50 protein-coding genes and 2 pseudogenes (1 of these 52 running past the window's edge) are annotated in these 53,464 nt (G+C 67.6%); 31 read left to right on the top strand and 21 right to left on the bottom strand.

Features of this window, described 5'->3' with window-relative positions; genetic code table 11:
- Nucleotides 1-261: 261 nt before the first annotated feature.
- From AB0I53_RS19150 to adh, 3 genes are read right to left on the bottom strand one after another with little or no spacing between them, the layout of a single operon-like run.
- Entirely contained in the window at nt 262-957 is a 696-nt protein-coding gene (locus AB0I53_RS19150; protein WP_358604265.1) for an adenylate kinase, read from the bottom strand.
- Nucleotides 947-1,321, bottom strand: coding sequence for a DUF779 domain-containing protein (locus AB0I53_RS19145; RefSeq protein ID WP_358604263.1), 375 nt, complete (start codon nt 1,319-1,321; stop codon nt 947-949). The genes AB0I53_RS19150 and AB0I53_RS19145 overlap by 11 nt, the downstream gene beginning before the upstream one ends.
- The gene (gene adh, locus AB0I53_RS19140; protein WP_358604260.1) at nt 1,321-2,844 is read right to left on the bottom strand and encodes an aldehyde dehydrogenase; all 1,524 of its coding nucleotides are present in this window, start codon (nt 2,842-2,844) and stop codon (nt 1,321-1,323) included. Before adh ends, AB0I53_RS19145 begins: the two co-directional genes overlap by 1 nt.
- A gap of 221 nt (nt 2,845-3,065) precedes the next feature.
- Here adh and AB0I53_RS19135 point away from each other — a divergent pair, with 221 nt between their 5' ends.
- The 4 genes from AB0I53_RS19135 (at nt 3,066) to AB0I53_RS19120 (ending at nt 8,021) form a co-directional block, all read left to right on the top strand.
- Nucleotides 3,066-4,544, top strand: a complete 1,479-nt coding sequence (locus AB0I53_RS19135; protein WP_358604258.1) for a GAF domain-containing protein — start codon at nt 3,066-3,068, stop codon at nt 4,542-4,544.
- Nucleotides 4,545-4,739: 195 nt separating this feature from the next.
- The gene (locus tag AB0I53_RS19130) at nt 4,740-5,966 is read left to right on the top strand and encodes an iron-containing alcohol dehydrogenase (protein WP_358604255.1); all 1,227 of its coding nucleotides are present in this window, start codon (nt 4,740-4,742) and stop codon (nt 5,964-5,966) included.
- A complete protein-coding gene (locus tag AB0I53_RS19125) occupies nt 5,963-7,345 on the top strand; it encodes a histidine kinase (protein ID WP_358604252.1) in 1,383 nt (460 codons plus the stop codon). Before AB0I53_RS19130 ends, AB0I53_RS19125 begins: the two co-directional genes overlap by 4 nt.
- Nucleotides 7,338-8,021 carry a response regulator transcription factor gene (locus tag AB0I53_RS19120; RefSeq protein WP_358604249.1) on the top strand — a complete coding sequence of 228 codons (684 nt, stop codon included), beginning with the start codon at nt 7,338-7,340 and terminating at the stop codon, nt 8,019-8,021. Before AB0I53_RS19125 ends, AB0I53_RS19120 begins: the two co-directional genes overlap by 8 nt.
- Before the next feature lie 95 nt (nt 8,022-8,116).
- Here AB0I53_RS19120 and mftM read toward each other — a convergent pair whose 3' ends face one another.
- The 5 genes from mftM to mdo all read right to left on the bottom strand — a co-directional run bounded on the left by mftM (nt 8,117) and on the right by mdo (nt 14,781).
- Nucleotides 8,117-9,031 carry a mycofactocin oligosaccharide methyltransferase MftM gene (mftM, locus tag AB0I53_RS19115; RefSeq protein ID WP_358604247.1) on the bottom strand — a complete coding sequence of 305 codons (915 nt, stop codon included), beginning with the start codon at nt 9,029-9,031 and terminating at the stop codon, nt 8,117-8,119.
- Nucleotides 9,028-10,542, bottom strand: a complete 1,515-nt coding sequence (locus AB0I53_RS19110) for a VWA domain-containing protein (protein WP_358604244.1) — start codon at nt 10,540-10,542, stop codon at nt 9,028-9,030. The genes mftM and AB0I53_RS19110 overlap by 4 nt, the downstream gene beginning before the upstream one ends.
- Nucleotides 10,543-10,667: 125 nt before the next feature.
- Nucleotides 10,668-12,062: a diguanylate cyclase gene (locus AB0I53_RS19105; protein WP_358604241.1), complete on the bottom strand. Its 1,395-nt coding sequence runs from the start codon at nt 12,060-12,062 to the stop codon at nt 10,668-10,670.
- A 209-nt stretch (nt 12,063-12,271) separates the two neighbouring features.
- Nucleotides 12,272-13,435 (bottom strand): MoxR family ATPase, encoded by a 1,164-nt coding sequence (locus tag AB0I53_RS19100; protein ID WP_358604238.1) that lies wholly within the window; start codon nt 13,433-13,435, stop codon nt 12,272-12,274.
- Between the two features lie 53 nt (nt 13,436-13,488).
- On the bottom strand, nt 13,489-14,781 hold the full coding sequence (mdo, locus tag AB0I53_RS19095) for an NDMA-dependent methanol dehydrogenase (RefSeq protein ID WP_132493451.1): 1,293 nt from the start codon (nt 14,779-14,781) through the stop codon (nt 13,489-13,491).
- A gap of 547 nt (nt 14,782-15,328) precedes the next feature.
- Between mdo and mftA the strand changes: the two genes are divergently transcribed.
- The 13 genes from mftA (at nt 15,329) to AB0I53_RS19030 (ending at nt 28,778) form a co-directional block, all read left to right on the top strand.
- Nucleotides 15,329-15,436 carry a mycofactocin precursor MftA gene (mftA, locus tag AB0I53_RS19090; RefSeq protein WP_093278581.1) on the top strand — a complete coding sequence of 36 codons (108 nt, stop codon included), beginning with the start codon at nt 15,329-15,331 and terminating at the stop codon, nt 15,434-15,436.
- A 25-nt stretch (nt 15,437-15,461) separates the two neighbouring features.
- Nucleotides 15,462-15,752 carry a mycofactocin biosynthesis chaperone MftB gene (mftB, locus tag AB0I53_RS19085; RefSeq protein ID WP_358391699.1) on the top strand — a complete coding sequence of 97 codons (291 nt, stop codon included), beginning with the start codon at nt 15,462-15,464 and terminating at the stop codon, nt 15,750-15,752.
- Nucleotides 15,753-15,766: 14 nt separating this feature from the next.
- On the top strand, nt 15,767-16,960 hold the full coding sequence (mftC, locus tag AB0I53_RS19080) for a mycofactocin radical SAM maturase (protein ID WP_358604234.1): 1,194 nt from the start codon (nt 15,767-15,769) through the stop codon (nt 16,958-16,960).
- The gene (locus AB0I53_RS19075) at nt 16,957-18,921 is read left to right on the top strand and encodes a mycofactocin system FadH/OYE family oxidoreductase 1 (protein WP_358604231.1); all 1,965 of its coding nucleotides are present in this window, start codon (nt 16,957-16,959) and stop codon (nt 18,919-18,921) included. The genes mftC and AB0I53_RS19075 overlap by 4 nt, the downstream gene beginning before the upstream one ends.
- Nucleotides 18,918-20,882, top strand: coding sequence for a mycofactocin system FadH/OYE family oxidoreductase 2 (locus AB0I53_RS19070; protein WP_358604228.1), 1,965 nt, complete (start codon nt 18,918-18,920; stop codon nt 20,880-20,882). Before AB0I53_RS19075 ends, AB0I53_RS19070 begins: the two co-directional genes overlap by 4 nt.
- Nucleotides 20,879-21,832: a mycofactocin-associated electron transfer flavoprotein alpha subunit gene (locus tag AB0I53_RS19065; protein ID WP_358604225.1), complete on the top strand. Its 954-nt coding sequence runs from the start codon at nt 20,879-20,881 to the stop codon at nt 21,830-21,832. The genes AB0I53_RS19070 and AB0I53_RS19065 overlap by 4 nt, the downstream gene beginning before the upstream one ends.
- Entirely contained in the window at nt 21,822-23,135 is a 1,314-nt protein-coding gene (locus tag AB0I53_RS19060; RefSeq protein WP_358604222.1) for an FAD-dependent oxidoreductase, read from the top strand. Before AB0I53_RS19065 ends, AB0I53_RS19060 begins: the two co-directional genes overlap by 11 nt.
- Nucleotides 23,136-23,147: 12 nt before the next feature.
- On the top strand, nt 23,148-23,450 hold the full coding sequence (locus tag AB0I53_RS19055; protein WP_358604220.1) for a 4Fe-4S dicluster domain-containing protein: 303 nt from the start codon (nt 23,148-23,150) through the stop codon (nt 23,448-23,450).
- Between the two features lie 107 nt (nt 23,451-23,557).
- Nucleotides 23,558-24,457 carry a mycofactocin-associated electron transfer flavoprotein beta subunit gene (locus tag AB0I53_RS19050; RefSeq protein ID WP_358604217.1) on the top strand — a complete coding sequence of 300 codons (900 nt, stop codon included), beginning with the start codon at nt 23,558-23,560 and terminating at the stop codon, nt 24,455-24,457.
- The gene (mftE, locus tag AB0I53_RS19045) at nt 24,454-25,182 is read left to right on the top strand and encodes a mycofactocin biosynthesis peptidyl-dipeptidase MftE (RefSeq protein WP_358604214.1); all 729 of its coding nucleotides are present in this window, start codon (nt 24,454-24,456) and stop codon (nt 25,180-25,182) included. Before AB0I53_RS19050 ends, mftE begins: the two co-directional genes overlap by 4 nt.
- On the top strand, nt 25,179-25,958 hold the full coding sequence (locus AB0I53_RS19040; protein ID WP_358604211.1) for a mycofactocin-coupled SDR family oxidoreductase: 780 nt from the start codon (nt 25,179-25,181) through the stop codon (nt 25,956-25,958). Before mftE ends, AB0I53_RS19040 begins: the two co-directional genes overlap by 4 nt.
- A complete protein-coding gene (gene mftF / locus AB0I53_RS19035; RefSeq protein WP_358604208.1) occupies nt 25,955-27,421 on the top strand; it encodes a mycofactocin biosynthesis glycosyltransferase MftF in 1,467 nt (488 codons plus the stop codon). The genes AB0I53_RS19040 and mftF overlap by 4 nt, the downstream gene beginning before the upstream one ends.
- Before the next feature lie 82 nt (nt 27,422-27,503).
- Complete coding sequence (locus AB0I53_RS19030; protein ID WP_358604205.1) at nt 27,504-28,778, top strand: GNAT family N-acetyltransferase; 1,275 nt, start codon at nt 27,504-27,506, stop codon at nt 28,776-28,778.
- A gap of 274 nt (nt 28,779-29,052) precedes the next feature.
- On the opposite strand, the gene AB0I53_RS19025 is transcribed toward AB0I53_RS19030, so the two are convergent.
- Nucleotides 29,053-29,739 carry a TetR/AcrR family transcriptional regulator gene (locus AB0I53_RS19025; RefSeq protein ID WP_358604202.1) on the bottom strand — a complete coding sequence of 229 codons (687 nt, stop codon included), beginning with the start codon at nt 29,737-29,739 and terminating at the stop codon, nt 29,053-29,055.
- Nucleotides 29,740-29,845: 106 nt separating this feature from the next.
- Here AB0I53_RS19025 and AB0I53_RS19020 point away from each other — a divergent pair, with 106 nt between their 5' ends.
- From AB0I53_RS19020 to AB0I53_RS19010, 3 genes are read left to right on the top strand one after another with little or no spacing between them, the layout of a single operon-like run.
- On the top strand, nt 29,846-31,549 hold the full coding sequence (locus tag AB0I53_RS19020) for a zinc-binding dehydrogenase (protein ID WP_358604199.1): 1,704 nt from the start codon (nt 29,846-29,848) through the stop codon (nt 31,547-31,549).
- Nucleotides 31,546-31,977 carry an alpha/beta fold hydrolase gene (locus tag AB0I53_RS19015; RefSeq protein ID WP_358604196.1) on the top strand — a complete coding sequence of 144 codons (432 nt, stop codon included), beginning with the start codon at nt 31,546-31,548 and terminating at the stop codon, nt 31,975-31,977. Before AB0I53_RS19020 ends, AB0I53_RS19015 begins: the two co-directional genes overlap by 4 nt.
- An 8-nt stretch (nt 31,978-31,985) precedes the next feature.
- Complete coding sequence (locus AB0I53_RS19010) at nt 31,986-32,390, top strand: alpha/beta hydrolase (protein WP_358604193.1); 405 nt, start codon at nt 31,986-31,988, stop codon at nt 32,388-32,390.
- On the opposite strand, the gene AB0I53_RS19005 is transcribed toward AB0I53_RS19010, so the two are convergent.
- From AB0I53_RS19005 to AB0I53_RS18995, 3 genes are all read right to left on the bottom strand, one after another.
- Nucleotides 32,391-33,845 carry a GMC oxidoreductase gene (locus AB0I53_RS19005; RefSeq protein WP_358604190.1) on the bottom strand — a complete coding sequence of 485 codons (1,455 nt, stop codon included), beginning with the start codon at nt 33,843-33,845 and terminating at the stop codon, nt 32,391-32,393. It abuts the gene before it with no gap.
- Nucleotides 33,846-33,906: 61 nt separating this feature from the next.
- Entirely contained in the window at nt 33,907-35,337 is a 1,431-nt protein-coding gene (locus AB0I53_RS19000; RefSeq protein ID WP_358604187.1) for a DHA2 family efflux MFS transporter permease subunit, read from the bottom strand.
- Between the two features lie 12 nt (nt 35,338-35,349).
- Nucleotides 35,350-36,174: a thioesterase family protein gene (locus tag AB0I53_RS18995; RefSeq protein ID WP_358604184.1), complete on the bottom strand. Its 825-nt coding sequence runs from the start codon at nt 36,172-36,174 to the stop codon at nt 35,350-35,352.
- A 290-nt stretch (nt 36,175-36,464) separates the two neighbouring features.
- Between AB0I53_RS18995 and AB0I53_RS18990 the strand changes: the two genes are divergently transcribed.
- The 5 genes from AB0I53_RS18990 to AB0I53_RS18970 all read left to right on the top strand — a co-directional run bounded on the left by AB0I53_RS18990 (nt 36,465) and on the right by AB0I53_RS18970 (nt 38,941).
- Nucleotides 36,465-36,899: a helix-turn-helix domain-containing protein gene (locus AB0I53_RS18990; protein ID WP_358604181.1), complete on the top strand. Its 435-nt coding sequence runs from the start codon at nt 36,465-36,467 to the stop codon at nt 36,897-36,899.
- Between the two features lie 110 nt (nt 36,900-37,009).
- A complete protein-coding gene (locus AB0I53_RS18985; RefSeq protein ID WP_358604178.1) occupies nt 37,010-37,483 on the top strand; it encodes an alpha/beta fold hydrolase in 474 nt (157 codons plus the stop codon).
- Nucleotides 37,484-37,509: 26 nt separating this feature from the next.
- Entirely contained in the window at nt 37,510-37,938 is a 429-nt protein-coding gene (locus AB0I53_RS18980) for a tautomerase family protein (protein ID WP_358604175.1), read from the top strand.
- Nucleotides 37,939-38,074: 136 nt separating this feature from the next.
- Nucleotides 38,075-38,776 (top strand): SDR family oxidoreductase, encoded by a 702-nt coding sequence (locus AB0I53_RS18975; RefSeq protein WP_358604172.1) that lies wholly within the window; start codon nt 38,075-38,077, stop codon nt 38,774-38,776.
- Between the two features lie 15 nt (nt 38,777-38,791).
- On the top strand, nt 38,792-38,941 hold the full coding sequence (locus AB0I53_RS18970; RefSeq protein WP_358604169.1) for a hypothetical protein: 150 nt from the start codon (nt 38,792-38,794) through the stop codon (nt 38,939-38,941).
- A gap of 173 nt (nt 38,942-39,114) precedes the next feature.
- Here AB0I53_RS18970 and AB0I53_RS18965 read toward each other — a convergent pair.
- From AB0I53_RS18965 to AB0I53_RS18945, 5 genes and pseudogenes are all read right to left on the bottom strand, one after another.
- Nucleotides 39,115-39,402 (bottom strand): annotated as a pseudogene (locus AB0I53_RS18965) (integrase core domain-containing protein); the annotation flags it as partial.
- Nucleotides 39,403-39,406: 4 nt separating this feature from the next.
- Nucleotides 39,407-40,804, bottom strand: a complete 1,398-nt coding sequence (locus tag AB0I53_RS18960) for an IS30 family transposase (protein WP_358604166.1) — start codon at nt 40,802-40,804, stop codon at nt 39,407-39,409.
- A gap of 153 nt (nt 40,805-40,957) precedes the next feature.
- A pseudogene (locus AB0I53_RS18955) lies at nt 40,958-41,218 on the bottom strand (hypothetical protein); the annotation flags it as partial.
- Between the two features lie 547 nt (nt 41,219-41,765).
- Nucleotides 41,766-42,395 carry an MBL fold metallo-hydrolase gene (locus AB0I53_RS18950; RefSeq protein ID WP_358604163.1) on the bottom strand — a complete coding sequence of 210 codons (630 nt, stop codon included), beginning with the start codon at nt 42,393-42,395 and terminating at the stop codon, nt 41,766-41,768.
- Nucleotides 42,392-43,477, bottom strand: a complete 1,086-nt coding sequence (locus tag AB0I53_RS18945) for an S-(hydroxymethyl)mycothiol dehydrogenase (RefSeq protein ID WP_358604160.1) — start codon at nt 43,475-43,477, stop codon at nt 42,392-42,394. Before AB0I53_RS18945 ends, AB0I53_RS18950 begins: the two co-directional genes overlap by 4 nt.
- Nucleotides 43,478-43,630: 153 nt before the next feature.
- On the opposite strand from AB0I53_RS18945, the gene AB0I53_RS18940 reads away from it, so the two are divergent.
- Nucleotides 43,631-44,920 carry a helix-turn-helix transcriptional regulator gene (locus AB0I53_RS18940; protein WP_358604158.1) on the top strand — a complete coding sequence of 430 codons (1,290 nt, stop codon included), beginning with the start codon at nt 43,631-43,633 and terminating at the stop codon, nt 44,918-44,920.
- A 43-nt stretch (nt 44,921-44,963) separates the two neighbouring features.
- Here AB0I53_RS18940 and AB0I53_RS18935 read toward each other — a convergent pair whose 3' ends face one another.
- The gene (locus tag AB0I53_RS18935; RefSeq protein WP_358604155.1) at nt 44,964-45,614 is read right to left on the bottom strand and encodes a GPR1/FUN34/YaaH family transporter; all 651 of its coding nucleotides are present in this window, start codon (nt 45,612-45,614) and stop codon (nt 44,964-44,966) included.
- Nucleotides 45,615-45,832: 218 nt separating this feature from the next.
- The gene (locus tag AB0I53_RS18930) at nt 45,833-46,825 is read right to left on the bottom strand and encodes a class I fructose-bisphosphate aldolase (RefSeq protein WP_358604152.1); all 993 of its coding nucleotides are present in this window, start codon (nt 46,823-46,825) and stop codon (nt 45,833-45,835) included.
- Between the two features lie 907 nt (nt 46,826-47,732).
- On the opposite strand from AB0I53_RS18930, the gene hxlA reads away from it, so the two are divergent.
- From hxlA to AB0I53_RS18905, 5 genes are all read left to right on the top strand, one after another.
- Nucleotides 47,733-48,359 (top strand): 3-hexulose-6-phosphate synthase, encoded by a 627-nt coding sequence (hxlA, locus tag AB0I53_RS18925; RefSeq protein ID WP_358604149.1) that lies wholly within the window; start codon nt 47,733-47,735, stop codon nt 48,357-48,359.
- Nucleotides 48,360-48,492: 133 nt separating this feature from the next.
- Nucleotides 48,493-49,236 (top strand): ribulose-phosphate 3-epimerase, encoded by a 744-nt coding sequence (rpe, locus tag AB0I53_RS18920; protein ID WP_358500515.1) that lies wholly within the window; start codon nt 48,493-48,495, stop codon nt 49,234-49,236.
- A gap of 43 nt (nt 49,237-49,279) precedes the next feature.
- A complete protein-coding gene (locus AB0I53_RS18915; protein WP_358604146.1) occupies nt 49,280-49,612 on the top strand; it encodes a hypothetical protein in 333 nt (110 codons plus the stop codon).
- 223 nt (nt 49,613-49,835) lie between these two features.
- Nucleotides 49,836-51,968 carry a transketolase gene (tkt, locus tag AB0I53_RS18910; protein WP_358604143.1) on the top strand — a complete coding sequence of 711 codons (2,133 nt, stop codon included), beginning with the start codon at nt 49,836-49,838 and terminating at the stop codon, nt 51,966-51,968.
- A gap of 157 nt (nt 51,969-52,125) precedes the next feature.
- Nucleotides 52,126-52,368 (top strand): hypothetical protein, encoded by a 243-nt coding sequence (locus tag AB0I53_RS18905; protein ID WP_358500521.1) that lies wholly within the window; start codon nt 52,126-52,128, stop codon nt 52,366-52,368.
- 144 nt (nt 52,369-52,512) lie between these two features.
- Here AB0I53_RS18905 and AB0I53_RS18900 read toward each other — a convergent pair whose 3' ends face one another.
- Nucleotides 52,513-52,827, bottom strand: a complete 315-nt coding sequence (locus AB0I53_RS18900) for a hypothetical protein (protein ID WP_358604140.1) — start codon at nt 52,825-52,827, stop codon at nt 52,513-52,515.
- Nucleotides 52,828-52,956: 129 nt separating this feature from the next.
- Nucleotides 52,957-53,464, bottom strand: the 3' end of a protein-coding gene (locus AB0I53_RS18895; protein WP_358604137.1) for an ATP-dependent 6-phosphofructokinase. The gene runs 977 nt beyond the window's last position; the window shows 508 of its 1,485 coding nt (coding positions 978-1,485); its start codon lies beyond the right edge, outside the window — the gene reads right to left on this strand; it ends in the stop codon at nt 52,957-52,959.

Here is a 53,464-nt window from a genome sequence, read left to right as displayed (position 1 = left end):
CAGGCCAGCCGCTCGGCTTGCTTCGCCCAGAACGCCTCCCGATCAGCCGAGGCCTGCTCGTACAGCGCCGACGTGGCGTTGGCCTGCGCCGCGAACTCCTGGGACGGAGCATGGACCCGTTCTTCGGTGAGCAGATTGTCCAAAGTGCTCTGTGAGTGCTTGCCCACTTCCGACCTCTCGACGCGATCGTGTGACGGCGTGATCGCTTTTTCAGTGTGGCTTTCCCGGATCCGTCAACCGGTTCGGATGAACCTACGGCGGTCAACGTTGCTGCGACGTTGCGCCGTTGTTCGATCGGGCGCCGAGCGCGACGGCCACCCGCTCGCCGACAGCGTCGACCGGACCGGACGCGTCGACCCGCACCAGCCTGTCTTTCTCCTGGTAGTTCGCGAGCATCGGTGCGGTCTGCTGCTCGTAGAGCTGCAGACGGCGCCGGATCGCGTCCTCGCGGTCGTCGTCGCGCCGGTGCAGCGGCCCGGCGCAGGCGTTGCAGATGCCCTCCGCCCTCGTGGCGTTGAACTCCACGTGCCAGCTTCGCCCACACGTGCCGCAAACGCGTCTGCCATTGAGGCGACGAACGATTTCCTCCGCAGGCACTTGCAGCTCCAGCACTACGTCAACAGTGCGTCCGGAGCTTCGCAACGTGTCGTCGAGGAACTCGGCCTGCTCCCGGTTCCGGGGGAACCCGTCGAGCAGGAAGCCATCGGCGTCGTCCTCACCGAGACGTCTACGCACCATTTCGTTGGTCAGCTCGTTCGGAACCAGGGCACCGCTGTCCATGTAGGACTTCGCCCGCAGTCCGAGATCCGTGCCCTCGCCGATGTTGCGCCGGAAGATGTCCCCGGTGGAGATGTGTGGAACACCCAGGCGGGCCGAAATCGCTTCTGCCTGCGTTCCCTTGCCGGCGCCCGGCGGGCCGACAAGCACAACGCGGCTCGGCTCGTGTTCAGCTCGCATCCAGTCGTTTCCATTCCTCTTCGGTGAGCAGTCGGGATCGGGTGAGGAAGCGGACGCCGTCGGGTGCTTCGAGGGAGAAGCCGCTGCCCCGTCCGGGCACGAGGTCGATGGTGAGGTGGGTGTGCTTCCAGTACTCGAACTGCGGTCTGGACATCCACACCGGGACGGCTTGGCCGTCCACGGTGAGATCGCCGAGGTGCACGTCGGCGTCGCTGGTTGCGAATTCGCCCGCCGGGTAGCACATGGGGGCGCTGCCGTCGCAGCATCCGCCGGACTGGTGGAACATCACCGGCCCGTGCTGCGCCCTGAGGCGGCGGATCTGCTCCGCCGCCTCAGGGGTCACCGCGACTCGGTCGCTGGTCATCAGAAGAAGCCCAGCGCGTTGTTGGAGTAGCTGACCAGCATGTTCTTGGTCTGCTGGTAGTGGTCCAGCATCATCTTGTGGGTTTCGCGCCCGATGCCGGACTGCTTGTAACCGCCGAACGCGGCGTGGGCGGGGTAGGCGTGGTAGTTGTTCACCCACACCCGGCCGGCCTGGATGTCGCGGCCGGCGCGGTAGGCGGTGTTGCCGTCGCGGGACCACACCCCGGCGCCGAGGCCGTAGAGGGTGTCGTTGGCGATCTTCATGGCGTCGTCGTAGTCGTCGAAGCTGGTGACGGAGACGACGGGGCCGAAGATCTCCTCCTGGAAGATCCGCTGCTTGTTGTGGCCCTCGAACACCGTCGGCGCCACGTAGTAGCCGCCGGCCAGGTCGCCTTCGAGCTCGACCCGGTGACCGCCGGTGAGGACCTCCGCGCCTTCCTGCTTGCCGATGTCGATGTAGGACAGGATCTTCTCCAGCTGGTCGTTGCTGGCCTGGGCGCCGATCTGGGTGTCGGTGTCCAGCGGGTTGCCCTGCTTGATCTGCTTCGTGCGTTCCACCGCGTCGGTCAGGAATCCGTCGTAGATGCCGGACTGGATCAGCACCCGCGACGGGCACGTGCACACCTCGCCCTGATTGAGGGCGAACAGCGCGAACCCTTCCAACGCCTTGTCGTAGAAGGAATCGTTGGCCGCCGCGACGTCGTCGAAGAAGATGTTCGGGCTCTTCCCGCCGAGCTCGACGGTCACCGGGATGATGTTCTGGCTGGCGTACTGCAGGATGAGTCGGCCGGTGGTCGTCTCGCCGGTGAAGGCGACCTTGCGCACCCGCGAGCTGGAGGCCAGCGGCTTGCCCGCCTCCACGCCGAAGCCGTTGACCACGTTGAGCACTCCCGCGGGCAGCAGGTCGGCGATGAGGTCGACCAGCACGTGGATCGATGCCGGTGTCTGCTCGGCGGGCTTGAGCACCACGGCGTTGCCCGCCGCCAGCGCCGGCGCCAGCTTCCAGGTCGCCATCAGCAGCGGGAAGTTCCACGGGATGATCTGGGCGACGACGCCCAGCGGCTCGTGGAAGTGGTAGGCCACGGTGTCGTCGTCGATCTGTGAGATCCCGCCCTCCTGGCCCCGCAGCGCCCCCGCGAAGTAGCGGAAGTGGTCGATCGCCAGCGGGATGTCGGCCGCCAGCGTCTCGCGGACCGGCTTGCCGTTGTCCCAGCTCTCGGCGACCGCGAGCTTCTCCAGGTTGGCCTCCATGCGGTCGGCGATCTTGAGCAGGATCCCCGACCGCTCCGCCACCGACGTGCGGCCCCACGCGGGCGCGGCGCCCTCGGCGGCGTCGAGCGCGCGTTCCACGTCGTCGGCCGTGCCGCGGGCGATCTCGGTGAACACCTGGCCCGTCACCGGCGTGGGGTTCTCGAAGTAACCCCCACCGGCCGGGGCCACGTACTCGCCGCCGATGAAGTGGTCGTAGCGCGAGCGGAACTCGACCGCCGAACCCGCCGTGCCCGGAGCTGCATACAGAACCATCGTTCGCCTCTCGTGTGCTGGTACGGCCCTCCGCGGGCCGTCGTGACCTGGGCCACTCATGCCTCTGGTGTGGCGAGAAGCTAGGAGTCGCAACGTTGCAGCGACGTTGCAACGGGGCGAACCGGTATCGCGGGCGCACTTGCCCGTAACCTGTGTCACCCCGCACTATGAATCTTTCCGCGACCGGATGTTCCGCGTTCTCGACACTTCTGCGCAGGCGAATGGACACCAGCTACGACACCTCGGTTGATCCGCTCGAGCGGGCCCGACTGCTCGAGCGGGTGCACGCTGCCGTCCTGGCCGGTGACCGGCTCTCGCACGAGCCGCGACCGGTCATCTTCGAGTCCTGGAGGCGTTCGCTGGCGGCCCGGATCGATCCCGATCTCAGGCAACCACCGCTGGCGTTCGACTCCGGCAGGCTCGACGACGTTCGCCAGGCGCACCCGCTGGCGCGCTGGGTGCCGATGCTGCGTCAGACGCTGCTCGATGCGGCCGACGGCACCAGCCACGTCATGATCATCACCGATGCCGACGGCAACATCCTCTGGCGGCAAGGACATCCCCAGGTCTGCCGGGACGCCGACCGGGTCCAGCTCGCCGAAGGCACCCGGTGGGCCGAGAGCGCGATCGGCACCAACGCGATGGGCACCACGCTCGCCACCGGAGCTCCCGTGCAGATCCACTCCGCCGAGCACCTCGTGCGGACCTACCACTCGTGGACCTGCGCCGCCTGTCCGGTCCGCGATCCGGATACGGGTGCGCTGCTCGGCGCGGTCGACGTCAGCGGTCCGCTGCACACGATGCACCCGGCGCTGCTCGCGCTCGTGGTGGCCGGTGCGCGGCTGGTCGAAGGTGAGCTCCGCTGGCGCCTGGCCGCCTCCGACGACCTGCTCCGGGAGCGCAACGCCCACCACCTCACCGAGTCCGGTCGGGATGCGGCACTGCTGAGCCCCAGTGGACGGATCGTCGCGAGCACACCCTCGGCGCGGTTCGTGCCGGGGCAGCGGGTCGGCCTCGACGACAGCGGAACGGTCCGGTTGGACGACGGTGAGGACGCCGAGGTCGAACCGCTCGACGGCGGCTACCTGCTGCGCGTCGGGCAGCCCCGGTCTCGTCGCCGGCCGCAGTTGTCCTTGAAACTGCTCGGCGACGAGGTTCCAGCGGCCACAGTGGACGGTGTCCGGCACGATCTGAGCCTGCGGCACGCCGAAATCCTCGCGCTGCTGGCGATGAACCCCGGCGGGCTGACTGCGGAGCGGCTCGCACTGCTGCTGCACGGGGAGCAGGGCAACCCCACCACGGTCCGGGTGGAGATCCACCGCATCCGCAACGCCCTGGGGCAGCACGTGGTGAAGACCAGGCCGTACCGCATCGCGGCGGATGTGGACAGCGATCTGCACGCCCTCCGCGAGACGCTGCGCCATGGCGACGCCGGCGCCGCCGTGGATAGAGCCGGACTGCTGCTGCCGCGCTCGGAGTCCGTCGCGATCCGGGCCGAGCGTGACGAGCTCGTGGCGGCGCTGCGCGGCTGGGTGCTGGGCAGCGGAGACCCTGAACTGCTCTGGCGCTTCGCCAACACCGATACGGGCCGCGACGATCTGGAGGTGCTGGAAAGCGCACGGGATCTGATGGCGCCGGACGCTCCGCAGCGCAACGTGCTCGAAGCCCGGCTGCGCCTCCTACTCGAAGAAACCGTGTAGCGCACCTGTCCGATCGGACAGGTCGGGGGTGCTCATCCGGGCAGTTCCGAGGTACAGTCCCCGGCTGTAGGTTCACCTGTGGTTTACCCCACAGTAATGCTGCTGGTCTGCTTGCAGCCGGTCTCGCCGCGGGCCGCGCACCGGCCGGACTCGTTCGCGGGCGAGGCTCATCGGTGAGTCGGGAGGGCCACGAGAATGCCCGAGCTGGAAATCGCGTTCGAACATGTTGGCGTGCCGCGCCAACCCAGCCGCGACGATGTCGGCGAGCAGCGTCCGGCCCTGGCGAAGTTCCACGCGCCGGAAATCGTGTTCGGCCCCGATTCGCTGGCCGAGCTGGGCCACTCGGCTCGACGGCTCGGCGCGCGCCGTCCCTTCCTGGTCACCGATCCCGGCATCGTGGAGGCGGGATGGGTGCGCGAGGCAGTGGTGCACCTGCGCGAGGTGGGTCTGGAACCGGTCGTCTGGCACGAGCTGACGCCGAACCCGAAGGACCACGAGGTGCAGGCGGCCTACTGCGAATATGCTCAGGCCGGCGCGGACGTGATCATCGCCGTCGGCGGCGGCTCGTGCATCGACGCGGCCAAGGGCGTGGCGATCGTGTCCGCCAACGGTGGGCACATCCTGAACTACGAGGGCGTCGACCGGGTCGTGAACCCCATCCCACCGCTGGTCATGGTGCCGTCGACCTCGGGAACCGGGGCGGATGTGTCCCAGTTCTGCGTGGTCACCGACACCACCCACGCGACGAAGGTGACCATCATCAGCAGGACGCTGGTCCCCGAAATCTCGATCATCGATCCTCGGCTGCTGACGACCATGCCGGACTGGCTGAACGCGGCGACCGGTCTCGACGCGCTCACCCACGCCATGGAGTCCTACGTCTCGCTCGCGCACAACGTGCTGACCGATCAGCATTCGCTGCACGCCGTGCACCTGGTGACCAGGAACCTGCTGCGGACCCTGCTGGATCCGGCCGCCCAGGAGCCGCGCAACGCGATGGCGCAGGGGTCGTTGGCGGCGGGGATGGCGTTCACCAACGCGATCCTCGGCGCCACCCACGCCATGAGCCACCAGGTCGGCGGGCTGCTCGACGCGCCGCACGGCGTGATCAACGGGGTCCTGCTGCCGCACGTGATCCGGTTCAACGCGGAACAGAGCCCGACTCGCTACGTGCCGCTGGCCGCCGCTGCGGGCATCGACACCGAGCGCGTACCCGCGGCCGAGGTCGCCGAGGTGCTGGCCGATCGGGTCCGCGAGCTGGCTGACTCCGTGGGCGTTCCGCGCGGTTTGTCCTGCCTCGGGGTCGGCGAGCACAACGTCGCGCACCTGGCCAGGACGACGATGAAGGACGCGTGCCTGGCGACCAACCCCCGCCAGGTCACCCAGGAGGAGATCGAGTCGTTGTTCCGAAAGGCCATGTGAGGTCGAAGGTGTCCGGTGGTGGCCGCGTCCGCGCGGGGGAGACGACGCTCGGTGAGCTCACCGGGGTGCGATCGAGCAAGCGGTCGTTCTACCCCGAGTACCGGCGCTCGAACGAGCGGCTGGCCGTGGCCGTGCAGGCGCTCGACGAGATCTCCCGCGCCGTGGTGCGCTCGGCGGAGGGGCCGAGGGCGCTGGTGGAGGCGGTCGTCGTGGCCGCCGTTGAGCACTTGCAAGCCGAGTGGGTGCTGCTGGCCGTCGCCGACGGAGCGTTGCGGGGGATACGTCCGGGTTTCCTGTTCGCCCGGGACGGCGAGCTGATCGACCAGGAGCACGATCTGCCCGCCGAGGTCCGCGAGCAGCTCGAAGTGATCCGCAAGCGCCCGTGGGAGCTCGAACCGGGCGAGGCCGGGCCGGGCTGGGTGCGCGCGCCGATGTTGCTCGACGAGGAGCCGGTCGGCGGCGTCGTGGGTCGGCCCGGTGCGGGAGTGGAAGTCACCGGGACCGACCTCGCGGTCCTGCGGGTGCTGGCCAATCAGGCCGCGGTGGCGCTGTACAACTCTTACCTGTTCCACACCGCGGCCCAGTTGAAGGGGCGCGCCGAGCAGTTGAACGAGGAAGCTTCCCGGCAGGCCAAGGACCTCGTCGAGCGCAACGCCGAACTGCAGGAGGTCCAGCGCCGGCTGACCGAGGCGATGCAGCGCCAGGTCATCGACGAGGAACGGCACCGCATAGCGCGGGAGCTGCACGACAGCGTGACCCAGGCCGTGCTCAGCGCCGGCATGACCGTGGAGGTGTGCCGGTCGGAGCTGGCGGCGATGGGCGCCGACGCGCGGCAGGTCGCCGAGCGGCTCATGGCGGCCAAGGACCTGACCCGGCAGGCGGTCTCCCAGCTGCGGTCGGCGATCTACGCGCTGCACCGAGGCGCCGACGAGGGCCCCGGCTCGCTGCCGGTGCTGCTGGAACGGCTGTCCAACGTGCATCTGCCGACCTCCGTCGACGTTGCGGTCCGGATCGAGGGCAAGCCGGTGCCGCTGCCCGGCGAGGCCGAGCACTCGCTGCTGCGGCTGACCGGCGAGGCCCTGTTCAACACCGCGACCCACTCGGGCGCGGACCGCGCGTCGGTGCACCTGAAGTACGAGACAGACCGCGTCGTGCTGGCGATCGCCGACGACGGCACCGGGGATCCTGCGCAGCTGCGGCGAATGCTGCGGGCGGCGCGCACCAATGACCTGAACGGGTACCACCGGGGGCTGGCGAACATGGCCGCACGAGCCGAAGAACTCGGCGGTGAGCTCAACATCGGCAGGGCGAAGATGGGCGGGGTGCTCATCAGGCTGGAAGTGCCGATGCCGGTGGCGGAAGGGGACACCGATGTCTGAGGAGGCCAGGTGGGCGGCCGGGGGCGCGGTGAGCGCACCGCCGGGTCCGGTGCGGATCGTGATCGTCGACGACCACTCCATCGTCCGGCAGGGGCTGCGGTCGCTGCTCGAACGGGAACAGGACCTCGAAGTGGTCGGGGAGGCCTCCACCGCGGCGGAGGCGGTCGCGGTGGTCGGCCGGACGCGGCCCGCAGTGGTGCTGTTGGACCTCAAGCTGTCCTCGGGTGAGGACTCTGAGGGCCTGGCCCTGTGCGAGCGGTTGACCGGGGAGCACGAGGGTCTCGGGGTCCTGGTGCTGACGACGTTCCTGGACGAGAAGCTCGTCGTCGACGCCGTGCACCGCGGTGCCCGTGGTTACGTGGTCAAGGACGTCGACACCACCGAGCTGGTCCGGGCGATCCGCGCGGTGGCCCGCAAGGAGAGCGCGTTCGACTCGCGCTCGGCCGCGGCGATGGTGCACTCGATGAACAACCGCTCCACCGCACCGGAACTGACCGAACGAGAGCTGGGTGTGCTCCGGCTGCTGGCCACCGGGTCGAGCAACCGGCACGTCGGCGGCCAGCTCTACATCTCCGAGACGACGGTGAAGTTCCACGTGCGCAACATCATGCGCAAGCTCGATGTCTCCACCCGCGCGGAAGCCGTCTACGAAGCAAGCAAGCGCGGGCTCATCTGAGTGTGGATCTTGACCTGCTGCCGTGTCGATCACGATGTGTGCCACGATCACCAGCAACGGCCCTTCCCAACAGTGCTCAAGGACCGACACGTCCATTAGGCGGAGTCGATGACGAGCCAGCCGCCGTGGTGCTCGTCGACCTCGTAGGGCAGTCCGGTGCCGGTCCCCAGCCGGTGCAGCTCGGCGGTGTCGAAGGTGCGCAGGTGCCCGTAGGCGGCCGTTGGTTCGGCTTCGAACGGGACCGCGACGACGACCCGTCGCCGCGCCAACCGGATCGCCTCGGCGAGGACGGCCTCGCCGTGCTCGGGATCGAGGTGCTCCAGCAGGTGGATGACCGTCACCGTGTCGACGGCCTGGTCCGGCAGCGGCACCCGTGCGCCGTCGCAAACCAGCGCGCCCAGCGATAGGCCCAGCTCGCGGGCGATGGTGCGCAGCAACGTGACGGTGCCGTTGGCGATGTCGGAGGCGACGACCGCGGTGCCGGGACGCTCGGCTAGCAGCAGGGCCAGGAATCCGAAGCAGGAGCCCACGTCGAGGACCCGGCCCGGCGGTACCAGCTCCAGCACCCGCGAGTAGACCGGCACCATCGCCGAGATCGATGAGTGCGGCGCGCCGCCGGCTTCCCTGGGGAGCCGGATCCGGGCGAGGGTGTTGCGGTAGAAGGTGGACCAGGCGTCGACCGAATCATCCACAGTGGATCTGACGATGCCGGTGAAGACCCGTTCGAAGACCTCCGCCCCGGTCAGCCAGCCCGGCGCGAACAGCTCGTCGGCCAGCTTGCCCGCCACGTCGTTGTCCAGCTCGTGCGGTTCGAGGCGGTGGCTGACCAGCACCCGGTGGCCGTCGCGGTGCAGGCCGAAGTGCCGGGTGCGGGTGATCGGGATCCGGTCCGGCGGCGGGTCGTGCCGCTCGTGCACCACGACCACCGCCTCGTCGCGGTAGCAGCCGGGACTGCTGCGGGCCAGCGGATCGATCGTGGCGCTGCCGGAGAACTGCCCCGCGTCACTCATCGCCCCACCGCCTCCGAGGACAGCGCATCCGATGTGCGGGCCAGGCCGGCCAGATCGCGCACTACTTCGACGCGGTCGCAGTGCTCGGCGTAGCGCAGTAGATCGCACCGGCCCAGACCCCACGAGTAGCGGGGTTCCGGTGTGAGCCAAATGGTTTCACGCACCCGCCGCGCCATCTCCGCGAAGGCCGCCACGTCCGGATCGTTGCCGTTGCCCCGGCCGTCGCCGAGCACCAGCAAGGTCGTCCGCCGGGTCAGGGATGAGCCGTGCTCGTCGAGGAACTCCCGCAGCGCGCCGCCGTAGTCGGAGTTGGCGTCGACGTCGAGGACCCCGCCCGCCGGCAGCCCGTCGAAGACCAGCCCGAGCGCCTTCTCCAGCGGATGTTGCTCGAACAGGTCGGTGATCTCGACTATGTCTGCGACGAAGGCGAACGTGCGCACCCGGCTGAACAGCGATTGGAGGCCGTGCACGAGATGCAGCGTGAAGCGAGCGGTGCTGCGCACCGACAGCGACACGTCGGCCAGCACCACCAGTCGCGGCTTGTCCTCGGCGCGCTTGGTGGTGACCGGCCGGAACGGAACTGCGTCGTAGCGCATGTTCCGGCGCATCGTCCGTCCGGAGTGGACCCTGCCGTGCGGGCTGGTTACCTGCTTGCTGGTGCGCGCCCCACGCAGACTCCGGGCCAGCCTGCGCAGCGAGTCCTCCAGCTCCTGGCGCTCCCGCTCGTCGATCCGGTCGGTGACGCCTGCGGGCGAGACCGACTCGACCGACCGATGTTCCAGCTCGGTGAGCTTGCGCAGGTGTTCCTTCAGGAGCGCGGGCAGGTCCTCGAGCACCCCGGACAGCGGCTTGCGCGGCAGTTGTAGGTCGGAGTCGGCATCCGCCAGCCAGTCCAGCAGGAGCCGTTCCTCGGCGATGGTCAGATCGGTGTCGACCCGGTGCCCGGTCTGCTGCGACAGCTGCCCGGGTGTGCCCGCGTTGTGCAGCCGGGCGGTCTCCAGCTGCACCCCGGCGCTGTCGCCGCGCCCCGGCGAGGACTGGTCACGGGAGAGGACTATCTCGTCGGTGATCGACGCGAGGTCGATCTTGTTGGCCTCTTGGTGCAGGTTGTACTGCTGGGCCAGGTCCTCCGGGTCGAAGAAGTCCCGCAGGTCCTTCGGGGCGTCATGGCTGTGGCCCTGTTGTGGTGTGCTGGAGGGCTCCTCAGAGGCGGTGAAGCGTTCGAGTTCACCGGTGTCGGACAGGTCGTCGTGAGTGTGGTCAGGCCCGTCGCCGTCGGTGGCCCCGACCACCGGCCGCAGGTGGAAGAAGGCGTCGAAGACGGCGTCGAACACCTCGTCGTCCCGGCGGTCCTTGATCAGCGCTATCCGCAGCGCGTCGCGCAGCACGGACCTGGACGACAGCACGCCGGGCTGCGACGCGCACCGCATGGCGTCGGTCGCCTCAGCGCCTGACACCCGCACCCCGTGCAGGCGCAGCAGGCGGACGAAGCGGTGCAAGCTCGTTTCCATACCGTCCCCTTGTGCCTCGTCAAGTAACGTTGATCTCGATGTCGGCTCGTCGGATCTTTGCGTTGATCGCGGAGCCCCGGTAGGGGCGAGAGCGCCGGGCAGTCATCAAGTGGTGAAGTCGTGTGTTATGCGTTTCGGGGGTTCTTTTTGCGGGCGTACATGTCTTGATCAGCTAGGTGCAGGAGTTCTTTTGGTTCAGTGGTGGGGTCTTGGGTCACGGCGATCCCGACGCTGGCCTTCAGGTTGACCTGGTGTCCGGCTGCGGTGGTCTTGGTGTTGAGGAGTTCTGAGATGCGGTCCCGTAGCGTTTCGGCTGTGGGGATGTCGTCGACGAGGCTGGCGACGACGAACTCGTCGCCGCCGAGTCGTGCCACCGTGGCACTGGGGTCCACGCCGGCCAGCAGTTGGTGGGCGGCTGCGGTCAGGAGATGGTCGCCGGCGAGGTGGCCGTAGCGGTCGTTGACTTGTTTGAGCTGGTCGAGGTCGGCGACGAGTACGGCCAGAACGCCGCTGCTACCGGCTAGTGCGGCGAGGTGGTGGTGTAGGCGGTCGGCGAGTAACGCGCGGTTGGCCAGTCCGGTCAGCGGGTCGTGCAATGCGAGGTGGGCGAGGTGGGCATCGGTCATGCGTCCGTTGCCGATCGCCTCGTAGTGGCTGACGGGGAAGGACGGCCGGCCGTCCGGGCCGGTGACGACGCTGGATCGGATCAATACCGTGATTGGGTGTCCGTCCTTGTGCCGGTAGCGTTTTTCCGTGCTGACGGTCTTTGTGCGGCCCGCACGCAGATCGGCGAGGGCGGTGTCGCCCTGCTCTTCATCGCCAGGGTAGGTCAGGTCGGAAAAGTGCATTGCGAGAATTTCATCGCGACGGTAACCCAGCAGGTCGCATAATGTGTCGTTCACCGATGTCCAATAGCCCTGCAGGTCCAGCAGGGCCATCCCGATCGGCGCCGTGGCGAAGCACTGGTCCCACAGGGTTTCGCAGCTACGGCGGGTGGTGACGTCCTCTGCCTGCAACAGGATGGAGCACGGGCGGCTGACGGTATCGTTGATGACCGAACCTGAGAGCCGCACCCAGATCGTCTGGCCGTCGGGCTTGTGGTACCACGTTTCCGCCACAGCGTGTCCGCGCGCGAGGGTGTCCCCGACAACGGCGTTCTGCAGGACCGCGTGGCCTGGACACAAGGTGTCGTGCGGGCGCGGCTGCAGTAGGTCTGCGGCTTCGTGGCCCAGTAGATTGCAGAGCGCCGGGTTGACGTACTGGGGGCGGCCCTGCACATCCAGCACCGCGGTGGGCACGGGCGCCTGATCGAAAACCGCATGCCACTCCACACCTCCCGCCCTGTCCGGCGTCGTCGGAACAGGTGGGCCTGCGCGGGCTGCCGGTGAATCGGGCAAGGTGGGGCCGTGCGCTGCGCATTGAGCCTGCGCGGTGTCATCCCAGCGGCGCTGTTCAAGCGCAAAATTCATCAAGTCTCCGGCAAGCCTGACGTGATAGTCGAACTCACGTGGCGAATGCATGGTCGGAAACTACGTCGGGATATGAGGCGTATGACGAGGTCGGAGAATTCACAGTGTTGTCCCAGGAATACCGCACCACTTCCTCCTCGATTACGGGTTTCTCGTAACAACTCGAAGGCTTCTCTCCGGAATCTCGATTACCAACGCGGGGACGCTGCCGCACACCCAAAACCGGAAACACCGCCACTTGACTTCGCCCCATAGGCTGCTCAGAAGGGAAGCTTGCGCGCGTCGGACGAACGGTTCGCACCGGAGCGCTGCAACGGGCCGCTGGTCCTCGCGCCGTAGTAGCCGTCGTCGTGCCTGCCCGGCTGGTCCATGGCGGCCCGGACCCGCTTGCCTTCGTCGTACTGGTCCACCTCCGCGCCGTCGTGCCCGTGCCCATGCCCATGCCCGTGCCCGTGCCCGTGGCCATGACCGTGCAGGTGCTCGGGCACATCGCGATTGGGGTCCCGCAGCTGGGGAATCAGTTCCCGCGCGCGGTCGAGATCCCGTTCGTACTTGAGGACGACGTTCGCCGTGTCCGCCAGCAGGGCTGGCCCCAGTTCGTCGACGCCGAGCACGGCCAGCGTGCGCGCCCAGTCGATCGTCTCCGAGATGCTCGGGGCCTTCCGCAGAGGCAGTCCGCGGATGTCGCGCACGATCTCGGCGAGTTGGGCGGCCAGGGCGTCGGGCAGCCCGGTGTTCTTGGAGCGGATGATCTCCAGCTCCCGCTGGACGTCCGGGTAGTACAGGAAAAGGTGCAGGCACCTGCGTTTGAGTGCCGCCGACAGATCGCGGGTGTTGTTGGACGTCAGCACGACGTACGGGGGCGTCGCGGCGCGGTAGGTGCCGATCTCGGGAACCGAGACCTGGTACTCGCCGAGGCATTCCAGCAGAACGGCTTCGAGCGCCTCGTCGGCCCGGTCGACCTCGTCGATGAGCAGCACGGCGGGCTGCTCGCCGCGCACCGCGTCCAGCAGCGGCCGGCTGGCCAGGAACCGCTCGGAGAAGAAGGCGCTGTCCTGGTCGCCGATCGCGTCGACCGCGGTGTGCAGGTCGGGAGCCTCGGCGACGAGCTCACCGATCTTTTCCCGCAGCATCTGGGTGTAGAGCAGCTGCTTTCCGTAGTCCCATTCGTAGAGGGCCTTGGTCTCGTCCTGCCCCTCGTAGCACTGGAGCCGGAGCAGCCGCCTGCCGGTCGCGGTTGCCAGCGCCTTGGCCAGTTCGGTCTTGCCGACGCCGGCGGGTCCTTCGAGCAGCAGTGGTTTCTCCAGCCGGGTGCTGAGGAAAACGGTGGTCGCCAGGCGCTGGTCAGCGAGGTAGCCGCCCTCGGCGAACCGGTCCAGGACCTCCTGCACCGACTCGAACGGGGCTTCGGTGGTGGCGTGCACGGTTCCTCCGATTCTGGGTGGGGCGGCGGGCCCGCCCGCCACCCCACGCCGGGTCAGCTGAGCAGGTCGTCCAGGTCGCCGGTCATGCAGTGCTCGACGACCGGGCGGACCGTGTCGAACGTGCATTCCTTGGCGTTGCCCGGAGTGCAGGCGTCACCGAGCACGTGCCGGGTGATGGCGTCGACGTCTTCGGCGTCGCCCTTGATCTCCTTGCGTCGCTCGTAGTACTTCGTCGGCCCCTCGCCGAGCCGGTTCTTGGAGTAGGTGTCCTTCTTGACGTCGACGAAGCGCTCCGCGATGCCGACGTCGCGCAGCAGCCGGATCGCCGCAGCCAGCGCCGCGTCCGCGGCCTGCACATCGGTCATCCCATGGGTGTCGATGCCCATGGCCCTGGCGATGTCGGCGAAGCGTTTGTAGGCGACCGGCATGTTGAAGGCCCACACGCGCGGCAGCGCGATCGCGTTGTTGAGCCCGTGGTGGGTGTCGTAGAACGCGCTCACGGCGTGCGAGATCGAGTGGATGATCCCGAGACCACCGGAGTTGAACGCCTGCGCGGCGATGTACTGCGCGTACATCATGCCCTCGCGCCCGGCCAGGTCCTGGCCGTTCCACGTCGCCTCGCGCAGGTGCTGCGCGGTGAGCTTGATCGCGTGCAGCGCGTTGCCCAGCGATGGCTGGAAGTTCAGCCGCGAGACGTAGGGCTCCGAGGCGTGCGCGAGGACGTCGAAACCGCACTGCGCCGTGTAGTCGACGGGGCAGTCGTAGTACAGCACTGGATCGTCGATGGCGAGGCTTGTGACCGAGGCGTCGTCGAAGGCAACGTACTTGTGCGGGTTCTCCGGGTCGGTGGTGGTGTCGGTGATGACGTAGGCCCAGGACGTTTCCGAGCCGGTGCCCGCGGTCGTGGACACCGCGATGTGCGGCGGGTTGTTCGGGTTCTCCGACTTGTTGAAGCCCTCGAAGTCGTTGACGTTGCGGCCGTCGTGGGCCACTGACACCCGGGCTCCCTTGCAGGCGTCGTGCGAGGAACCGCCGCCGATGGAGATGAAGCTGTCGCAGCGGTTCTCCTGGTACAGCGTCACCGAGTCCATGACGTTGTAATCCTTGGGGTTGGACTCGACCTGGTCGTAGAGCACCGGCTCCAAGCCGTGGTACTTCAGCGACTCGACGATGTTGTGCACGATGTCGGTGCCGCGCAGGCCGGAGGTCATCACCAGCGGCTTGGTGAAGCCGAGCTTGATCGCCTCCGGGCCGATCATCTCGTGCGCCCCGGGACCCATCAGGGCCCGCGGGAACGGGTGGAACTCCTTGAGCGGGAACGGCTTGAGCAGCTCCTCGACCTTCATGCGGCGTCTCCTCTCCAGCTGACTTCCGCTCGTGACGTGGGTCACGGCGCGGATTGGTGGGGACGCTAGGTCGTCGCGCCGGCCGGCGGGTAGACGTAGGACTGCAAACCCCCGATGTGGACACCCAAGACCGGCCGTCCAAGCAGTGCGGCACCTGTCCGATCGGACAGGTGCGGGTCAGGACAGGCGTTCGACGAAGTCGGTGGCCGCGCGTACCACCTCCGTCGGATCGCCGGTGCTACCACCGCGTCGCATTGCTCGGTGAAGTCCTCACATCCCGCACGACGCCCGCTGGCCGTTAGCGCCGCGTTTCCGGGTGGTCCAGCCAATCTGGTGTACCCGGGCCGCCGAGGCTCCGCCAGCTTCTCTCTCTCCGCCCGGCGCCCGCCTGGTGCACCGAGCACGGCACCACCGTCCCGGAGTCCAGTCCGCACCTGTCCGACCGGACGGGTCGGGAAGGACCGTCAGCACGGCGAACCCGCTGGGAACCGGGGGCTAGCTTCGGTTCGACCACGGCGAGACCGCCTGGCAGAGAGGGGAAGTCGCCATGTCCGACCAGACCGCCGAGCTGCCCGAGCACGACCTCGACTCCGATGAGGTCGAGGAACTCCTCGTCGAAGAGGTGTCGATCGACGGGATGTGCGGTGTCTACTGAGCGCCGCGTCTCCGGGGGCCGATCACTGCCCCCGGAGGCGCGGGACCACCCCGCCTTCGAACCGGATGGCCCCTACGCGCTGAGCCCGAACGTGGCGCTACGCCCGGAGCCCTTCGGTGCGCTGGCCTACCACTTCGGCAACCGCCGGTTGTCGTTCCTCAAGACGCCGCTGCTGGTGACCGTGGTCCAAGGCCTGCACAAGCACCGGTCCGCGCGGGCGGCACTGTCCGCCCACGGCGTCGCCCGGCACGAGGAGCGCGGATACCTCAGCGCGCTCGCGTCGCTGGCCCGCGCGGACATGATCGTCCGCGCCTGACCCGGGAGTTGCCCATGCCCACTGCCGCAGTCCCACCACTGGTCGAACAGTTCAAACACGGACTCGACTCGCCGATCTGCCTGACCTGGGAGTGGACCTACGCCTGCAACCTGTCCTGCGCGCACTGCTTGTCGTCATCGGGGCGCCGCGACCCCGACGAGCTGAGCACCGACGAGATCAAGCGCGTCATCGACGAGCTGGAGCGGATGCAGGTCTTCTACGTCAACGTCGGCGGCGGCGAACCGACCGTGCGCCCGGACTTCTGGGAACTGGTCGACTACGCCGTTGCCCACCACGTCGGGATCAAGTTCTCCACCAACGGTTTCCGGATCACCCCCGAGCGCGCGAGGCAGCTCGCCGCGACCGACTACGTCGACGTGCAGATCTCGCTGGACGGCGCCACCGCCGAGGTCAACGACGCGGTGCGCGGGCCGGGGTCCTACGACACCGCGATGCGGGCGATGCAGAACCTCGCCGCAGCCGGAATGCGCGGCTTCAAGATCTCCGTGGTGATGACGCGGCAGAACGTCGACCAGCTCGACGAGTTCGAGCGGATCGCCGACTTCTTCGACGCGCAGCTGCGGATCACCAGGCTGCGGCCGTCCGGGCGCGGGGCCGACGTGTGGGACGAACTGCACCCGACCGCCGAGCAGCAGACGCAGATCTACCGGTGGCTGCTCGACCACGGCGAGCGGGTGCTGACCGGGGACTCGTTCTTCCACCTCAACGCGCTGGGTTCGGATCCCCTGCCGGGTCTGAACCTGTGCGGAGCGGGCCGGGTGGTCTGCCTGATCGACCCGGTCGGTGACGTCTACGCCTGCCCGTTCGCCATCCACGACGCTTTCCGCGCCGGCAACATCCGCGAGGCCGGGTTCGGCGCGGTGTGGCGCGATTCCGCGTTGTTCCAGGATTTGCGCCGGCCGCAAACGGGCGGCGCGTGCACGTCATGTGCCGCGTACGACGCCTGCCAGGGCGGGTGCATGGCGGCGAAGTTCTTCACCGGGTTGCCGCTGGACGGCCCGGATCCGGAGTGCGTCAAGGGGCACGGCGAGGCCGCGCTGGCGGCGGTCGAGCCGGGCGCCTCGCCGCGACCGGCGCAGGACCACTCCCGGCCCAGCGCGCGCCAGCAGCAGGTCATGCTCGGGCTGCCGTCGGCCCGCCGACCCGACCGTGCCTGCGATACGAGCCCACTTGCGGGGTTGACATGAGCCGGTCGCTGGTCACGCCCGTCGAACTGGGCCGCCATCGGGCACCGAGCCGGGTCCTGTTCGGGCCGCACGAGACCAACCTCGGTCGCAAGCGGGCGATCTCGGACCGGCACGCGGCTTACTACGAGCGGCGTGCGCGCGGCGGCGCGGGTGTGATCGTCACCGAGATCGCCAGCGTGCACCCGTCCGATTGGCCCTACGAGCGCGCGCCGCTGGCCGCCGAGTGCGCCGAGGGGTGGGCGCGGGTGGCGCAATCCTGCCACCCGCACGGCTCGCTGGTCCTCGCCGGGCTCGGGCACGCGGGTCTACAGGGGTCGTCGGCGTTCTCCCAGGCGCCGCTGTGGGCCCCTTCCCGGTTCCCCGATCCGGCCAGCCGTGAGATGCCGATGGAGGTTGAAGAGCGCGAGATCGAAGCCCTCGTGGCCGGTTTCGGCGATGCCGCGGCGCTCGGGGTGCGCAGCGGCCTGGACGGGGTGGAGGTCAACGCCGGGCAGCATTCGCTGCTGCGGCAGTTCCACTCGGGCCTGACCAACCACCGGACCGATCGCTACGGCGAGGACGGGCTGCTGCTGACCGAAGAGGTGCTGCGCGCCGTTCGGGAACGGATCGGCGACGCGCTGCTCGGTCTCCGGTTGAGCTGCGACGAGCTGGCACCCTGGGCGGGGGTGACACCCGAGACCGCCGCCGAGCAGGCGACGCGGTTGGCGCCGCTGGTGGACTACCTCGTCGTGGTGCGCGGATCTGTGTTCTCGGCGTCGGCGACCCGGCCCGACGGGCACACCGAACCGGGGTTCAACGTCGAACTCTGCCGCCAAGTCCGGCCGCACGGCACGCCAACGGTGCTGCAAGGCTCCATTGTGGATCCGGATCGCGCCCAGCGGGCCCTCGACGACGGTGTGGCCGACCTGGTCGAGATGACGCGCGCGCAGATCGCCGATCCCGATCTGGTGCGCAAGGTTCGTGCGGGGGTGCCCGAGCGGGTGCGCCCGTGCGTGCTGTGCAACCAGGCGTGCATGGTGCGGGACAACCGGAATCCGGTGATCTCCTCGGTAGTCGAACCGGGGAGCGGGCACGAACCCGTCGACTTCCCGCCGCCGGGCACCGATCCGGCGCCCAAGCGCGTGCTCGTCGTCGGCGGTGGGCCCGCTGGGATGGAGGCGGCGCGGATTCTGGCCGAGCGCGGCCACGCCGTGGAGTTGGCCGAGCGCCAGCAGCGCCTGGGCGGCGCCGCAAGGCTGGCGGCGATGCTTCCCGGCAGGCACCGGTTCACCGACGCGATCCGGTGGTGGGAAGGGGAACTCGACCGGCTCGGCATCGCGGTCCGCCTTGGCGTTGACGTGGACCAGGCGCACCTCTGGAGTGCGCAGGCAGCGGGCATCGAGGTGGTGCTGACGACCGGATCGGTGCCAGGGCCGAGGAACTACGACATCCGGCCGGGCACCACCGTGCTCGACGCAGCCGATGCGCTGCTCCGCATCGACGACCTCCCGACCGGACCCGTGCTGGTCTTGGACCCGATCGGCGACGCGGTAGGGGTGGGGCTGGCCGAGCTGCTCGCCGAACGCGGCCGGACGACCTCCCTGGTCACCCAGGACCAGGTTGCGGGCACGAAGCTGGCGATCACCGGGGACCTGGCCGACGCGAACGCGCGTCTCCAGCGCGTCGGCGTCCACCGGGAACTGCGCAGCCTGCTGCGGGAGGTCGGCGATGGTCACGCCGTGCTGGAGGACTGCTGGACCGCCGAGCGACGCACCGTCGAGTGCGCCGTGCTGATCCATTGTGGACACCGATTGCCGGAGGAGTCGCTGTACCGGCAGGGCACGCCCCGGGCCGGCGACTGCGTTGCGCCGCGCACTGTCCTCGAAGCGGTGCTGGAAGGCCGTCGGACAGCCGTGCGCGTCGGCAGCATGCCCGTCACCACCGAAGCCGGACCGCCGGCGCCCGCGAGGAGCGGCCCATGAGTGGTCAAGGACGCTACCGCTATCTGTTCTCGCCGCTGCGGATCGGTCCTGTGGTCGCGCGCAACCGCATCGTGTTCTCAGCGCACCTGACCAACTACGCCGAAGATGGGCATCCGACCGAGCAGCACGCTGCCTACTACGCGGCGCGGGCGGCGGGCGGCGCCGGGCTGGTGATCACCGAGGAGCATTCGACCCACCCGACGGACTGGCCGTACGAGAAGCTCATCCACGGTTTCCACCGGTCGGTCATCCCAGGCTACCGACGCATCACCGAGGCCGTGCACGCGCACGGGACGCCGATCTTCGCGCAAATCAACCACAACGGCGGTCAAGCCTCGTCGATGTACTCACGCCTGCCGGTGTGGGCGCCGTCGACGGTACCCGACCCGATGTTCCGAGAGGTGCCCAAGGCGCTGGAGCAGCACGAGATCAACGAGGTCGTCGCCGGGTACGGCACGGTCGCCGCGCACTGCGCCGAAGGCGGCTTCGACGGCGTCGAGCTCCAGTGCTCGCACTCGTCGATCGTGCGCGGATTCCTGTCCCCGGCGACGAACAAGCGCACCGACGCCTACGGCGGCAGCCTGCCCAACCGAATGAGGCTGCTGCGCGAGATCATCCACGCGGTACGCGAGTCGATCGGCCCCGACCGGGCGCTGGGGGTGCGCATCTGCGGGGACGAGCTGATCGAGGGCGGCACGACCATCGACGAAGCGGTGGAGATCGCCGCCGCAGTCGAGGCGACCGGGAAGGTCGACTACATCAACACCTCGATCGGCGTCGCCACCTCGACGCTGTACATGATCGAGGCATCGATGCACGTCCCGCCGGGATACGCGCTGTTCATCCCGAACGCGCTGCGCCGCAGGGTGAACCTGCCGGTGGTGGGCGTCGGGCGGTTCAAGGACCCGCAGCAGGCCGAGCGGGCGCTGGAGGAAGGTCACTGCGACCTCGTCGGCGTGGTGCGCGGGCAGATCGCTGACCCCGACTTCGCGGCCAAGGCGCGGGCCGGAGCGGCCACCGACATCCGCACCTGCCTGTCGTGCAACCAGGAATGCGTGGGCCGGATGGGCTTGAACCGGTGGCTCGGCTGCATCGAGAACCCCCGTGCTGGCAAGGAATCGACCGCGTTGCCGACTCCGGCCGTCCGCGGCAGACGGGTGCTGGTGGTCGGCGGCGGTCCCGGCGGCCTGCAGGCCGCGGCCGTCGCCGCGCGGCGCGGACACCGGGTCACGGTGCTGGAGGAACAACCGCGCACCGGAGGTCAGGTATCGGTCGCGGCGAGCGTGCCGAGCCGGGCGGAATTCCTCGATGTGGTGCGGAACCTCGCTGCCGAGTGCGAGCGGCACGGGGTCGAGATCCGCACCGGGGTGCGCGCCGACGCGACGCTGATCCGGGCTGAGAGCCCCGACGTGGTCGTGCTGGCCACCGGTGCCCGTCCGCAGGCTCCGCACTGGGCTGGTGGTTGCGAACGGGTGGTGGACGTCCGCGACGTGCTGGAAGGACGGGCCGAACCCGATGGCGACGTGGTCGTCGTCGACGACCTCGGCTTCCACCAGTCGACCTCCACCGCGGAGCTGCTGGCCGAGCGCGGCTGTGCGGTCGAGCTGGTCACCGCGGGCATGGTCGTCGGGCAAGACCTGGGCATCACCCTTGACATGGAGTCGTTCAACGTCCGCGCCCACAGGCATGGGATCGCCCAGTCCACCGACCTGGTGGTGATGGGCTGCGGTCGGCAGGACGACGGGGGAGTAGTCCTGCAACTGCTGCACCACCCGACCGGCCAGATGCGCGAGCGCCGGTGCGACTGGGTCGTCTGCGCGACGCATCAGGCGCCGAACGACCAGCTGTGGCACGAACTCCGCGGCAGCCCGTTCGACGTGCACCGCGTCGGCGACTGCATCGCCCCCCGCCGAGCGCACGCCGCCGTGGTGGAGGGCCATCGAGTGGGGGTGGCGTTGTGAGCCAGCACAAGATCGCCGCGATCGTCGTGCGCGACGGCACGCTGCCGCTCGGGGCAGACGAAGCAGCTGCAGAAGCCGGAGGTACGGCCCTGGTGGTCGGCAGCGGCGCACGCGCAGCCGCCGAAGGGCTCAGCGCGGACCGCGTCGTGATCGCCGAGAGCAGCCCGGCCGAGATGGGCGGCCTCGCCGCGAGCATCGCGCCGGAGCTGGACGACCACCGGATCGTGGTGCTGCCGGCATCACCTGACGGCCGCGACCTTGCGCCGCGGCTGGCGGTGGAGCTGGACCGGCCGCTGCTGGCTTGGGCGACCCGATGCGGCGACGACGAGGTGGAACTGGCGCGCTTGGACGATCGCGTCGCATTGCGCGTCGCGGTGGACCGGCCCGTGGTCGTCACGCTCGCGCCGAATGCGCGGAGCGCCGAAGCGCGACGGCAGCGTCCGCGCATCGAGCCGCGTGTCGTGCCGGAACGGGTCCGGCACGACGCGCGGCTGGTCGAAACTCTCCCGCCCGATCCGTCCACGATGGATCTCGGCGAGGCGCCGCGGATCTTCGCCGGAGGTGCGGGATTGGTGCCATCGGGGGAGTCCGGCACCGAGGCGATGCGGCTGCTGGGCGAGGTGGCCCGAGCTCTGGGCGCCTCGGTCGGGGCGACCAGGGTCGTCACCGACGCGGGCTGGCTGGACTACTCCCGCCAGATCGGCACCACCGGGGTCGTCGTCGACCCGCGGCTCTACGTCGCGTTCGGAATTTCCGGGGCCACGCAGCACACCGGCGGGCTCGGCGACCCCGACTGCGTCGTGAGCATCAACACCGATCCGTCGTGCCCGATGACCGCCATGGCCGATCTGGGCATCGTCGCCGACGCGCCCGAGGTGCTGCGGGAACTGGCCCGCAGGCTCGGGGTGGCGGAGCAGTCGTTCGCGGGAGGGAGGCACCGTGCCGGTTGACGAGACGCAGTTCGACGCGGTGGTGGTGGGTGCGGGACCGGCTGGCTCCGCCGCGGCGCTGGAACTGGCCCGCGCGGGTCGCCGGGTTGCGCTGCTGGAACGCGGTCCGTTCCCCGGATCGAAGAACGTCTACGGCGGTGTGGTCTACGGCCGCATCCTCGACGAGGTCGCCGAGCAGTGGTGGAGCGAGGTGCCGGTGCAGCGGTGGATCACCCGCCGCAGCACGATGATGCTCACCCCGACGCAGTCGATATCGGTGGACTTCCGCAGCCAGGACTGGAGCGGGCCGCCGCACAACGGCATGACCACCTACCGCGCGGACTTCGATTCCTGGCTCGCGGGCAAGGCGGTGGGGGCGGGCGCCGAGCTGATCACCTCCACGGTGGCGACCGAACTGCTCTGCGACGACACCGGGCGGATCGTCGGTGTCCGCACCGACCGGCCCGACGGTGATCTGCGTGCGCCGGTGGTGATCGCCTGCGATGGCGTGAACTCGTTCCTGGCCAAGAGCGCCGGCCTGCTGCCGGCGGCCGACGCCGAGCACCACACGCTCGGTGTGAAGGAGACCCTCGCGCTGCCGCGCGGCGTCCTCGAAGACCGGTTCGGCCTTGGCCCGGATGACGGACTGGACATCGAGATGGTCGGCTGCACCGGCCCGATCGCTGGCGGCGGTTTCCTCTACACCAACAAGGAAACCGTCAGCATCGGGCTCGTGCTTGCGCTGTCCGACCTGGCTAGGTCCGGCCGCAGGCCTGAGGAACTGCTCGCCGAGCTCAAAGCGCACCCATCGATAGCGCCGATGCTGCGGGGCAGTGAGCTGAAGGAGTACTCCGCGCACCTGATCCCCGAAGGTGGCTACGACCACATGCCCAGGCTGGCCACCGACGGGCTGCTGCTCGCCGGGGACGCGGCCGGGATGTGCCTGGCGGCGGGCATCTGGCTGGAGGGCGTCAACTTCGCGATCGGCTCCGGCCTGGTCGCCGGTCGAACGGCCGCACGTGCGCTCGATCGAGGGGACGTGACGGCGGCGGGGCTGGCGCAGTACCGCCAGCGGTTGGCCGACACCTTCGTCCTGGCCGACCACCGGCGCCTCCGGCGGGCGCCGGGGTTCGTGCTCTCGCCACGTGTTCAGCACGAATATCCGGGCTTGGTCTGCGATTTCCTGCAACATCTGTTCACAGTGGACAACCCGGTACCGAAGCCCCGGCTGGGTGCATTGCTGCGCAGGACCGCGCGGCGACGGGGGATCAAGCTCACCGACCTCGCCCGCGACGCGCTGGCGGGTATGCGGGCCTTTCGATGAAGGGAGTGACCGATGCCGGGTACCGACCGCTACCCGCCGACGTCGTTCGAAGAGCGGATGGACGGCGTGGAGTTCCGGGTTTCCGAGCGGGCGCACATCACCGTCGACTCCGAGGTGTGCCGATCGTGCACGACGAAGGCGTGCGTGCACTCGTGCCCGGCCAAGCTGTTCGTGCCGACCGGCGACGGCGGAATCCTGTTCAACTACGAGCAGTGCTTCGAGTGCGGGACCTGCTACATGGTCTGCAATGAGTCGGGCGCGATCACCTGGACCTATCCCGACGGCGGTGACGGCGTCGTGTTCCGCAACGGCTGAGCGCATGCCTCCGAACTCCGCTCGCGGCGGCGGAACCTCGCGCGGCGGAAACCGGCTTGGTCCGTTGGAAGAGTTTCTGTCGAAGACCAGCTCCGAGGAGCGACCTGATGGACATGGTTGGATCCGGCGGTCCGGTGATCGTCGCCGCGCTGAAGTGGTCTTGGCTGCGGGCGTCGGTCGACCCGCTCACCGGCTCGGTTCGGGTCGTGGTGCACGACACCGGAGTGTCGGCCGCCGACGAGGCCGCGCTGGAACACGCCTTGCGCCTGGCGGGCCGGTGGTCCGGCCGCGTCGTGGCGGTCACCTGCGGGCCACCAGAAGCCGACGCGGCGCTGCGAGCGGCACTGGCCGCCGGAGCAGCCGAGGCGCTGCGCGTCGACGCCGCGGCTCCGGATGCGTCGGCGCTGGTCGGCAACGGGCGGCAGGTGGCCAGGTCCATGGCGGCGGCCGTGCGCCGGCGGTACGGCGTGCCTGCCCTCACGTTGTGCGGTGACCGCTCGGTCGATCGTGGAACCGGGACGGTGCCGGGGTTCCTGGCGGCGGAGTTCGGGACGGCTCAGGCCCTGGGCGTGGTGCGCCTGGAACCCGGCGAGGTGGGCGACCTGCTCGTGCACCGCCGTCTCGACCACGGTCGGCGGGAGGTGTTGCAGGTGAACTGCCCAGCCGTGGTTTCAGTGGAAGCCGCGGGAGTTCGCCTGCGGCGGGCGTCGCTGCCGGCAGTGATGTCGTCTCGATCCGGGGAAATCGCCGTGGTGAAGGAGTCGAGCGCCGCAACGGCGTCGCCGAGGGTGCTGGCGCAAGGTCCGCCCCGCCCGCGCACGCACGCGATCGAACCACCAGCCGGGAACCGGCCGCAAGAACGGCTCGTCGAACTCACCGGCGCGTTCCAGGCGAGCACCTCCGTGCGCATCGTGGGCCCGCTTCCCGCGTCAGAGGCCGTGGACGAACTACTCGGCTACCTCCGCGAGCGCGGCTACCTGTGGGAGAGCGACGGGAGCCAGCCATGAGCCTCTTGCTCGCAGAGCAGTCGTGGCCGGACCTCAAGGGCCGCCGCCCGCTCGTCGTCGTTCCGCTCGGCTCGTGCGAGCAGCACGGGTTGCACCTCCCGGTGGACACCGACAGCTCCATCGCAACCGCGGTGGCGTGGCAGGCGGTGCGCGAACTCGGCGCGGACACCGACGTCCTGCTGGCCCCGACCCAGCCCTACACCGCAAGCGGTGAGCACGAGGGTTTCCCCGGCACCGTCTCGATCGGGTGCGAAGCAGTGCACCTGCTCCTGGTCGAACTCGGCCGCTCACTCTCGCGGTGGTGCGGGCGGATGCTGATCGTCAACGGGCACGGCGGCAACAATGCGACGCTGGCCGAGGCCGTCGCGCAACTTCGTCGTGAGCGGCGCGACGTCGCCTGGTGGCCGTGCGCGGTCGGACGTGGAGACGCCCACGCGGGGCGGACCGAAACATCGATGCTCATGGCGCTTCGGCCGCTCGCCGTACGGGGCGACCGCGCTCGCGCGGGACGTACCGAGCCGGTCGAGGAGCTCATGGGCGAACTGGTGCGGACATCGGTTCGCGCCGTCAGCTCCAACGGCGTGCTGGGGGATCCCAGCGGTGCTTCGGCGGCCGAGGGCGAGATTCTGCTCAACGAGATGTCCACCCGGCTCAGCGCCGCCGTGCGGTCCTGGACCGTGCGGCGAGGACGCCTCGTCCGGGCACCGGCTGGGGTCATGTCATGACCGGCCGTCCGACCGCCGTGGTCACCGGCGCCGCACGTGGGATCGGCGCCGCCGTTGTGCGTCGGCTCAGCGACGTCGGGTGGAACGTCTTCGCGGTCGATCTCTGCGAGGACGATCCGGCCGTGCCGTATCCGCTGGGTACAGTCGATCAGCTCCGGAGCCTGGAGAGCGGGATCGTGACGGCCGTGCCGGGCGACGTCCGCGAGCCGGGCGTTCTCGACGCCGCCGTGGAGCAAGCACTCCACCGGCATGGACGCCTGGACGCGGCGGTAGGCGCCGCAGCCGTGGTCCTGGGCGGCCAACCGCTGTGGGAAACCACCGACCAGCAGTGGAACGCGCTGTTCGGCACTGACGTGGTCGGCTTGCTGAACCTGGCCAGAGCCGCAGTTCCCGCGATGTTGGGCGCACCGGAGCCGCGTCGTGGCCGGTTCGTCGCGCTCGCCTCCGCTGCGGAGCACACCGGCTTGTGGCACCTGGGAGCGTATTGCGCGGCCAAACACGCGGTCCTGGGACTGGTGCGAGGGCTGGCGGCCGATTTGCAGGGAACCGGGATCGGCGCGGTGGCGGTTTCCCCCGGATCCACTCGCACGGACATGCTTCGTGCCACCGCGGCCCTGTACGGCCTGTCCAATATGGACGATCTCGCTAGGCATCAACTCGTCAACCGGTTGCTGGAACCGGAGGAGGTGGTGGCGGCGGTGGCGTGGGCATGTTCGCCGGAGGCGAGCGCGATCAACGGAACCGTTCTGCACGCCGACGGGGGGTTCATGGGATGAGCACAGCGCTGCCAACGGGCTTCGCCGTCGAGTTGGACAAGGCGACCAGGATCTCGCGAGACGGGACGCTGGTGTTCGGGGGAAGCCCCGCCCGCCTGCTGCGGCTGAACCGCCGCGCGGCCGACCTAATCGGGGACGGCACGTTCACCGTCCGGGACACCACCTCGGCCCGCCTCGCCCGCGTACTGCTCGACGCGGGTGTGGTCCATCCCCGCCCCGCGTGCCCACAACCGCGATCGGTCGCCATCGTGATCCCCGTGCGAGATCGGGTGGACATGCTGGCCAGGGTGTTGCGCGCGGTGCGGACCGACCCGGCGACCGCCGATGTGCCGGTGGTGGTCGTCGACGATGGCTCCCGCGATGGCGAGGCGGTCCGGGCGGTGGCGAGCGAGCACGACGCCGAGGTCGTCCGGCACGAGACCAGCCGTGGGCCGGCGGCGGCTCGCAACGCGGGCCTGCGCGCGACGGCGCAGGAATTCGTAACCTTCTGCGACTCCGACACCGTCCCGTTGTCTGGTTGGCTACCGCCGCTGCTCGCGCAGTTCGACGATCCATGCGTCGGCCTCGTCGCGCCGAGGATCGTTGCCCTACCGGAAGAGCGGGAGACCCGTATCGGCGCATTCGAACGGACCTGCTCCCCCCTGGACCTGGGAGCCGCTGAAGCTCCTGTGATTCCGATGTCCAAAGTGGCGTACGTGCCGAGTGCGGCAATCGTCCTGCGGCGTTCGGCAGCTCCCGGTGGTTTCGCCGAAGAACTCCGGGTCGCCGAGGACGTCGACCTGTGCATGCGCCTGCACCGCGCGGGGTGGCGGCTCCGGTACGTGCCCGCCGCGCAAGTGGCCCACGACCACCGAACCGGGCTGGTGCGGTGGGTTGCTCGGCGCGCCTTCTACGGCTCGGGTGCGGCGTTGCTGGCCCGGAGGCATCCGGGCCAGGTGCCACCGATGCACGTGACGGGCTGGTCCCTGCTGGCCGTCGGACTGCTGCTGACCCGCAGGCCTGCCGCCGTCGCCGCTGCCCTGGGGCTGTCCACCGTGGCCGGAGTGCGCCTGGCCCGGCGGATGCCCGACGCCGACACCCCAGTGCGAGCGGCAGGCCTGCTGACCCTGGCGGGGTTGTTCTCCACCGCGGTCCAGCTGCTGCGTGCCGGTGTCCGACATCACTGGCCCCTCGGGCTCGCGTTGGCGATCAGCAGTCGGCGGGCACGGCGATTGCTGATCCTTGGCTCTACTGTGGACGCATTGGTGGAGCGCAGCCGGAGGGGTTCGCGAGTGGACCCGGTCACCTTCGTCGCCTTGCGCAGGCTCGACGATCTCGCCTACGGGGCCGGAGTCTGGTGGGGTGCGGTGAGGCAGCGCACGCCCGCGCCGCTGGTCCCGAAGATCGCAGGATTCCGGTGTGGACGCTTTCGGCATCGATTCCGAGAACGATCCGAGCGTGGGCTGGCTCATTGCGGGCCCTAGGTGCGGCGGTTAGTTTCCCCGCAATACCCCAGCTCGCAGGCGATTTTTCCTGCTGTGCGAAGCGAAATCCGGGAGGTGTGCCATGCCGTCGTGGCGGGTGCGCGATTTTCATGACGACGATCTGGACCAGGCGATCCACATCTGGGACCAGAGCAGGGAAGGTGGAGAGCCGGTGTTCTCCGCTGCCGAGGTGGTCTCGATCGCGCGGGCCGGTCATCCGGCGATGGTCGCAGTGGTGGAGCAGGACGTCGTGGGCATGGCAGCGGCGAAGGTGGAGGGCGAGCGGGCCTGGTTGGCGCTGTTCGCCCTCGACGCCCGGTGGCGCAACCGCGGCATCGGCAGCGCGCTGCTGACCGAGCTGGAGAAGAAGCTGCGCGGGCAGGGGGTGCACCGCATCGCGAGCCTGGTCCCCGAGGGGGCCGCGGGGTTTCGGGCGATGGTCAACTCCGGCTACCGGCCGCGCACCGACCTGACCTACTTCGAGAAGGTCGAGGACCTCGACCCGGCCGACTTCGACGTGCTTGAGGAGCTCGGCGGCAGGCTGCTGCCGCCTGGGCAGTGGGACGCGTTGGCGGGAATGCAGCGTGAAAAGGACGTCATCGAACGACGGGTCGTGTTGCCGATCTCGCATTCCGCACAGGCCGAACGCCACGGCGTGCTGCCTCCGAAGGCGATCGTGCTGTTCGGGCCGCCGGGAACCGGCAAGACCAGCTTCGCCAAGGCGGTCGCCTCCCGCCTGAACTGGCCGTTCGTGGAGCTGTTCCCGTCGCGCCTGGCCGCGTCGTCCCCGGACGGGTTGGCGGCCTCGCTGCGGGCGGTGTTCGCTGAGCTGGAGGAACTGGACGACCTGGTGCTGTTCATCGATGAGGTCGAGGAGATCGCCGGGATCCGCTCGACGCCCGCAGCCGGTCCTGCGCACGGGGTGACCAACGAACTGCTCAAGCTGATCCCCGGCTTCCGCGAACACGACCACCGCCTGCTGGTCTGCGCCACGAACTCGGTGAGCTCCCTGGACTCGGCGTTCCTGCGGCCGGGCCGGTTCGACTACATCATCCCGGTAGGCCCGCCGGACCCGCCCGCCAGGCGGGCGATCTGGTCGCGCTACCTCGGCCCGGCGCGCGACAACGTCGACCTGGACCTGCTGGTGGAGCGCTCCGCTCTGTTCACCCCGGCCGACATCGAGTTCGCCGCGCGCCAAGGCGCCCAGGCGGCCTTCGAGCGCGACGTGCTGCACGACGACAGCGGGCTGGCTACGACGAAGGACTACCTGCGGGCGATCTCCGACACCCGGCCGACGCTGACTGCCGAAGCCATCACCGAGTTCGAGCAGGACATCGAGGCCTACACCAGGTTGTGATCGACATACTTTCCCGCAGAGTCCCCGGACACGGGGCGGGACCGTCGTTTCCGGGGAGGGCTCGATGCCCCAGCGACGTACGGGGTTCGTTCGGGGCGATCGGCGGCGGGCCGTCGACCACCAGGGCCGCGAGGCTGCACCCGTAGCCGAGCCGATCGAACCGATCCCAAGCGCCGCGGGCGGCTGCCTGACTGGCCTTCTCCTCCAATCGTCGTGGCGAGACCAAGCCGGGCGTGCCCCGGCAGCGCCGTGAGGACAGTCGAAGGGATCGTTATCAGTTGTCGCGGGTCGTCGATGACTGGTGGCTTGTCAGGGCGGCTTCGTGCGACGCGCGGGCACGTGCGGGATCGTCGCCGAGTCCGACGGTGAATGTCACTCCCATCGGGACCAGCACCTGCGCCACGGGGTCATCAAACTCGGTGAAGTGGTCGGCGAGTTCAAGGGTTATGTAGCCGTGAACGTAGCTCCACAACGCGCTTGCAACCGCGGTGGGGTCGTCCATCTCGACCCGATCTGACGCCGCGATCCTCGCGCAGGCCTCGACGACATGGGCGTATGCAGCCTTGAAGGCCGGCGAATGACCGCTGCGGCGGACGCCCTTTGCGGAGCTTGGTCGATAGGTCGCACGGGTGGAGAGGCCGAACATGGCGTCATACAGATGGGGGTTCGCTCGGGCGATGTCGCGCACCGCCAACGCCATCCGGAACAAATCCGCAACGGGGTCGTCGGTGGCGGGGAGGGCAGCGAAAGTGCGCTCGATGTCGGCAAAGCCGTGGTCGACGACCGCGCCGATCAGCTCCGGGATCCCGCCGAAGTAGTTGTAGACCACCATCGTCGACATGCCCGCCTCGGCCGCGACCGTGCGGGCCTTGATCGCGGACGGACCTTGCTCGGCGAGCAGGGTGGTCGTTGCCTCGATCAGGCGTTCCGGTATGCCGTTCGGCGTCGGGTCATCGGACATGGATCCCATCGTTGCATCGCCCTCTTCCTGCTCGTCAGGGAGGTTGTGATCTTCGAATAACTTCGTTATCGTAGCGGCTGCTGCGCACGAGTCAAAGGAAGCCGTCATGGCAGAAGAAGTCCGGGGGAGCATCGAGGTCGACGATCGAGGCACTGTGCTCGTCGCTCGAATCGATGGTGGCCCGCTTGGCCTGTTTGGTAACGATATCGCCGAGGCTCTGGATGAGCTCGTGGATCGTGCCGACTCCGCCCCGAACGTTCAGGCCGTGGTCTTCACGGGGACGCATCCGGAGCGCTTCGTCAGTCACGCCGAGGTTCGCTGGTTGCAGGAAGGCGGCTCTGCCGTACCACCGGTGGGGACCAGGGGTGCGTCCGCGCTCGCACATACCGCCCGAGGTGTGAACAAGGCAGGTTGGTTCAAAGCCGCGCTGGGCAAGAGCCCGCTGTGGCCCGCGATTCAGCTGGAGCGTGTCCATCAGACGTTTCTGAAGATGAACCGAAGTGGGGTCGTCTTCGTGGCAGCTCTCAACGGGTCCGCGCTGGGGCTGGGTGCCGAGTTCAGCTGGGCCAACGACCTGCGTGTCATGGCCGACGGTGACTACGTCATCGGTCGTGGAGGCCGAACCTGGGCGCACGGGTCGACACCGACGCGCTGGCACAACATTGCGCGCGCAGCCTCAGTGGCTACAAGCGACCGATCGCGATCCACGTGCTCGACGCGCTGCCGCGCAATGCTGTGGGCAAGGTGGCCAAGCCTGCTCTGCGCGCAGCGCAGACCAACAGCAGTACCGACAAGGCGGTTTGACATGAAGGCATTCGTGGTGGACTCCTACGGCAAGGATGGTCTCAAGGCCGCCGATCTGCCCCAACCTGCGGTCGGTGACCGCGACGTGCTCGTACGCGTGGCGGCAGCCAGCATCAACCCGCTCGACAAGATGGTCCGGGACGGTGAGTTCAAGCAGCTGCTGAAGTACAAGACCCCGTTCGCGCTGGGGCATGACGTCGCGGGCGTGGTGACCCAGACCGGTTCGGCGGTACGTGACTTCAAAGTGGGCGATGAGATCTACGCCCGGCCCCGCGATCTGCGGATCGGCACGTTCGCCGAGTACATCGCGATCGACGAGAGCGATGGCGCCCTGAAGCCGGCGGCGCTGTCCTTGGAAGAGGCGGCGGCGGTGCCGCTGGTTGCGCTGGCCGCCTGGCAATCCCTGGTCGACGTCGCCGAGGTTGAGCCTGGTCAGAAAGTGCTCGTGCACGCCGGAGCGGGCGGCTTGGGCTCGACCGTCATCCAGGTCGCCAAGCACCTCGGCGCCTACGTCGCCACCACCTCCCACACCCGTGACGTGGACAAGGTCCGCGACCTCGGTGCCGACGAGGTCATCGACTACACCCGGCACGACTTCGCCGATGTGCTCTCCGGATACGACGTCGTCCTGGACTCCCTCGGGCCTGCCAGCCTGCAGAAGTCGCTGACCGTGCTCAAGCGCGGCGGGCTGGCGATCAGTGTCGTCGGGCCACCTGACCCGGCTTTCGCAGCGCAACTCGGCCAGCCGCTGCTGAAACCGGTCATGGCGCTGCTGAGCCGGAAGATCCGCAAGCTGGCCAGGGCCCTTGGCGTGCGCTACGCCTTCTTCTTCATGAAAGCCAACGGCGCCCAGCTGAAGAAGTTGGCGGACTTGTATGACAACGGCACGCTGCGCCCGGTGCTCGACCGCACCTTCGACTTCGACAAGACGCCTGAGGCCCTTGCGCACGTCGAACAGGGCCGCGCCAAGGGCAAGATAGTCATCACCCACGGCACCAGCGCATGACCGACGCCGTCGCGCACACTGCAATTACCGCGCCAACGCTGCACGTCGACGCCGGCGGCACGCGTTTCGCTTACCGCGACCTCGGGCCACGTGGCGGCGTACCGCTGGTCCTTCTCCACCATTTCACCGCAGTCATCGACGACTGGGATCCGCGCGTCATCGACGGCATCGCCACCGAACGAAGGGTCCTCATCTTCGACAACCGCGGTGTCGGTGGCACGCCCGGGAAGGTACCCACGACCGTCCAGGCGATGGCCGACGACGGCGTCGCGTTTCTTCGCGCCCTCGGCGTCGAACAGGTCGACCTCCTGGGCTTCTCGCTCGGCGGATTCATCGCGCAGGCGATCGCCACGAAAGAGCCGCAACTGGTGCGAAGGTTCATCCTGCCGGAACCGGCCCCGCCGGCTTCCCGGGCGTCGGACAGCTGAATCGGCGCATGCTCACAGACTCCCTGCGTGGGCTCGTCACCCTCAGCAATCCGAAGCCATTGCTGTTTTTCACGAGGACCGACAACGGCAAGGCTGCGGCCGAGGCGTACATGGCGCGCCTCCGGGAACGCACTGCGGATCGTGTGAAGGCCACCTCGATCCTCGGTGCGGCCAGGCAGCTTCTGGCGATCAGCCGATGGGGCGCGCAAGGTCCCTTGGACCTTGGCCGTATCTTCCATCCCGTTCTCGTGGCCAACGGGGAAGACGACCGAATGTTGGCCACCCGGGCATCGTTCGAGCTCGCCCACCGCCTGCCACACGCCACCCTGACGATCTATCCGGACTCAGGTCACGGTGGCGTGTTCCAGCATCACGATCGGTTCGTCCCGCACGTCCTGCGGTTCCTGCGTTGATCAGTCGCCCTTGGCGGACGGAGGAATGTTCACCATGGCATGTTCGGCCAGCGCAGTGATCGTCAGCGCGGGGTTGACTCCCGGGTTCGCAGGAAGCGCTGCCGCGTCACACACGATCAGGTTCTCGTAGCCGAAGACCCGCAAGCGTTCGTCGACCACGCCACGGGCTGGGTTCGCGCCGATCGCCGCGCCACCGAGGACATGGGCAGTCATCGGCCTGCCACCGATAGCTTCGAAGATGCTGCTCTGCGGAATGCCCCCGGTACGTTCGGCCATCCACTTCACTGCCCGGTGACCAACGTCGATGTACGTCGGTGCCGGTCGCGCGCTGTCGGTTTCGGTGGCGAGCCGATAGCCGCTCCCGAAGAGCTTCCTTGGCACGGAAGCGATGGCGTTGTCACGCGCCTGCATGACCAGCATCATCGTCGTTCGGCTGCTCCAGCCGGATCGCATTGTCGCGATCCACTGCCGGGGGTGTCTCAAGACGCCGCCCAACCACTTCGCAAGACGTCGTGGATGCGATCCTCCGCTGGCCAAGGCGGTGAACATCAGGCGCATGAAATCGCCGTGGCGTCCGTAGGTGAGGAACTCGACCTGAGTGTCTTGGTCGAGCATGACTCGGCTGCTGGCCGTGACATCTCGCCAAGTCCCGAGGTCGTCCGGCAACAGGACTGACAGGACTGCTTCGCTGTTGGTCCGCACCAGGCTTCCCAGCCTGTCGCTGATGCGCGGAAGTGAGCCCTGGTGCTTGCAGGTCGCCAGCAGCTCGTTGGTCCCGACGGCGCCGCCAGCGAAGACGACGCCTCGGGTGGTGAACGTACGCCGGTCGCGGCTCCGCCGAGATGCGGTGCTCGCGGTGACGACCCGATAGCCATCACGGCCGTCGCTGGCTCCGATCGGTGAGACATCGAGCACCTCGCGCTCGGCGAAGATCTGTGCGCCGTACTTCTCCGCGAACCAGAGGTAGTTCTTCGTCAAGCGGTTCGCCGCGCCGGTTCTGCAGCCCACCATGCAGGCCCCGCAGCGAGTGCATCCGGTTCGAGGTGGACCCTCGCCCCCGAAGTAGGGATCCTCGACTGTCTCGCCGGGCTCTCCGAAGAAGACACCGACAGGGGCCGAGGCAAACGTCTCCTCGGTACCGAAGTGACCGGCGAGCTCTTTGGTCAGCCGCATCGTCACGGACTCCCACGGGGTCGCCTGAACCCCGAGCATTTGTTCGGCGGTGGCGTAGTGGGGGGGGGCCAGAACCGAATCCCACTCGGCGATCCCGCTCCATTGTGGATCTCTGTAGAAACCGTCTTGCGCGCGAAACAGCACCCCGCCGTAGACGAGGCTGCCCCCGCCTACCCCGGTCTGCGTAGAACTAAAGACATGCCGAAACAGGACATTGCGCATGATCCCGTGCAGCCCCAGCTTCGGTGCCCAGATGAAGCGACGCCAGTCCGAGGCCGTCAACGGCAGATCGTCATATCGAAGATTGTCAGCACCGTCCGTCTCAGGGTCTGCAGTGAGTGCGTCAGGGGCTCTCCGTTGCAGAGGTCTTCTCGTGCCGCATGATGGCGAATCCGATCATGACGGTTGCGGCGCTCGTGGCGGCGATGAACAGCCAACCTCGTTGGAAGCCGGCGAGAGTCGCGTCACCGCCGTAGAGGGTCACGGTGAACGCCGTGCCCAAGCCGATGCCGACCTGGCGAGCAGCGTTGATCATGGATGATCCCGTACCCCAACGACTTTCGCTCAGCACTAATCCGGGAACACCGTTGGTGCTGGGCATCAGCAGCCCGATGCCGACCCCGGTGAGCAGCAGTCCTGGGAGCAGTGCGCCGAGGAAGTTTTCGGCGGAATCGAGGTGCCAGAGCCACCATCCGACGCCGAGGGTGAACACGATTCCGCCGGCGGCTATGACCATGCCAGGGCCGAGGCGCTGCGTCAGGCGCCCGCCGATGGGGGAGGTGGCGACCACTGCCAGGGCGCCAGGGATGGACATCAGTCCGGCGGTTCCTGTGGAAGTGTGCCAGATGCCGGTGAGGAACAGGACATTGCCGAAGATCATGGCGCCGAAGCCTGCCGAGAACAGCAGCATTGCCGCGCAGGCCAACGAGAAGCTCGGGACTCTCAACGCTTGGAGGTCGAGGACGGGTGCTGGGTGGCGCGTCGAGCGCCACGTCACCCAGGCCAGGGACAGGATGGTGACGCCGAACGCGGTGAGCACGGCGCCGTGCGTCCAGCCCAGGGCTGGACCGTCGACGAACGACCAGGTCAGGGCGCCAACGCCGAATGCCAGAAGCACGGCCCCGAGCACATCCGGGATACCTGCGGCCAGGGTCTTGCTCTCAGTCAGCCTGCGCGATCCGACGAGCAGGATCACGACACCGACGGGCACGTTGATCAAGAAAACCCAACGCCAAGAAGCGTCTGCGAGGAGTCCGCCCACCGGCGGACCGGTGGTGGCGGCCAGTGCGTTGATGGCCGCCCAGGACCCCGCCGCGGTCCCGCGCTTGGCCGGTGGAAACGCCGCGAAGACCAACGCCAGCGATGTGGAGATCATCAAGGCGGCCCCGACGGCTTGAACCGCGCGGAAGGCGATCAGCAGCGGGATCGAAACGGCCGCCGCGCAGGCAGCCGACGCGACGGTGAAGGTCATGACCCCGATCAGGTAGAGACGCCGTCGGCCGTATCGGTCGGCGAGGCGTCCTGCCGGGGTGAGCAACGCAGCGAAGACCAGTGTGTAGGCGTTGAGGACCCACGACACCGCGCCGATGTCCGTTCCGCCGAAACCCTGCCTGATGTTCGGCAGGGCGATGTTGACGATGAACAGGCCCAGGTTGGCCAGGAATGCGCCCGCAGACGCGACGATGAGCACGGTGATCGGCCGTTGCGCGGTGCCGGTCTGTTCTGGGCGCGGCTTCGACAGTGCAGTCTCGCCGATGCTGGTGGAATCGTCCATGCCCTTCCTCGATCACTCGGGTCGGTCGAGGCGGATGCCGGCGAGCTGGGTGGCCTGGGCGACGAGCCGTCCTCGGCTGTCCCAGACGAAGCAGGCCTCGTCGACCTTGTTTCCCTCGATGAGCTGCGCCTTGTGCAGCACCCGCACCGGTCCTGGCGCGGGTAGCGCGCGCACGTAGGCGGTGAGCTCCAACGTGGGCACCCAACCGGTGAGCGCGATGTCGAGGGTTGCGGGCGGGAAGGCGTCGACTGCGTAGAGCAGCGAGATTGGGTTGAAGTCCTCACCGCCGGGCAGGCCCAGCCAGCCGCGCAACGTGCCGGCCCCGCTCGGCTTGCCCCGTCCGAAGCCGAAGTCGTCGGGCTGGATGCGCAGGTCGACCTGATCCATGATGGCCGGTCCCGGGCCCCCGATCGCGCTACCGGTCACCGGCGTGCAATCCGCCTGTGCGCATTCGACGGGTTCGGGCAGACCGTCGCTCCAGTACGGCGCCGCGTCGGGGGCGAGGGTGCCCAGGGTGAACGTTGCCTCGACGCAGGGCGTTCCGTCCTGAGCCATTCGGCCGCGCACCTGACTCACGGATCGACCGGTGCGCAACACCTCCGTGGTCAGGGTGACCGGCCCTGGCTTGGGTGAGTGCAGGTAGTGCGCGCTGGCCGCGAGGATGTGCTGGTGCGCGACGGACCGCGCGGAGGCTCGGCCGAGCATCGCAAGGAGGTAGCCACCGTTGGGCTTGCCGCCGATGGTCCACTCCGGATTGACCTCCGCCGCGAACTCGCCCGGTGAGAGGTCCTCGATGCGACTGACGCCCGCGAAGGTGGTCCTGGTCTGGTCGGTCACAGTCACATCCGTTCGATGTTGGTCACGTTGCCATGACACGGGTGCCGGAGGCTCCAGCGGTGTCGTGATGGCCCCGCCGCTGACGACAACCGCACCGGCACGTCTCCTCTGCTTCTGTACCGCGAGGCTAGCCAAGCAAGTTGGAAAATCCAACCATGTGAGTTGTGTAATCCAACGCAGTCGCGCTGGCGGGGTCAAATTTCGCGTCGAAGTTCGGGGTTGCCTGCTGAGTTGTAGTTTCCAACCAAGCCCTGACGTGGTAGGTTGGAAAACAGGACCAGGAGGTGCGCATGGCTGCCCGGGAGTGCTCGATCGCCAACGCGCTGGGCGTGATCGGCGAGCGGTGGAGCCTGCTCGCGCTACGCGAAGTGATGCTCGGCCGAAGACGGTTCGCCCAGATCGCGGCCAACACGGGCGCGAGCCGTGACATCCTCACGGCCCGGCTGCGAAAACTGGTCGAGCACGGTGTGCTGGCCAAGGAGCAGTACGAACTACACCCGCCGCGCTACGAATACGTGCTCACCGACGCCGGTCGCGCGCTGCAGCCGATCCTGCACCAGTTGATGGAATGGGGTGACAAGTACGTCACCGAGGGGCCCGCACCGACGGTGTGGGAACACTCGTGCGGTACGGAGCTGCACACCGAAACCGTCTGTCGCCACTGCGGAGAACCATTCGGCACCGGCGAGATGACACTCGTCCGCCTCGGCGGCGTGCCCCGATAGGACCTGCGCCGCTGCCTGGGAGCGCCGGCGATCAGCGCGGCATAGCTCTATGAGGCGGCTGCATCCGCGGTCCGCCCGGGTGTCGGACGAAACCAGTTCAAAGGGATGCCGTGACTGCGATCAAGACGTACCAGGATGCACCGGCCCGTACCGTCGATATCGGCGGAGTGAAGTTCGCCTACCGACGACTCGGTGCCGACAAGGGCACGCCGGTGATCTTCCTCCATCACTTGGGTGCCGTTCTGGACAACTGGGATCCCAGAGTCGTCGACGGCATCGCCGCGAGCCATCCGGCGATCACCTTCGACAACCGGGGTATCGGTGCTTCGCAAGGCAGGACACCGCACTCAGTGGAGGAGATGGCGCGAGACGCCATCGCGTTCATCCGCGCGCTCGGATTCGATCAGGTCGATCTCTTCGGGTTCTCGCTGGGTGGCTTCGTCGCGCAGGTGATCGCGCAGCGAGCACCGCAGCTCGTCCGCAAATTGGTGCTCGCCGGCACGGGGCCCGCTGGGGGCGTGACTCCAGACCGCTGCGCTGCACTTCAGTCGCTGCGATTGCTTCGCGCCGGCCCCGGCCGATGACGTGTAGTTACCCCGAAGGGAATGCCATGCCGCTGTACCAGTGCCTCGTCCCGGCCGGATCGCTCAACCACGAACTTCGTGCCGATCTGGCAGAAGCGATCACGACAGTGCACACCTCGGTGACGGGCGCGCCCCGAGGATTCGTCAACGTCGTGTTCACTGAGTACGAGCCGTCGGCGTTTTTCACAGCGGGCAAGCCCAACGCCGTTTCGGTGATCGGCGGAACGATCCGATCTGGTCGGGATCGCGCGGCGCGAGCCGAACAGCTGACCCGGCTCTCCGAAGCCTGGACTGAGATCACCGGTCAAGAGGCCCAAAGCCTGCTAGTCGGCCTCACCGAAGTCGACCCCACATCCATCATGGAGGCCGGTCTGATCATGCCCGCACCCGGCGAAGAAGCGGCCTGGATGGAACGTCACAGGCATGCTCTCGGAGACCTGCTCTCGGCTGAATGACGGCATCGCGGCGAACCGGCTTGGTGGCGAGGACAAGCCTCCAATACATGTGGATTGACGTTCAGAACGCATTCTGCGGGAAGTGCTGGCTGCCCAGTTCAGGATTCCCCGTGTCACGACAAGAAAGGAGTCTGTGATGACCGAGATCAGGGGTGCAGTCGTGTTTGTCACGGGCGGCAGCCGCGGCATCGGTAAGGCGCTGGTGGAGGATCTGTACACCCGGGGTGCGAGCAAGGTCTACGCCACGGCCCGCGACCGCAACGCCGTGACGCACCCGGATGCAGTTCCGGTGGCACTGGAGGTCACCGACCCCGCGGCGGTCTCGGCCGCTGCCGAAGAGGCCGGCGATGTCACGATCCTGATCAACAACGCTGGCGCTTCGCTAGGCGTCCCTTTCCTCGACTCGCCGATCGAGGACGTGCGCCGGGAGTTCGAGACGAACTTCTACGGGCCGCTTCTGGTCACCCGCGCCTTCGCACCGATCATCGAACGCAACGGGGGCGGGCACATCCTCAATGCCCACTCGGTGCTGTCGTGGCTGGGCAACGGTGGTTCCTACAGCGCGTCCAAGGCCGCTCTGTGGTCGCAGACCAACTCGTTGCGCCTGGAGTTGCACCCGCGCGGGATCGCGGTCACGGGACTCCACATGGCTTACGTGGACACCGACATGACCGCAGGAGTTGACTCGCCCAAGACCAGCCCCGGCGAGGTCGCCCGGCTCGCGCTCGACGGCATCGAGGCGGGCGCGCACGAGGTGCTCGCCGACGACCTCACCCGGCAGGTCAAGGCAGGGCTGGCCGGGGACCTGGGCGCGCTGTATCCGCAGCTGGCCGGCTGACGACGAATCCGGCTTGTGGCCAGGTTCGGAGAATCAGGCCGCAGGGCTGCTGTCGAGCACCTCGACTCGGCCATCCGCTTGTTCTACAGCGACGCCGGGCACGCATTCCTGTTCCAGCACACCGAAGCCTTCACCACCGCGGTAACTGACTTCCTTGCCGACTGATCGCACTCCCAGAGACCCGTTGAAGGAACATGCCCATGACCTCACTGCGCGACCCGCTGACCTTGCCGTGCGGCCAGGTGTTGCCCAATCGGATCATAAAGGCCGCGTTGAGCGAAGCGCTCGGCACCAAGCAGCACGCCCCGGACGGCCGCCTCGAACGTCGGTGGGTTTCCTCAGGCCGCGGTCGCGGTGAGGTGGTCTCGGTGAGCCTCGGCGGGGGTGCGGTAGCCGAGGCTGCTGTGGAGTCGTTTCCGGTTGTAGAACACTTCGATGTAGTCGGCGACGGCGAAGCGGGCTCGGGCCAGGGTAGGGAACGGTTCTCGGTGATACATCTCGTTTTTCAGCGAAGCGAAGAACGATTCGGCGGCGGCGTTGTCCCAACACACCCCGGTTCGCCCGACGCTGGTAAGGACGCGATTTTTCTTGCAGAATCGGAAAAACTCAGCGGAAGTGTATTGGGTGGATTCAACCGGTCGTCGCAACACCGCTTGTTTGGGGTGAGGATAGTTGATGTTCGAGGGCTTCGGCAGGGGTTTTCCATCCGAGGACCTTGCGCGGCCGGTTGTTGAGGGTGGTGGCGATCGCATCAAGTTCCTCGGGGCCATGCCTGCTGAGGTCGGTGCCTTTCGGGAAGTACTGGCGTAGCAATCCGTTCGTGTTCTCGTCGGTGCCGCGCTGCCATGGCGAGTGAGGATCGCAGAAGTACACCTTGATGCCGGTATCACGACTGAGCTCGGTGTGCTGAGCCATCTCCGCCCCCTGGTCCCAGGTCAGTGACCGGCGTAGTGCCGCTGGCAGCGGCGCCATCGAGGACGCGATGGCCTCGCGTACGGCCTTTGCGCCGTGTCCAGCCAGTGGAGGTCCATTATGGACACGGGGTTGTGTTCCGTGTTCAGGCATGGGCGGCAGGTGCAGGAGCATGGTGTAGCGGGTCGTGCGTTCGACCAGGGTGCCGATTGCGGAACGGTTCAGCCCAAGAATGAGATCACCTTCCCAGTGCCCGGCCGTGTTTCTGTCGTCTACTTCGGAGGGTCGTTGACCGATCCGCACGTCGTTGCTGATGAATTTCTTGCCGCGACGCCGGGTACGTGCTCGCGGCACCCGTAAGGCTCGTCCGGTGCGCAGACACGCGGTGAACTCACGGTGCAGCGTCCCACGATCCTTGATATAGAGGGCTTGGTAGATCGCCTCGTGCGAGATCCGCATTGACTCGTCGTCGGGGAAGTCGAGCGGGAGCCGGTTAGCGATCTGTTGTGGGCTCCACGCCGTGCTCCAGCGCCGATCCTTGCGCGGCCCGTGACGGCGGCCTTTCCACTTCACATCGGGTCCCGGCACCGGTGCGCCATCCGAGGTGGTGACGGTGCCGGCAAGACGGTCCTGCACGTACTGCCTCAGTTTCTCGTTTCCCACGAGTTTGGCGGTTTTCGGGCGTCGGGCACTCCGGTCGGCGTGCCACTGTGCGGTCGAGGCTCGGTATTCTAGGCGGCCGCCGCGGGTCGCCGCGTTGCGCCGTAACTCGCGTGAGATCGTCGACGGTGAGCGGTCCAGTCGGCGGGAGATCTCACGCACACCGCATTTCTGGGCTTTCAGGATCGCGATCTCCTCGCGTTCAGCAAACGACAGATACCGACCGGACGGCGGCGTGTGATCAACAGGTCGCATCCCGCCACTTTCGCGGAACCATCGCGAACCGACCGCGGGCGACACGCCGGCGGCGATACCGGCCTCCTCGCTGGACAGACCGTCTGCGATCGCCGCCCAGAAGCGTTGTTGATCCTCACGCCGTGCCACCGGAGGACGACCGGGCGAACGCATCGGCGGCCTGCCCGTCGCGGCCGTTGCCCAACCCCGTGGTCGCCCCATTCAACACCTCCGTGATCGGGGTGTTGCGACGACCAGTTGAATCCGCCTTGCGTACCGCGGTCGGAGTGGAACACCGCATCCGGACCGATATGCCCGTGGGTGATCGCCATGCCCAGGGCATCGACGATCAACGATGTGCGCATGTGTTCGGCCAACACCGTGGCGGTGGAGGATCGCGCTGACGGTGCGGCGCTCGATGCCGAACTGGTCACCCAGTTCGTAGACGGTCGCACCGGACTTGTAGCCCTCGATCAGTTGCTGCACCTGGTCGTCGGGGAGTCGCCGGGTGCGGCCGGGCTTTGCCCGCTTCGGTGTCGGTGGGGGCGGTGTAGCCAGGTCCGGCAGCTTCGTTCGCAGTGTCTCCAGGGCGCTGACCTGGGCTTTTGTGTTCGAGTAAGTTCCCCCAACCTCCACTCAGGAAGGGTTTCAGGAAGCCCCTTTACCGGCTTTGACCTGCGAGGATGGTAAGTTTCAGGGCTTTTTGTTGGCTTGGCGGCTCTTTGTGTAGTCGCTGTGAAACTGCTGGACAGGGCGTTTTCGAGGTTCTATTCCCGTAAGGTATTTGGGTCGGCCTTGTGCGCGCCCGAGGTGGACGGGTGCGGCCAGGAGAAACCGCGAACAGCGATGGACGTGGGCCAGGCTGAGCGACATTGAATGCCGTCTTCCGGGGCGTAGGACGTCGACGAACAGGACGCTGACGTTGTAGAAGACCGTGTTGATGTCCGCTGCAGCTGTGGTTGCCGCGACCGGCCATCCCTTCGCCTCCAATACCGCAGGACCACGGGGACGCGACGAGTAAATGATGCTGCAGGGCAGCGGTGCCATAGAGAGTAGGGGATCTGACAGGGGGCAAGGGGGCGTGCGTTCAAATCCCGCAAGGTCGGCTCAATCGATGCTTGTCTGCAGGTCGAATTCGGGTGACGAACTCGGGGCTACTGACTGAAAGGTCGGTTCCTTTCGGTCAGTACCCGCGTTCGATCCATTCGGCCAGGTGTGGTGCTTCGGTGCCGATTGTGGTGCCGTCGCCGTGGCCGGTGTAGACGCGGGTGTCTTCGGGGAGGGCGAAAAGCCGGTCGCGGATCGAGCCGATGATGGTCGGGAAGTCGGAGAACGATCGGCCGGTGGCGCCGGGGCCGCCCGAGAACAGGGTGTCGCCGGAGAACAAGGCCTTGGCCTCGGGCAGGTGCAGGCAGATCGAACCGGGGGAGTGTCCCGGTGTGTGGATGATCTCGAGTGCCGTTCCGGCGATGGTGATGCGTTCGGTGTCGGCTGCCTGCCGGAATGTCTGTCCGGGGTGGGTCATCTCCCACAGCTCTTGGTCCCCGGGGTGGAGCAGGACCGGCGCGTGGAGCGTTTTGCCCAGCTGTGGTGCGAAGGTGACGTGGTCGTTGTGTCCGTGGGTGCACACGACGGCGACGACGTTGCGGTCCCCGACGGCTTTGGCGATCGGCTTGTCGTCGTGGGCTGCGTCGACGATCACGACTTCGTTGTCATCGCCGATCAGCCACACGTTGTTGTCCACGCCCCATCTGCCGCCGTCGAGCTCGAAGATGCCGGTGGTGACGATGCGGTCGATCCGGAGGGAACTCACAGGATCACCACCGAGCGCAGGACCTCGCCCGAATGCATGGTGTGGAAGGCTTTTTCGACGTCGTCGATCGTGATGCGTTCGGTGACGAACTTTTCCAGCGGTAGCCTTCCCTGCAGGTGCAGGTCGACCAGCGTCGGGAAGTCCCGTTCCGGGAGGCAGTCCCCGTACCAGGAGGACTTCAGGGCGCCGCCGTGGGAGAAGAGGTCGAGCAACGGCATCTCCAGGTGCATGTCCGGCGTGGGCACGCCGACGAGCACAACGGTGCCGGCGAGATCCCGCGCGTAGAAGGCTTGTTTCCACGTCTCCGGACGGCCCACTGCGTCGATCACGACGTCGGCGCCGAACCCGCCGGTGAGTCCGTTGATGGCGGTGACCGCGTCGGATTCGGCCGCGTTGACGGTGTGGGTGGCGCCCAAGTCGCGGGCCCAGGCGAGCTTCTGCTCGTCGCGGTCCACGGCGATGATCGTGGACGCGCCAGCCAGCCAGGAGCCCATGATGGCGGCGTCCCCGACGCCGCCGCAGCCGATGACCGCTACCGAGTCGCCGCGGCCGACTGCGCCGGTGTTGATCGCCGCGCCCAGTCCGGCCATGACGCCGCAGCCGAGCAGACCGACGACGGCCGGGTCCGCGGAGGGGGCGACCTTGGTGCACTGGCCGGCATGGACGAGCGTCTTGTCCGCGAACGCGCCGATGCCCAACGCCGGGGTCAGCTCGGTGCCGTCGGTCAGAGTCATCGCCTGTTCGGCGTTGTAGGTGTCGAAGCAGTACTGCGGACGCCCGCGTTTGCAGGCGCGGCACTGGCCGCAGACGGCCCGCCAGTTGAGCACGACGAAGTCGCCCGGCCGCACGGATTCGACGCCTGCACCGACGCTTTCCACGGTGCCCGCAGCTTCGTGCCCGAGCAGGAACGGGAAGTCATCGTTGATCCCGCCGTCGCGGTAGGTCAGATCGGTGTGGCAGACCCCGCAGGCGGCTACCGAGACGACGACCTCGCCGGGACCCGGGTCAGGGATCACGATCTCGGTGAGTTCGACCGGAGCTCCCTTCGAACGGGCGATCACACCGCGTACCTGCTGTGACATCTGGGCTGATTCCTTCATCACTCGACGAAAAGTCATGCGTCGCAAAGCATGCTTTCCTCGAAACTAATTGAGCGCTCATTGTCCGTGACCTGGTCCAAGGGCTAGGAAAAACTCGACTTCCGGATAGGATGTGCGGTGGCTACACTGGTCGGAATGCTCGACACCGAGGCAGGGCTGCCCGCGCTGCGGGAGGTCATCGACGGCCCTCTGCACGAGATCGCCGGCCGGTTCTCCCGGTTCCTGGCCGATCGATGGCCGCACACCGCGCTGGTCATCTTCACCCGCGAGTGCACCGGTCGTCCGCGCAAGGTGGCCGGGGCGCCCGAGATGATCAACAAGATCACCATCGCCGAGCTCGAACGGCTCAAGGCCACGGTCGAGCCCGGTCGTCCACTCAGTACGACTGCGACGATCGCCGGTGCCACCCGGACAGTGTGGACGGTGCTCGATCCGGTAGGCACGCTGCTCGTCCTCTTTCCGCGCGCCGCGAGGAAACGCTTCTCGCAGCCTGCGGAGCTGGCCGAGATCTTCGGTATCGTCGTGACCTCGATCCGGCAGCAGGTCGCCCAGGCCAGCCCTGATTATCTCGCGGAGTCCCGTGCCGCGTCGAGTGAACGCGCCCGCACGATCGCTGAAATGGTCGCGGCACACGAAACCGCGCTTGTCAGCATCCTCACCACGCTCCGCTCCACCGGACTCGATGACCGTCACGCCCGACTCGCCGCGATTGACTCCGCCTCCGGAGCGCTGGTGGCGTTGCGCTCCGCGCAGCAGTCCGACCTCGCCCTGTCCGAGGAGTCTGCGATGGCCGCGTTCGCCAGGCTCCGCAAGGAAATCCGACAGGCGCTACGGCACCACGGGGCGGAGATTGAGTTCGTCGCCCCACCCAAGTCCGGATGCCCGTTGACGGGCGAGGTCGCGTACGCCGCCCGCGCGATGACCCGAACCGCAGTACTGGCTTTCACCACGCAGTCGGGCTTGGCGCGTCTACGGATCGCCTGGACCTGCGGTGGCAAATCCCTTCGCGTCGACGTACGCGACCACGGCTCGGGGCGTCTCGACATGAGATCCCTGCGTCGTCAGCTCGACGGTCGGGCACGCACGCTCGGCGCCACGGTCGACCTTGACGCGGTACCGGACTGGGGCAGCCGCGCCACTATCGACCTTCCGCTCGACCCACCGCCGGACCGCGCGAACGAGTCCCGTCTGGCCAGCCTCAACCGGCGTGAACTGGAAGTGCTGTGCCTGATCACCCAAGGCAAACGCAACAAGGCCATCGCTACGGAACTCGGCGTCACCGAGAGCACCGTCAAGTTCCACGTCGCCGGGGTGCTGAAGAAGCTGGAAGTCACCTCACGCGGCGAAGCCGCTGCGATGGCCCAGGCAGAGGGGATCAGCCCGGTAGCCGCCGCAGTGCCCATCCGCCGACACCTTGAGATCTGAAAGCGCGGAGGCGGTCTGGTACCGCCTCCGCGCTTTCAGACTGTCACCGGCCCAGTACCGGGCGGCCGAGCGACAGCCCGCGGCCCCCTGTCGCCAGCGACATCACATGGAGGAACAGGTAGCAGCCCAGAGCAGCAAAGGTGAAGACTACGTATCCACCTGCGGCTTTCAATTCCGCGGAGCCCAGCAGTGTCGCAAGCAGGACGAGAGCGAGGGCAGCATCGATCAGCGCGAACAGCAAGGTGTAAGCGGCCGGAAGGCGCAGCGTCGCCAGGGTTAGGAGCGCCACGATGACCGACCACGAAATCAGGAATAGGGCCTGGGTGGTGGTGGCGCTGTCCGAGGGAACGCTGAACCAGTCGTGGCTCAATCCGAGCACGAGGATGCCGTAGCTGAGCCAGAATCCGGTAAAGATGCCGAAAATGGATGCGACCGCGCTTTGGCCGATCCCGGCTGCCCAGACTGCGGCAACAAGCTGGCCGATTCCGGTAGCGGCGAGAATGATCGCCACTGGTGCTCCGACTGCTGCGGACGGCACGTAGCCGACGAGAGTCAAGCCAAGGGCGATCGAGCCCACAATGAACGTGGGAACGCCGACGGTCGCGGGGTCACCGGACAGTGGACCCGGCCTCGGCTCAGGTTCTTGGTGCGCGGGTCTCGCGTGGTCTTTTGCAGCTGTGTCCGATGTGGTCACGATCCGCTCCTTTGCGGTGTTCGCGGCGCCGCCCAGAGCCGGATCGGCTTTGCCGGCTGCGAGCGGACGACGATCCTGTACCAGGCCTTATTCGGAGTATTCGGGCGGACGTTGGCTAAAAGGACTAGGACACCGGCCGGACCGGCGACTATGTTGCCGATCCGGCCGTGCTCCTTATATTTCAAGCCGCTGGCGCGCATGGCCGGAACATCGGCCGATCAGCTTTTGCTTTCGGCGCGTGCTGCGGCGTTCGCGACAGCTCGCTCGGAGAGCGCCCTCTGGGCGGCACCCCACTTGCCGTGGTTGCCCCGCCATGTCTCCAGAGCCGGCCCGACCAGGGCCCGTCCGAACGAGTAGGTCAGCTCCCACGGAAGCGGATCGAGGTTCTGCATGGCCCCGAGATGGCTCGTCGCCACTTCCGGGCTTTGTCCACCGGAAAGGAAGGCGATACCCGGCACAGATGGCGGCACGGTTTCACGCAGGGCGTCCACTGTGGCCTGGGCGACCTCTGCTACGGCGGGCCGCTCCGAGCTGTCCGCCCCCGCCACCACCATGTTGGGTTTCAGGATCATGCTGTCGAAGTCCACCTGCATCAGAGCAAGTTCGTCGAACAACGACCGCAGCACCGCCCTCGTCACCTGCTGGCATTGCGCCAGCGAGTGGCTGCCGTCCATCAGCACCTCGGGTTCCACGATGGGCACCAGCCCCCCTTCCTGGCAGAGACCGGCGTACCGTGCCAGCGCGTGCGCGTTCGCTCGCACCGCACGGTTCGTGGGCAGGCCGGCGCCGATCGTGAATACCGCGCGCCACTTGGCGAAGGTCGCCCCGAGGCGCCGGTACTCCCCGACTCGTTCGCGCAACCCGTCGAGGCCTTCCGTGACCTTTTCGTTCGGGGCCCCCGCCAGCGGCTTGGCTCCGGTATCGACCTTGATGCCGGCGAGAACCCCGATATCCGCGAGAGCCTCGGGAAAAGTCTGCCCATTGGACAGTTTCTGGCGAAGAGTCTCGTCGGCGAGGATGATTCCGCTGACCGAATCGGACAGCTTGGGGGTGGTGACGATCAATTCACGATAAACGCGCCGGTTCTCCTCCGTCGGCTCCACTCCGACGCTTTCCAGTCGCGACGACATCGTTCCGATGCTCTCATCGGCAGCGAGAATCCCGCGTCCATTAGAGACCAATGTGTGGGCGACTTCAGTCAAGGTCGACATGTGTCGTTACGCCTCCTCGCGTACTGCACTGGACCGATTGGCAATATCGGTTCTATGAACTGGCGAATGCTCATTGCGTATTTTTTGAATGTTCGGCTCGTGGTGTGGCTTGACTCCGTGGTCTTCATCCACAGCTAGCACGCGCAACCGGTTGTTTTGAGACTGCACGGATCTGCACGTCCGGGTCAACCTATGCGGCACGAAGAGCGGCTTCGGGGGCACGAACGGTTTCGAATCACGGCCAAGCGGGCATGCTTCTGCGCCTCGCTGCGACCATGGTTGCGCGGGCCCCGTGGGCGCAGGGCTCCGGTGCCCACGGGACCCGCTGTACCTCCTTTCGGATTTCCGTGGACGGGCCACCCGGGGCCGGGCAGCCCAGCTCCTGTTCGGTCGGGGAAACGAACAGGACATCCTCGTACGGACCGCCCGTCATCCTGGGGAAAAAGCCCTCGTGGGCCGCGGGGAGTGACCTTGGGCTCTGAGCGACACCGCGGGGACGTAAGCCAGCTGCAATCGGAGTGCCTTGCCAATTGTGCTTCTCAAAAATATCCCGCGTTCTTGCGGATCATAACCATGATCGCGGCCTAGCGCAGACGTGAGGCCGCTTGGACGTGTGTAAGAACCGCCCGTCGACTTTCGGCATCCGTTCGTACTGCACAGGTTGACCTGGACGCGCAGATCCGTGCAGTCTCACAACCTGTTATGCGTCCTAGCTGTGGCTGAAAACCGCAGAGCCGAGGAAGGGGCAGCATGGAGGAATCAACGACGGGTACCTACCGGACGGCGTCGTGATTTCCCAGCCATTCTGACCGGAATCTGGAAGCAGTCAGCCAGCTCTGGGCGGTTGAAATGTTCATCCGCACCTGAACCCCGGACGTCAACGATCACCACTGATGAGGAGAATACCGTGCAGCTGCAGGTAGCAATGGACGTCGTAAAACTCGACCAGGCCCTGACCCTGGCACGTCAGGTCGCCGATTCCGTGGACATCCTCGAGTTGGGCACGCCGCTGATCAAGTCCGAGGGCCTCAGAGCGATCACGGCGATTAAGGCCGCGCACCCGGACAAGCTCGTATTCGCGGACTTGAAGACCGCCGACGCCGGTGAGCTGGAGGCGGGCCTCGCCTTCGAGGCGGGGGCGGACCTGGTCACGGTGATGGGTGCGGCGGACGACGACACGGTGCGAGGGGCCGTGGCTGCCGGCCGCAAATACGGTAAGGACGTCGTCGCCGACATGATCACGGTGGTGGACGACCGTGTGTCCCGGATCCGTGAGGTCTCGAAATTCGGGGTGTCGTTCGTCGAGATTCACGCTGGGCTCGACGAGCAGGCCCGGCCCGGCTACACGATTCAGGCGCTGCTCGATGACGGCCAGAAGGCCGGGGTCCCCTTCTCGATCGCTGGTGGTATCACCGTCGAAACCATCGGCTCGGTGCGGGCCGCCGGCGCGAGGGTAGCGGTAGCCGGTGGGGCGATCTACAACGCCAAGGACTCTGCTGCGGCGGCGAAGGCCCTCAAGAGTCGCGCCAGCTGATAGAGCCGAACGTGAGTTCGGCACATGGTGTTGGGGGCTGCATCGATTTTCTGCCGCCCCCAACACTTTTCCGTACTCCGCCGGGCGGAGTGGCTTTCAGGAGAGCCGGACAAGTGATCAGGAGGAGCGCTTGATGGTTGATGAGCCGGGTAGTGTTTCGCGCGGAGGACCACGGCGCTCCGCACCGAGCTGGTCGTTGAAAGAGCCGGAGCTGGTGGCCTCTGTCCTCGGCGCCGATTACGCGCGTCTCGGCGATGAGGTGGCCAGCCTCACCGACGCGGGGGTCGACCGCATCCAGTGGGACATCATGGACGGACGCTTCGTCCCGAACATGACGTTCGGCCCGGATGTTGTGGCTGTGTGCCGTCAGCACAGTCATCTGCCATTCGAAGCCCACCTCATGGTGCAGGATCCGGATCCGATGCTCGCGCGCTTCGCTTCGGCTGGCTGCGAGACCATCATCGTGCACGCCGAGACCTGTCCACATCTGCTTCGAACCCTTTCCACGATCCGTGATCTCGGGGTGGAAGCGGGAGTCGCCGTTAATCCGTCCACTCCGGTCGACTTCCTTCGCCATGTGCTAGATCAGCTCAATCAGATCGTGATCATGACTGTCAACCCTGGTTTCGGCGGGCAAAGATACATCGCCGCGATGGAGGAAAAGGTCGCTGAGGTGCGCGCATTGGTGGACCGTTCCGGAAACCCGGTGCGGATTGAGGTGGACGGAGGAATCTCGACGGACACCGCTCGGGCGGCCTGGTACGCGGGAGCCGAGCTCCTCGTCGCCGGCTCGGCTGTGCTCGGCCACCCCGGTGGGAAGCGGACTGCCGTGGCTGAGCTTCACCGTGCCCTGACGCGCCCGGTGCCCGCACCGTGATCGGGCCGTCCGCTCCGTTGTCGTTATGGAAAGGAGAAGTGACGTGGAGAGCCGAAAGCCAGGTGTGCTGCCCGATACCGGAAAAGCTTTGCGCGGAGCCGAGTATTCCTTGCTGCTGTCCGCCGCGGCGATAGTGCGGAGGCGCTACGTGCACTGCGGCGGCGATGCCAGTCTGTCTCAGACCTCGGCAAATGAGCTGGCGAACGTTTTCGGGGCTGTCGCCAGGGAACACCCCGCCCTTGACGAGGTCTATCGACGAGAGGCGATCGCCCTGGCGCATCGCCTGATCGATGACGACCATCCCGAGCACTCACGGATGTGGCCTACTTACAGGGAGCCGGACAGGGCGATCGGAATGGCCCCGTCAGGCAAATGACCAAGAGTGGCTCCGCGATCGCAATCGGCGGCATGTTCCTGGATCGCAAAGGGGACTCCTTGGGCCAGGGGTGGTCCGAGTTGTCCGCAGATCGTGGTGGCCCTGACGTATTCAGCGTCGAAAGTGCCCTTCCCAGCGGCGCGGAAACGCGAGGAGGTGGGGCCGTGTCACTCCTCGCAGGGAAGAGCACGCGAGCAACCGAGAGTATCAGGAGTGCGCGTCTATGATCGCGAACAAATCCACCGCCGGCCATCGCGCGAGCGGAGAGCCCGACGACCTTGCCCGCTTGACCACAGCACACCTTCCGGATGACTGGACCGAACTGGACCGGCGGGCCGTGGACACCGTCCGGGTGCTGGCCGCTGATGCGGTGGAGAACTGCGGCAGCGGGCACCCGGGTACCGCGATGAGCCTGGCGCCGGCCGCCTATGCGCTGTTCCAGCGCGTCATGCGGCACGACCCCAGCGACCCGGAATGGATCGGCCGCGACCGGTTCGTGCTGTCGGCGGGGCATTCGAGCCTGACGCTGTACCTGGAGCTGTTCCTTTCCGGCTACGGGCTGGAACTCGAGGACATCAAGGCGTTGCGGACCTGGGACTCGAAGACCCCGGGGCACCCCGAGTACGGGCACACTACGGGCGTGGAGACCACGACCGGCCCGCTGGGCCAGGGTCTGGCCACCGCGGTGGGCATGGCGATGGCCGCCCGCCGCGAGCGCGGTCTTTTCGAGCCGGAGGCCGCGCCGGGCGAGAGCCTGTTCGACCACCACATTTACGTGATCGCCTCCGACGGTGACATCGAGGAGGGTGTGACCTCCGAGGCGTCGTCGCTGGCCGGCACGCAGCAGCTGGGCAACCTCACGGTGATCTACGACTCCAACGAGATCTCCATCGAGGACGACACCCGCATCGCGCTGACCGAGGACACCGCCAAGCGGTACGAGTCCTACGGTTGGCAGGTCGTCAGGGTGGACGGCGGTGAGGACGTCAAGGGCCTGCTGGCGGCGATCGAGGAGGCCAAGGCCGAGACCTCGCGCCCGACGCTGATCGTGCTGCGCACGGTGATCGGCTACCCGGCGCCGACCAAGATGAACACCGGCAAGGCCCACGGTGCCGCGCTCGGCGCCGAGGAGCTTGCGGGGGTCAAGAAGGTACTGGGCTTCGACCCGGAGCAGTCGTTCCAGGTCGACGCCGAGGTGCTGGACCACGCCCGCGAGGTCGCCGCGCGAGGCAAGGCCGACCACGAGAAGTGGCAGATCGCCTTCGACGCTTGGGCGGCGGCCAACCCGGAGCGCAAGGCACTGCTGGACCGGATGCTGGCCCGTGAACTGCCGGCGGGGTGGGCCGATGAGCTTCCTAGCTGGGAGCCCGACGGAAAGGGCATCGCGACCCGCAAGGCTTCCGCAGAGGTCCTGGCCTCCCTGGCCGACGTGCTTCCCGAGCTGTGGGGCGGTTCGGCCGACCTCGCGGAGAGCAACAACACCACTATGAAGGGCGCGGACTCGTTCGGCCCCGAGGACATCTCCACCGGTGCGTGGAGCGCCCAGCCTTACGGTCGGACGCTGCACTTCGGTATCCGTGAGCATGCGATGGGCGCGATCCTCAACGGCATCGCCCTGCACGGCGGAACGCGCCCCTACGGCGGCACGTTCCTGGTCTTCAGCGACTACATGCGCCCGGCCGTGCGACTGGCAGCGCTGATGCGCCAGCCGGTGATCTACGTCTGGACGCATGACTCCATCGGCCTGGGCGAGGACGGACCGACCCACCAGCCGATCGAGCACCTCTCCTCGCTGCGCGCCATCCCGGGCCTGAACGTGGTCCGCCCGGCTGACGCGAACGAGACCGCCGCCGCGTGGAAGGCCGCGTTGGAGGACACCGGTGCCCCGTCCGGCCTGGCGCTGACCCGCCAGGGCGTGCCGACGCTGGAGGGCACCGACAGCAAGGGCGTCGCCAAGGGCGGGTACGTGCTCGCCGAGGCCGGCAACGGCAAGCCCGAGGTGATCCTCCTCGCCACCGGTTCCGAGGTGCAGCTCGCGGTCGAGGCCCGCAAGACCCTGGAAGCCAGCGGTGTCGCGACTCGCGTGGTGTCCATGCCGTGTGTGGAGTGGTTCGACGCCCAGGACGAGGCCTACCGCCGCGAGGTGCTGCCTCCGTCGGTGCGCGCGAGGGTCGCCGTGGAAGCGGGCGTGGCCCAGCCGTGGCACCGCTTCGTCGGGGACGCGGGTGAGATCATCTCGCTAGAGCACTTCGGTGCCTCGGCCGACTACAAGACGCTGTTCGCCAAGTTCGGATTCACCGCCGAGGCGGTCACCGAGGCCGCTCGACGCACTCTGCGCACCGTCCGGTCGAGCTGACGCCCGGCGACATTGAAAACAGGTGTCGCGATCTGGCTCGACGACCTGTCTGCACAGCGGATCAGCTCGGCAACCCAGCCGAGCTGATCCGCTGCTACCAACTCGGGGACACAGCCGGCCCCGGCACGGCTTCGAGAGTGAAACGGGAGGCGAAGCGGTGAACAAGTCCACATCCGATCCAGGGACGCCGATCTTCGGCGAGCTGAACAAGGAGCTCGGCGAGCTGCCCGATATCGAGGTGCGCGACTTCGACTCCTACGGCTTCGACTTCTCAAAGGACACGTCCGGGAAGCCGGCTGTGCAGGAAGTGGTCGACGACAGTACGGGCAACGCCAGCGGTGAGTCGACCAGCAAGCCGGCCAAGGCGGCGGGCGGTCGCCGTCGGTGTACGGAGTCCTGAGCAAAGAGCAGAAGTTCGCACGGCGCAGCATAAATCACCCGGTCAACGCCGCCGACCGGAGGACCTGCGGATTGAGCACAGTCGCCTACTCGCTGCTCGTGGGCATCCACATCTCGATCTGGGATCGTGCAAGCAACTGGGGAATCATGCCGTGCCTGGCAGCCAGAGCGCGTAGATCAGAGCCGAGAGAACGGTAATGGGGGAGCACGGTGCGCCGGCCTTCCCTTCAGCCTCGCTACCCGGCTTCTCACGTACAATCTCTAAATATCCACTGTGGATAGTTCGATGCGCTGCGGCGGAATTTGCCCGCAGCCGGTGGAATACCAGCGCGGTGAACTCGCACTCGGTCGTCGGGCCTTTACTCTTGCGGGCCAGGAGATTCGGCGGGCCGAGTTCGTCAACACAGAACGCGCGTCCGTCATCGTGTGGGGTGTCGTACAGCGTGAGGATGCGGGCCATTTCGGCCGTGAACTCCGTATCGTTCGGGCGTTCCAGGTTTTGGTGGCCTGCCTGGAGACGCTGCCGTCGTGCAGGATCTGCGGCAGCGTCTCCAGGCAGGCTTGCTTCCCGATCTTTCGAAGATCGGGATCAGGGGAAGCTCCTTGCCGAGTCGATGTCAGGGAGATCGACATCAAGCTGCCCGGCGTTCTGGATCGCAACACCGTTACCCCAGCCCGTCGGTCGGCGCATGCCTCGGTGACCTCCGTGGCTCTGCTCCTGGTCGAGCCCGCCGTGTGTCCGTGGCGGAAGGAGGTTGCCGGTGGCTTCGAGTACGGACATCCACAGGTCACCGTCGGGGTCAACCTGGTTGCGATAGCTGATGATCAGCGGCATGGGCACGTGTACGAAACGCCGTCGCCAGCGTACGACGGCGGTTTCGGTACGCCCAGCCATGGCCGCGTGCACCGCGGCATGGGCCAGACGTAGGCAGTAGACGCTGTCATAAGCATTGGCGGTGACGCTGCGGATGGCGTAGCTCGGGTCGATGTAGCGCACGGTGGGGGTGAGGCCGGCATCGGTCAGGTGGGCGGTGATGCTCTCCCTGAGCAGTGCTCCGATGTCACCGAGCATGGCGTTCCCCGAGGCGTCGGTTGCG

The organism is Saccharopolyspora sp. NPDC050389 (assembly GCF_040655595.1).
Lineage (GTDB): Bacteria > Actinomycetota > Actinomycetes > Mycobacteriales > Pseudonocardiaceae > Saccharopolyspora.
This window is presented reverse-complemented; position numbering and strand designations above follow the sequence as displayed.

What these genes read in the sequence shown, in the direction of transcription:
- AB0I53_RS19150 (WP_358604265.1), bottom strand. Translation starts at nt 957, where the DNA reads ATGCGAGCTGAACACGAGCCGAGCCGCGTTGTGCTTGTCGGCCCGCCG.
- AB0I53_RS19145 (WP_358604263.1), bottom strand. Translation starts at nt 1,321, where the DNA reads ATGACCAGCGACCGAGTCGCGGTGACCCCTGAGGCGGCGGAGCAGATC.
- adh (WP_358604260.1), bottom strand. Translation starts at nt 2,844, where the DNA reads ATGGTTCTGTATGCAGCTCCGGGCACGGCGGGTTCGGCGGTCGAGTTC.
- AB0I53_RS19135 (WP_358604258.1), top strand. Translation starts at nt 3,066, where the DNA reads ATGGACACCAGCTACGACACCTCGGTTGATCCGCTCGAGCGGGCCCGA.
- AB0I53_RS19130 (WP_358604255.1), top strand. Translation starts at nt 4,740, where the DNA reads ATGCCCGAGCTGGAAATCGCGTTCGAACATGTTGGCGTGCCGCGCCAA.
- AB0I53_RS19120 (WP_358604249.1), top strand. Translation starts at nt 7,338, where the DNA reads ATGTCTGAGGAGGCCAGGTGGGCGGCCGGGGGCGCGGTGAGCGCACCG.
- mftM (WP_358604247.1), bottom strand. Translation starts at nt 9,031, where the DNA reads ATGAGTGACGCGGGGCAGTTCTCCGGCAGCGCCACGATCGATCCGCTG.
- AB0I53_RS19110 (WP_358604244.1), bottom strand. Translation starts at nt 10,542, where the DNA reads ATGGAAACGAGCTTGCACCGCTTCGTCCGCCTGCTGCGCCTGCACGGG.
- AB0I53_RS19105 (WP_358604241.1), bottom strand. Translation starts at nt 12,062, where the DNA reads ATGCATTCGCCACGTGAGTTCGACTATCACGTCAGGCTTGCCGGAGAC.
- mdo (WP_132493451.1), bottom strand. Translation starts at nt 14,781, where the DNA reads ATGAAGGTCGAGGAGCTGCTCAAGCCGTTCCCGCTCAAGGAGTTCCAC.
- mftA (WP_093278581.1), top strand. Translation starts at nt 15,329, where the DNA reads ATGTCCGACCAGACCGCCGAGCTGCCCGAGCACGACCTCGACTCCGAT.
- mftC (WP_358604234.1), top strand. Translation starts at nt 15,767, where the DNA reads ATGCCCACTGCCGCAGTCCCACCACTGGTCGAACAGTTCAAACACGGA.
- AB0I53_RS19075 (WP_358604231.1), top strand. Translation starts at nt 16,957, where the DNA reads ATGAGCCGGTCGCTGGTCACGCCCGTCGAACTGGGCCGCCATCGGGCA.
- AB0I53_RS19070 (WP_358604228.1), top strand. Translation starts at nt 18,918, where the DNA reads ATGAGTGGTCAAGGACGCTACCGCTATCTGTTCTCGCCGCTGCGGATC.
- AB0I53_RS19055 (WP_358604220.1), top strand. Translation starts at nt 23,148, where the DNA reads ATGCCGGGTACCGACCGCTACCCGCCGACGTCGTTCGAAGAGCGGATG.
- AB0I53_RS19050 (WP_358604217.1), top strand. Translation starts at nt 23,558, where the DNA reads ATGGACATGGTTGGATCCGGCGGTCCGGTGATCGTCGCCGCGCTGAAG.
- mftE (WP_358604214.1), top strand. Translation starts at nt 24,454, where the DNA reads ATGAGCCTCTTGCTCGCAGAGCAGTCGTGGCCGGACCTCAAGGGCCGC.
- AB0I53_RS19040 (WP_358604211.1), top strand. Translation starts at nt 25,179, where the DNA reads ATGACCGGCCGTCCGACCGCCGTGGTCACCGGCGCCGCACGTGGGATC.
- mftF (WP_358604208.1), top strand. Translation starts at nt 25,955, where the DNA reads ATGAGCACAGCGCTGCCAACGGGCTTCGCCGTCGAGTTGGACAAGGCG.
- AB0I53_RS19030 (WP_358604205.1), top strand. Translation starts at nt 27,504, where the DNA reads ATGCCGTCGTGGCGGGTGCGCGATTTTCATGACGACGATCTGGACCAG.
- AB0I53_RS19025 (WP_358604202.1), bottom strand. Translation starts at nt 29,739, where the DNA reads ATGTCCGATGACCCGACGCCGAACGGCATACCGGAACGCCTGATCGAG.
- AB0I53_RS19020 (WP_358604199.1), top strand. Translation starts at nt 29,846, where the DNA reads ATGGCAGAAGAAGTCCGGGGGAGCATCGAGGTCGACGATCGAGGCACT.
- AB0I53_RS19015 (WP_358604196.1), top strand. Translation starts at nt 31,546, where the DNA reads ATGACCGACGCCGTCGCGCACACTGCAATTACCGCGCCAACGCTGCAC.
- AB0I53_RS19010 (WP_358604193.1), top strand. Translation starts at nt 31,986, where the DNA reads ATGCTCACAGACTCCCTGCGTGGGCTCGTCACCCTCAGCAATCCGAAG.
- AB0I53_RS19000 (WP_358604187.1), bottom strand. Translation starts at nt 35,337, where the DNA reads ATGGACGATTCCACCAGCATCGGCGAGACTGCACTGTCGAAGCCGCGC.
- AB0I53_RS18990 (WP_358604181.1), top strand. Translation starts at nt 36,465, where the DNA reads ATGGCTGCCCGGGAGTGCTCGATCGCCAACGCGCTGGGCGTGATCGGC.
- AB0I53_RS18980 (WP_358604175.1), top strand. Translation starts at nt 37,510, where the DNA reads ATGCCGCTGTACCAGTGCCTCGTCCCGGCCGGATCGCTCAACCACGAA.
- AB0I53_RS18975 (WP_358604172.1), top strand. Translation starts at nt 38,075, where the DNA reads ATGACCGAGATCAGGGGTGCAGTCGTGTTTGTCACGGGCGGCAGCCGC.
- AB0I53_RS18960 (WP_358604166.1), bottom strand. Translation starts at nt 40,804, where the DNA reads ATGGGGCGACCACGGGGTTGGGCAACGGCCGCGACGGGCAGGCCGCCG.
- AB0I53_RS18945 (WP_358604160.1), bottom strand. Translation starts at nt 43,477, where the DNA reads ATGTCACAGCAGGTACGCGGTGTGATCGCCCGTTCGAAGGGAGCTCCG.
- AB0I53_RS18940 (WP_358604158.1), top strand. Translation starts at nt 43,631, where the DNA reads ATGCTCGACACCGAGGCAGGGCTGCCCGCGCTGCGGGAGGTCATCGAC.
- AB0I53_RS18930 (WP_358604152.1), bottom strand. Translation starts at nt 46,825, where the DNA reads ATGTCGACCTTGACTGAAGTCGCCCACACATTGGTCTCTAATGGACGC.
- rpe (WP_358500515.1), top strand. Translation starts at nt 48,493, where the DNA reads ATGGTTGATGAGCCGGGTAGTGTTTCGCGCGGAGGACCACGGCGCTCC.
- tkt (WP_358604143.1), top strand. Translation starts at nt 49,836, where the DNA reads ATGATCGCGAACAAATCCACCGCCGGCCATCGCGCGAGCGGAGAGCCC.
- AB0I53_RS18900 (WP_358604140.1), bottom strand. Translation starts at nt 52,827, where the DNA reads ATGGCCCGCATCCTCACGCTGTACGACACCCCACACGATGACGGACGC.